Source organism: Terriglobales bacterium (assembly GCA_035487355.1).
In the GTDB taxonomy this organism is placed as follows: Bacteria; Acidobacteriota; Terriglobia; order Terriglobales; family Acidobacteriaceae; genus QIAW01.
Genome location: DATHMF010000099.1, coordinates 1 through 57671 on the forward strand (window position 1 = coordinate 1; position 57671 = coordinate 57671).

Below are 57671 nucleotides of genomic sequence, written 5' to 3' on the forward strand. Positions count from 1 at the left end.
GCGGGCAAGACCAGCACCATCCGCATGATGATCGGCATCACCCTGCCGGATTCGGGCGAGGTGCGGTTGTTCGGCGAATTGTTTTGCCGCAAGCACCTGCAGCGCGTGGGCTATTTGCCGGAAGAGCGTGGCTTATATAAGAAGATGAAGGTGCTCGAGCATCTTGTCCTGCTGGGAAGGTTGCATGGGCTCAGTGCTGCTGAGTCTTCCCGGCGTGCGCATCACTGGTGTGAGCGTCTGGAGATCGCGGAAAAATTACAGAAGAAAGTGGAAGAGCTTTCCAAGGGCATGCAGCAGAAGATCCAGTTTATTGCCGCGCTGCTGCACGATCCTGATTTCATCATCATGGATGAGCCCTTCGGCGGCCTCGATCCCGTGAACACGGTGTTGTTGAAAGACGTCTTGCTGGAGATGAAGCACGCCGGCAAAACCATTTTGTTTTCCACGCACCAGATGGAACAAGTGGAGCGATTGTGCGATGCCATCACCCTGATTAATGGCGGCAAGGCCGTGCTGCAAGGCGATCTCAAGAAGATCAAATCAAGCTACGGCCGCAACAACGTGCAGATTCAGTATGAAGGCAATGGCGACTTCCTGCAGCACTCTGCGCTGGTAGAGGCCTATAACAATTTCGGGAATTATGTGGAGGTCCGCCTCGCGCCCGGCGCCGATGCCCAGGAGTTGCTGCGCTCTGTGGCGGCGCATTCCCGGGTGAGCCGATTTGAATTAGTCGAGCCTTCGCTGGAAGAGATCTTTATTGACGTGGTGGGAAAGAGCAATGCCTGAAACCCTGCGCAATATCGCACTCATTGTTCGCCGTGAGTACCTGCAACGTCTCCGCACCAAGGCCTTCTGGGTCATGACGTTTCTCATTCCTGCGATGATGGCCGGGTTCACGCTGCTGCCCACCAAGTTGATGACCATGAAGGTCGGCGGCATGAAGCGGATCACGGTTGTCTCCGACGATCCACAGTTGGTCGAGGGATTCAAGGAGCAGTTCACGCGGAAGGGTAGCGGTAACAGCGAGCAATATTTAATAGAGACCGATTCCAGTGCGACCGATGCCGAACAGCAGTGGTTAAAAAAAGAAGTTGAAAGCAAGAAACTTGACGGCTTCCTATGGCTTACAAAAGATGCGGTGGCTGGCGCCAAAGTTAATTTCTACACTCAATCGGTGGCTGATTTTGAAGTCCAGGAGCGCCTGAGTCGGGCGCTGTTCCGCACCGTCGTACGCCAGCGCATTCTCGACAGCGGCGTAAGCCACGTTGACCTGGATAGCGTGCTGAAGCAGGTGCAAGTGGATGCAGTTCCGGTCGAGGCGGGCAAATCCACGGGCATCGTGCTGTTTTTAACCACCCTGCTGCTGGTTATGGTCCTTTATATGACGGTCATCGTGCACGGGGTTGCGGTGATGCGCTCGGTGCTGGAAGAAAAAACCTCGCGTGTGATGGAAGTGATGCTGGCCACGGTCACACCCAAAGAGCTGATGGCCGGCAAGATGATCGGCGTGGGGGCGGTGGGGTTGACCCAAATCGCAGTCTGGGCGATTGCCGCCGCTGTCTTCGGCGGTATCGGCATGGTTGCATTCAATCTTGCGGAGGGAAGTGTACATCTTTCACCGGTCAAGGGCATTTACTTCACTATTTTCTACGTGCTCGGGTTCATGCTATACAGCTCAATCTCGGCCGCCGTCGGGGCCATGGTGAACTCTGAAGAAGAGGCGCAGCAGCTCAGCTTTGTGGTGGTGATGCCCATCGTCATGGCTGTCATGTTCATGATGTTCATCTTTCGGGCGCCCAGCGCGCCGCTTTCGGTGGTTCTTTCGCTGGTGCCATTTTTTGCTCCCATCCTCATGTTTCTGCGGATCATGGTCGAGCAGCCGCCTTTCTGGCAGATTGCGCTTTGCCTTGCCTTGATGATCGCCACAATCTACGTGACCCTGAGCATATGCGCGCGCATTTATCGGGTCGGTATTCTCATGTACGGCAAGCGGCCGACGCTGTCCGAGATCATAAAATGGGTGAAATACGCTTGAAGATGGCGGCGTGTGTGTGATGACCAAAAACTGTCAGCGCGCAGCCACGCCTGATAATCTTGGTTGAGAACATCTAACGTGGCCACCCAATCCACAGCCGTTGCCGGCGAGAGCAGCGACCGAAAATTCACACTACGCCAGCGCTTCTTGCTCTGGCTGATCAGTTGGTGCGGATATCTGGCAATCCGTCTGATCTGTCCCACGCTGCGCTACCACGTTTCTTTTGAGGAAGGCGCAATTTCACAGGAAGGCGTTTTCCCCGGGATTTATGTCTTCTGGCACCGCTGCGTTTTTCCCGCCGGCTACCGTTATCGCAATCGAGATATTACTGTTATGACCAGCCGCAGCTTCGATGGCGAATATATTGCGCGCATCATTGAGAAGCTGGGCTTTCGCGCGGTGCGCGGCTCCAGCACTCGCGGAGGCGCAGCCGGTCTGCTGGCCATGCACTCGGAACTCCGGGCAGGGCGCGGCGTGGCCTTTACGATTGATGGCCCGCGCGGCCCGCGCTATGTAGCCAAACCCGGTCCGGTACTTCTGGCGCGTAACACCCAACTGCCCCTGACTGCTTTTTATCTGGCAGTGGAACGTGCATGGGTGCTGAAGACATGGGATGCATTCGTGCTTCCCAAACCTTTTTCCCGGGTAGAAGTGCGAATAAGCAAGATCATCCAGGTGCCGCCTGATGCTTCTCTCGATGAATATCAGGCCGTAATGCAATCCACACTGGAACGCATCACGGAGTACGCGGAAAATCAGGTCGCCGGCGGAAAGAAATGATACCCGCCATCGAATTGGCGCTCTTCAATCAAGTCATTCTGAGAACTAAGAACTAGCAAAATGCTTGTCTCTGACTTCAACTATCATTTGCCGGAAGAGCTCATCGCGCAGCAGCCCCTGGCTGACCGGGCGGCCTCGCGCATGTTACATCTGCAGCGCACGTCCGGTGAGTGGCACGACCGCAGCTTTCGTAAACTCCCCGACTTGCTACGTCCCACGGATTTGCTGGTCTTCAACAACACCAGGGTTTTCCCCGCGCGGCTCTACGGACATCGCGCCGGAGTGCACGCGCAACCGGTAAGCCCGCGCAATCCGGCGTCGAAAGAATTTCTGCAAGGAAAAGTCGAAGTACTGCTCACCCGGCAGATTTCGCCGGATTCGCTCTGGGAGTGGCAGGCGCTGGTCAGGCCAGGAAGAAAAATTGGCGTAGGCGAGAAGATCAGCTTCGGCGAATCGCTTGAAGCCGAAGTAATTGCCCGTGGCGAGTTCGGCGAAAGGACTCTGCGGTTTGCAGCAGTGCCGAATTTTTTTGAGTTGCTGGAAAAAATCGGCCACATACCGCTACCGCCTTACATCTCCCGCACCGATGATGCGGCAGACCGCGAGCGCTACCAGACGGTCTATGCCCGCGAGCGGGGCTCGGTCGCCGCTCCGACCGCTGGATTGCACTTCACACCTGAGATAGTTGCGCACCTGCACGCCCGTGGCATTGAAACCGCCGAGATCACATTGCATGTAGGCTTGGGAACATTTCAGCCTATCCATGCTGAGCGTGTAGAAGACCATACGATGCACCGCGAAAGATTTGTCATCTCGTCCGACGCTTCACAAAAAATTAATGCCGCGCTTGCCGCCGGAAGACGCATTGTGGCCGTAGGCACCACAACCGTACGGACATTGGAATATTGCGCCTCTCAAGTTTCATCGGATCAGCCACTGCGCATTGAACATCGTTCTGGAGAAGCGGAATTGTTCATCTATCCCGGATTCCAGTTTCGCGTGGTAGGAGCGTTGTTGACTAACTTCCATCTGCCGCAATCCACGCTGCTCATGCTGGTGAGCGCATTCGCAACCCGTGAGCTTACGCTGGCAGCCTATGAGCATGCTGTGAAGCAACATTACCGCTTCTTTTCTTATGGTGACTGCATGCTGATTGAATAAATTGAGTCATTGAGTCATCAGGTGATTGTGTCATTGTCTCTCACGACGCGCCCAGCCTAGTTGCCCTAATGTTTCGAGGGTTAAACAATGACCCAATGGTTCGATGGCCCAATCACCCAATCCCCTCGCTCCTGTTAGACTTTTATCTTGCCTGTGACTCCCTCAGCCCCATCGATCGCAACTAAGCCCAAGCCCCGCGTCTTTCTGATTGACGCCATGTCGTTCATCTTCCGCGCCTATCATGCCATGTCGCGGCAGCGGCCCATGTCCACCAAGACCGGCGTTCCCACGGCGGCGGTCTATGTCTTCGTTAATATGCTGCGTAAATTACGCGCTGATTTTACGCCGGAGTATCTTGCCGCTGTCTTCGATGTAGCCGCCCCGACGTTTCGCGATGAAAAGGGGGATGCGGTGGCCTCCATCAGCAAATTCGACATCAAAACCCAGACCTTTAAAGAAGAAGCCTATGGAGGTTACAAGGCCAACCGTGCCGCGATGCCACCTGACTTGGCGCAGCAGGTGCCGTATATTCGCCGTGCACTCGAAGCCTATCGTATTCCCATTCTGGAGCAGTCGGGTTTCGAGGCGGATGATGTCATCGGAACCTTGGCGCGAAAGGCCGCTGCGGAGAGCCATCCGGTTTTTGTCGTTTCCAGTGACAAAGACATGTTGCAGCTCGTCAATGAAAAGGTCAGCGTACTCAATCCGCCCAAAGACAATCTGATCTGCGATGCGGCCAAGGTGGAGGAAATTCTAGGTGTGCGTCCTGACCAGGTAGTTGATGTTATGGCCCTGCGCGGCGACGCGATTGATAACATCCCGGGAGCGCCCGGAATCGGCGACAAAGGTTCGGTAGATATTATCCGCCGCTTTGGAACCCTGGAAAACGCTCTCGACCACGCTGCCGAAGTTGAGAAAAAGACTTATCGTGAGTCGCTGCTGAATCATCGCGAACAGATTCTCTATAGCAAAGATCAGGTGACCATTGACGGCAACGTGCCCATCGAGCTGAATCTTGAAGCCATGGCCGCGCGCGAGCCCGATGCCGAAGCCTGCCGCAAACTGTTTACCGAATTAGAATTTACAACCTTGCTGGCAGAAGTGGCAGCGCCCACGGCAGATTGGGGCGTTACACATTACGAGAAAACCGATTCTGCCGATCAAGTGGAAAAACTCCTGAAGAAATCGAAAAAAGGGACTCTGCTCGGGGTTGCACTGCAAGAACCCGAAGCGGAAGATACCGAAGAAGAAAAAGAAGACGAGCCGAGTGAGCCGGAAGAAAACGGACAACTTTTATTTGGTCCTCCGTCAACGGCCTCAGATGCGATTACGCCTCCCTCGATGATTGCGATCTCCGTGCAACCCGGCGAGGCGCTGGCCATCAAGCTCGACTCTAATCCAGCAATGAAGGTGCTTTCTGCTGTACTGAAAGATTCCGCTATTCCCAAGGCGATCCATGATTCCAAGGCTGCCATGCGCTTGCTGATGTCTTCGGGAAGCGAGTTGGCGGGTGTGAGTGATGATCCCCAGCTTTACTCTTATCTGCTGAATCCTACGTCTTCTTCTCACGGCCTGGCTGAGATAAGTCTGCGTCGATTCAGCCACAAACTCTCAGCAGACATTGCTGAAGCCGCCGATGTGACCGCGCGCCTGGCCTCTGATCTGCGCCGTGAGGTTGAACACGCTGGGTTGATGAAGGTTTACCAGGAGATGGACCTGCCGCTTGTGCCGGTGCTGGCGCGCATGGAAGAAGCTGGCGTCAAGATTGATAGTGGTGTGCTGGGGCAAATGTCATCGCGTCTGGAGCGGGAGTGCGATGCCAAGGCAAAACAAATCCATGAGTTGGCGGGCGTCGAGTTCAACATCAATTCGCCGAAGAAACTCGCAGACATTTTATTCAACAGACTCAACTTGCCCAAACCGGTCAAGTACGGCAAAGGGAAAACCGTCTCCACGGCGGTAGACGTGCTGGAAGAACTCGCTCTCACACATGAGATGCCGAAGTTGGTGCTGGAATATCGGCAGCTCTCAAAGCTGAAGTCCACGTACGTGGATGCGCTTCCGGTGCTGCTGCATCCCGCCACGGGCCGTTTACACACAACTTTCAATCAAACCGGCACAGCAACCGGCAGACTTTCTTCCACCAATCCGAACCTACAGAATATTCCCATTCGCACCGAGTTGGGGCGCGAGATCCGCGCCGCGTTTATCGCTGAAGAAGGCAACCTGCTTTTAGCGGCGGATTACTCGCAGATCGAATTGCGCCTGCTGGCGCATTTTTCTGAAGACGATTTGCTGGTTGAGGCATTTCGCCGGGGCGATGACATCCACGCGCTTACAGCGTCACAAGTGTTCGGCGTGCCTCCTATGCTGATTGATGCCGAGCACCGGCGCCGCGCCAAGGCAGTGAACTTCGGCATTGTCTACGGACTTTCGCCCTTCGGCCTGGCGCAGCAGCTTGGCATTGAGCAGCGCGACGCAAAAAGATTTATTGATGCTTATTTTGAAAAATATAAAGGCGTGCGTAAGTTCATTGATGCCACGTTAGAGCAGGCCCGCCGCGACCAGTCTGTAAAAACGCTGTTTGGCCGGGTGCGGCCTATTCCCGATATCCTCAGCAAGAATCCCAATATGCGCGGCTTCGCCGAGCGCACCGCTGTGAATACGCCCTTGCAGGGGACCGCCGCTGACCTGATCAAGATTGCCATGATCCGCATTGACGGCGAGCTCTGGAAGCGCAAATTGAAATCTAGAATGACATTGCAGGTCCATGACGAGCTTGTCTTCGAAGTTCCTGAAACGGAAGTGGAAATTATGCGGAGCATGGTGAAAGAGCTGATGGAAGGCGTCCATCATTTGCACGTGCCACTGCTGGTCGAAGTGGGCGTAGGCAGGAATTGGCGGGACATGAAATAAAGTATCAGGTAAAAAAACATTTGTCCCGTTCCCAATGTGGACTATCTCGGCGGATCTGAAGAACGCTCTTCCATAACCTCCCGCAGAAGCCGATCATGACGGATTCGTTCGATTCGTCTTGCGCGCAGAGGCCCTTTGAGGAAAGCCCGATAAAAAACCCAGAGAGGCCAGGCAAAACTCAACGCGAGCAGCGCCAGCAGCACCAATTGCAGAAGCATCATGGTGTCAAAGATTGTGGCCTTCATGATGAATTCCGGCGCTATCAGCAGGCAGATGGCCATGAAGATAAAAAATATTTCTCGCAACTTCGGCTTTGGCCATTTGAAATGAGCGGGCATCACACCCCCAGGGTGGTCTGCAGCGCGGTTGCAATTGCTTCGGTCCACTCTTTCGTCTTCTCTTCCGATTCGGCTTCCACCATCACACGCGCCAGGGACTCGGTGCCGGAGTAGCGCACCACCACGCGGCCGTTGCCTTTCAGATCGCTTTCCGCCCGTGCGATGGTTTGGGCAACGTTCGGAATTTCGGAAAAAGGCTTTTTCTCGCGCACACGTACGTTCTTGATGATCTGGGGAAAAACTTTGAGGTCGGCGACCAATTCAGCCAGCGATTTGCCGCTCTCGCTGATGATCTCAAGCACGCGCAAGGCGGTCAACAATCCATCGCCGGTGGTGGCGTCACCATCGCGGAAGATGATATGGCCTGATTGTTCTCCGCCGAGCGTAGCGCCGCTCTTGAGCATCTCTTCCAGTACATATTTGTCGCCCACCGGTGCGCGCAACATCTGGATACCTGAGCGTTGCAGAGCGATCTCCAGTCCCATATTCGACATGGTAGTAGCGACAACCACATTGCCAACGAGCTTGCCTTGGGATTGCATATGACGCGCTACCAGCAGAAGCACGGCATCGCCGTTGACTACGTTGCCATGATCATCGGCAAACAGGGCGCGGTCGGCGTCACCATCAAAGGTAACTCCCAGCTCAGCGCGTTGCAGGGCGACCTCGCGCGCCACCAGTTCAGGATGCAAAGCGCCACAGTTTTCGTTGATGTTGCGGCCATCGGGCGAGTGATGAATGAATATTGCATCGCACCCGACCGCCTGAAAAACCTCGGCCGCAATTTCGCTGGCAGCGCCGTTGGCACAGTCGAAGACCACCTTCATGCGCTTCATCTTCTCATGCATTTTCTGGTTCATTCGGCGAAGGTTGACTTGTTGCTTCAACCAATCCACGTAGGACTTATGCAATGCTGCAACGCTTTCCAGGTGAGGGGTAGCCTGTGTAGCGGAACTTGGTTTTTCAACCAGCGCAAAGATTTCGCGCTCGATCTCAAGCTCGGCGTTATCTGTAAGTTTGTAGCCATCGTGTCCGAAGATTTTGATGCCGTTATCGGTCCAGGGATTATGCGAAGCTGAAATCACAATACCCGCGTCGAAATCCTGCGTGCGGGCCAAAAAAGCCACTCCCGGAGTCGTAATCACGCCGGCATTTTTCACAACGACTCCAAGGTGGCCAAGTCCTGCGGCAACGCATTCGGCGATCCAATAGCTCGATTCGCGCGTGTCTTCGCCGATAACCACCTGCGCCTGTTTATTCTTTTGCAGAAGAAAATGGCCCAGGGCCTCGCCGATAATGGTCGTGGTTTCACGATCGAGAGGGAAGTGCTCCGCAACTCCGCGGATGCCGTCAGTGCCAAAAAGTTTTCGCTTATCAGTGCTCATGTTCAAGAGGAATGAAGAAACTCATTGTAATAGATAGAGGCATCTGGGCTGTGACGTGATTCGAGTGTGTCCAAACTGTATCGGTTTAATGCGAGCAAACACGCTTCTGCGACTGTCGGCGTCATCATTTCTTCACCACCGCCCCAAAGGTTCCTTTGGCAACGCGCGCCGTGATTTCGTCCCCTGATTTTACTTGCGCCGGGTCTTTGACCAGTTTGCCCGAAACATCAAACACCAATGCATAGCCACGTTCAAGAATTTTCACGGGGGAGAGAGACTCCAGATGGGCCGACGCTTCCCCCAGCCGTGCAGCGCGGCGCAAAAGCAGGTTTTGCATGGCGGCGCGCAGCGTTCCGCCACGCGCATCAATTTCACGGCGCATGCCGCTGAGCACGCGGCGCAAATCAAAGTGCCGTAGGCGTGTAGCTGCAACTTCCAGGCGGCGGCGTTTCCGCAACGAATTGGATTCATACGCCCGGCCCAGGCGGTAGATAAGATCATCGAGCCGCTGCTGCCGTCGAGTGATGGCGTCCCGGATGGTTGCCATCGCCCCGTGCTGCGCCAAATCATTCAGAGCCTGTCGAGCCAGCATGAACTGATAGCGTACTGCCCGGCTTAGCCTCTGCCGCAGGCTGGCGATAGAGTCTTCCAGTTCGTTGCGCGATTGGATAACCAGTTCGGCCGCGGCCGACGGAGTAGGCGCGCGCAGATCGGCAACAAAGTCGGCAATCGTGAAATCGGTTTCATGGCCGATGGCGGAGATGACCGGCAACCGCGAATCGGCAATCGCGCGCGCCAGGGCTTCGTCGTTAAATGCAGCCAGGTCTTCCATCGAGCCGCCGCCGCGCGCGAGGATGATTACATCTATATCTTTGGCGCGGTTGAAATATTTGATTCCAGCACCGACTTCTACTGCTGCGGCCTCCCCTTGCACCTGTGCGGGATAGATGATCACGTTCACGCCCGCATGACGCCGTCGCAGAATATTCAGGATGTCCTGGATCGCCGCTCCGCGCGGCGAGGTCACAATGCCGATCCGCTTGGGCAACGCAGGGATTTGCTTTTTGCGTTCTTGATCGAACAGACCCTCAGCCTGCAGCTTGGCTTTGAGTTGTTCAAAGGCGACTTGCAGCGCTCCGGCACCTTTGGGTTCCAGATATTCAGCAGAGAGTTGCAGCTCGCCGCGGGCTTCGTAGATGGTGACACGTCCGCGGGCGAGGACCTGCAGGCCGTTTTCCGGACGAAAGCGCAGCAACCTCGCCTGCGTTCGGAACATGACCACGCGCAACTGGGCGTCATCATCTTTTAATGTGAAATAAAGATGGCCCGACTCCGCCGGACGGAAGTTAGAAATCTCGCCTTCTACCCAGATGTCTCCGTACTCGCGCTCCACCTGAGTGCGCACGCTCGACATTATCGTGCGTGGAGTCCAGACGCGCCTTGTCGCCGCCGGCGACTGGAAGGTGAAACCAAGCTGTCCTGCCTCTGCCATTGGAACTAAGTTTATATGTTTTGCGAGGCGATGACGTAAAGACGATGTGCGCTGATCATTTTTTCCAGCGGCCAATGATCAACAGCAGCAACGAAAGCAGGATGCTGAGCAAGATCGAGGTCCCCAGAGGAAAATAGACGACTACATTTTTCCCGTGGTAGGTGATGTCACCGGGCAGCCGGCCCAGGGGGAGATGGAAACGTCCGGCCAGGATCAAGATCAGGCCGATGATTGCGAGAAAGGCCCCCGCGAGCAACAGCAGTTTTCCCAGCTCCGACACAATATCTATATTTTATAGTCTTAACCCTCGGCTGTGCTTATAGGTCGCCAGGCTTCTATTTTGCAATTACTTAGATAAGAAAACTCTTTTACGTTAAAGAGCCGGTGCCCCTGCGCATTTTTTTTCTGATCCGTGAAACATTTTCCAGTTTCCTCTCATTAGAGTGTGAGACGAAAAAAAGCAAATTTACGGAAACAAAAATCTTTCATTTGTCTTTGAGTATTGGGCACGTCTCTGCTTTCCCGGGCTTATTCGGCCGGGTGGATGGCGTTGAATTTTGTTCCATTGGCTAAGGAGATGATATGAAAAAGGCTGGCATATCGGTTGGAACGATCATAGGCGCATTCTTATTGGCTTTGGTTGTACTTCCCTTGGGTTGGGGACAGTTTCCGGATATCCCCGATAAAGGCTTTCGGCCGTTTGGCTCCTACCAACTATCCGACATTGACTCGGTGAACCTGGCCACCGGCAACCTGGTGTTGCATATTCCTATTGTCTCGTATCCGCAGCGGGGAAATGTGCCTTCGTTGTCGTTATCTGTGCGTTACAACAATCCGCGCTGGGCGGTAAGGTTCCAGTACGGCGGCGTGCAGCAATATACCGGAGCGGATATTTGGTGGGCCAGGTGGGGCGATGACGGCGCGGGGACTGAGATCGTGCGCGACAATGCTTATTCCATGGCGGACTATCAATACAACATATACGTTATCGATCCTTTTGTTGGAGCGGCTGTGCTCCACGCCGTGGATAGCATGGGCGCTCACCATGTGCTGGAGAACACCGCCGGCGACCCCAACGTGGGCTTCGGCAGCGCCATGGAATCCATCGACGGCACCGGCCTCAGGGCGGAAGGTACTAACTCTCTCAGCCCGACCATCATCGACGGAAACGGCGTCCGGCATATGATTCCCAGCATCCACTATGTGGATCATCCTTTTCCTCCCGACAACGCGGGCAATGAAGATCAATGGGCCTACCAGATTGCGACCGATAACAGTTTCGGGGAGAGCACGGAGGATGCGAACGGAAACAAAATCACAGCCCTTCCGGGGCAGGGGTGGACGGATACGATGGGCCGGTTTATTCCTGCGCCCAACCAATCGAGAACAGGCTGCGAGACTTTAAATTTTCCTGGACCCAATGGCGGGGCGTCCCCAATTACATTTTGCTACGGCGGAGTCACCGTTCGATCCAGTTTTGGGTTAACCAATGTAGCTGACGACAATTTCCATAACTTTGGCTATGCGCTCTTGCAACTCATCTCAAGCATAACGCTTGCCAACGGCACAAGCTGGCAATTTCACTACAACAATTTTGGCTTTCTCACCTCCATCACCCTGCCCAGCGGCGGCACCATTTCATATACCTGGAACGTTTCTTCGCAGTGTGCCGCGTGGCTTCAGATGATGCGAAATCGTGGGGGCGGCAATGAGTGGTCAGGCGATTCGGAGGTTTGCGATTTTACAATCACCAACCGCACCTTTGATGCCCACGACGGCAGCGCGCCCCAAACCTGGACGTATTCTCCCGGACCGAACAACATCGGTTTCCAAACGGTAACAGTTACTGATCCCAAAGGCGACGACAGCGTTCATACCTTCGCCTGGGCATTTGACAATGCACCTTATGAGATCAAGACGCAGTACTACAACGGCCCGCAGAGCAACAACCAACTGGTAAAGACCATAGACACAGAGTATCCGGCCGGCTATCTCCCCCAACCCAACCAACCCTATCAACCGCCGGGGTGCGGCTCATACGATGGGATGGCCGATAACCTTGGGCGTGGGCCGGTGATCAACCCCATTTCAAAGACGACAACCTGGGCAGCCAACAATCAGGTGAGCAAGACTACCTTCACTTATGATTCGGGCGCTACAGTACTGGTGACAACGAATGGTTATAACCAGACTAATACCTGCCCCCTGACCTATGGCAAGGTAATCCAGGAGTCGGAATACGACTACGGCTCAGGCGCACCCGGCCCACTGCTGCGCACCACCAACACGCAATACCAGGCCTTCCATGACAGCAACTACCTGGCGAAGAACCTGCTCAATCTGCCGTATTCGGTGCAGATAACCGATGGCAGTGGCAACCAGGTGGCCTACAGCTATAACGAATATGACCAGACCGGCCTGCAACCATCAGGGGTTAGCACGCAATTTGACACGAATCCGCCGGGCGCGCCCTATCGTGGCAACCTGACCACGGCGCATCGCTGGCTGAACACCACAGGCACATATCTCAATACAACCAGTTCTTATTACGACACCGGCATGCCCTACCAGGCAACCGACGCCAAAAACAATACCACCACGCTTTCCTATGACCTGGCCTTTGCCGGGGCCTACGTCACGAAGATGCAGATGCCCACCACCGCCAGCAACGGGGTTCAGCACATCATTCAGGCGTCCTATGACTTCAACACTGGCCTGAAGACGAGTTCCACCGACCAAAACCAACAGACTACCAACTACACTTACGACACGATGGGGCGTGTGAAGAGTGTCACTGGGCCGCCAGATCCGAATAACGGCGGGCAGAGCAGTCAGACGATCTACAACTATTACGACCTTCCTGCTGTCTCTTTGCCGGAAGTTGAAGTGCAGCAGAACATTGATGGGCGCCAAACTGATTCCTTGACTTTGTTCGACGGAGCGGGCCGAGCCACTCGCACGGCGACGAAGAACGATGAAGACCCTAACAATCCTTATGAGCAGGTAGATACCTGCTTTGACGGAATGGGACAGAAGTACTTCACAAGCTATCCCTACCGCTCCACAGGATTTAATGCGACCAAGGCTTGCAGCAATTCGCAGCGACCAGGCGATACATTTACCTTGGATGCCGTTGGCCGTGTGACCCAGATCACCAATGCCGATGGCAGCGTGATGAGCACCGACTATTCGCAGTTCCCAACAGTAACCGTCGCCGATCAGGCCGGAAACCAGCAACGTAACCGGACAAACGCGTTAGGCCACCTTCTCGAGGTGGATGAGCCGGGAGGCTCACCTGCTTCTGCAGCCAGTGGTTCGTTGACCATCAACGGAACGCTCCAGAGCTTTGCCGCGGGCCCGCAGCAGGCGACCAGTGGCCACGTAGAGCTGACTTTTAGTGGCCAGCTACAGTCAAAGTCAAGTTGTTCACCCTCTGGACAGCCTTGTAGCGACAGCGGTTCCATCAGCATTACCGTGGCCGGGGTCACCAAGAGCGTTAACTACCCCTATCCTGGTTATACGGGGACTGATTCGGGTGGAAGCATCCAGGCACTGGCGAACGCATTTCATACTGATACGACATCACCAGTAGACGCGATTTACTATGGCGCCGACGAGTCTGGCAATATCGTCATGGATTTGATTGCCAGGGCAAAGGGCGCGGCAACGAATTACCCACTCTCCACCTCCGTCGCCTCCAATGATTCGAGGGATTTCCCCTCGCCTTCATTTCAGGTGAGCGTAGGTTCGCACTTGATCGGCGGTCAGGATGCTACTGGTCCCGCCACCAGCGGGCACGCAAGTTTGAGTTTTAGTGGCGCCCTGCTCTCCAAGGCAAGCTGTTCCTCTTCTGGTGGACAACCTTGTGCCGACAGCGGTTCGATCGGCACGACTGTGACGACATCGGCCGGCCGTTTCAGCAAGAGCGTGCCCTACAGCTCCTCAACCGGCAACAATTCCAGCCAGGCGGTACAGGCATTGGCGAATGCATTTCATCTGGATGCCAATTCTCCGGTAGATGCGTTCTTCACCAGCGATGAATCAGGCAACTACATCATGAACCTTACCGCCCGGGCAACAGGCGCGGCCACGAACTACCAGCTCTCCACTTCCATTGTGTCCAATGATCCAACGGACTTTCTTTCGCCTTCATTCCAGGTCAGTGCCCCTTCGTTATTGGCTGGCGGTAAGGATGCTACCAACAGTGGCACGGTTTTTGATTCTGGAGTGGTTTATGCGACCGTCCGCGGCGGCTTTACCGTGAGCGCTCCTTTCGGGCAAGGCAGCAACAGCACGGCGGCAATGGTAGCAACGGCGCTGGCGAACGGCTTGAATGCCACCGATTCGCCGGTTACCGCTACAGCTTCGGGCTCCACCATTGCGCTGAACTATAAGACCCCTGGGGCAGCCGGCAACACTTTCGTGGGTGTTATGTCCAGCTCCTATGATCCGAGCAATCCGTCTTTCACAAGCCTCGGCGTAATACTGAGCGGCGGGGTAGATCTGCAACTGCCCTCGCTCTCCACCCCGGCGGTTACCCTGTACTCCTATGACACACTGGATAACCTTGTCGGCGTGCAACAGCAAGGCAACAGCCCTGATTCCTCGCAGTGGCGCCAGCGCAGCTACCTGTACGATTCGCTCAGCCGGCTGCGGACAGCTATAAGTCCGGAATCGGGAACCATCAATTATGGGTACGACGCCAACGGGAACGTAATTTCAAAAGTCTCATCTGCACCCAACCAGACCAGTGCGGGCAGCATTACGTACAGCTACGCGTACGACGAGCTAAACCGGCTGCTCGCACGCTCTTCTACTGGCCAGCCGGCTGAGACCTATACGTATGACGTAAGTACGGTAATGGCCACGAGTGTACACAACCCCATCGGGCGGCCGGTAATGGCCACTTCGAGCACATCGGCCGGCACTGTGACCACGATTTACAGCTACGATGTGATGGGACGCACAGAGTTCGAGACCGAGTATCCCAATCGCAGCAACGGCTCGCTATTCAGGAGGTTCAGCTATGCCTACAACCTGGATGGCTCGCTGAAGTCCATTACCTACCCCAGTGGGCGGGTAATCAGCTATGCCTACAACATTACGCGGCGGCCCTTCTCTGTGGTGGATAACAATGGCACCAGCTTTGCCGCCAACGCACACTACACTCCTTGGGGTGCGCTAAGCAGTGTAGTAAACGGCAGCATGACCACTACCAACAGCTACAACCTGCGCATGCAGCCGGTATTTCTCTCCGCCTCCTCCCCCAGCCAGACGATATTGAACCTGGGCTATGACTTTAATTCGTGCAATGGCAACGGCGGCAACAATGGTAATGTGTGCCAGTCGAATAACAACAAAATTGGCCAAAGCGCCCGCTCGCAGAGCTTCCAGTATGACGCCCTGAACCGGCTGCTCGCAGCGATTTCGACCAATTGGAGCCAGAACTACGCCTATGACAACTGGGCGAACCTGCTGCAGAAGAACGTTGCCGGTGGGGATACGCCTCTGAATGTAAAAGTGAACAGCAAAAACCAGGTGACCAACTGGTGCTATGACGCGGCGGGAAACGTGGTGGGCCCCAATCCCTGTTCATCCTATGCCAATGGTGTTTTCGCCGCCATTTACGATGGCGAGAACCGCATGACGCAGGCTACGGTGGGTAACGTCACAACTTCTTATGACTACGACGCCGACGGACGGCGGGTAAAGAAATCTGGCGGTGTAAATACACTCTACTGGTACGGGTCAGACGGGAAGGTGCTGGAAGAGACCGACCTCAGCGGCACTCTGCAGAATGAGTACATTTTCTTCGGTGGCAAACGCGTTGCCCGCTACAGCGTGGCAAACGGGTATTCATACTTCTTCTCCGACCATCTGGGCTCAGCGAGTGTAGTGACAGATGCCTTGGGGAATACGAAAGAAGAATCGGACTATTATCCCTATGGAGGCGAACGCGTCGTCACTGATTTGGGCATCGGCAATAACTACAAGTTCACCGGCAAGGAACGGGATCCGGAAACTGGACTTGATTACTTTGGAGCGCGCTACTATGGATCGGCGATTGGCAGGTTCACAACCACCGACCCCATGGCGGCAAGTGCTGGTATACAGAATCCACAAACCTTAAATCGCTACACCTATGCATTGAACAATCCCGTGCGGATGATAGATCCAACCGGCAAGTATTCCGTGGACGTGCACCTGTATTTGACCGACGTTCTTGCTCAAGCCGCCGGTTATAGCCGCCGTCAAGCACACCAGATCGCGGAAGCCGACGAAAATATCGACGTCAATCCAAAAACAAATCCCCTCAATCCTTTTAATTTTGGGGCGCGCCGGGACTGGCACTTCACCAGCCAGGCGAGACGGGATGAGCTATGGGGGAAATTTGAGGAGTCGAGAAATTTGACCGATTTGGGAAGCTTCTTCCACCCCGAGCAAGATTCCTATTCCCACAAAGGCTTTGGCTGGTTCTTTGGGCACCTCTTCGCCGGACATGAGCCAGACATCACAAAAAATGATCCCGAAAAAGCGGATAACATGGCAAAGGATACCCTTGACAAACTACATTCCGCCCAGTGTCAGTGCAGCAGCGAGGACAATGGTCTGTGGAACGCCATTGCCGCTGATGTTGATAAATTCAATAAGGACCAATGGGACGACAAAGATACCAAGAAACAAGAACAGAAGCTTAAGGACCTTCAGAACATCCAGGCCGACACATGGTTTTACCGAAATCGGGACAATCTGCACGACGGCCTGCCCGAAGACAAACCACCACAAAACTAGAGGATAAGAACAACCTCGAGAACGCAGAACACCGACGCCAACGTGGAAAGATGTGCTCCGGATGGAAAGGAGGGCTGGTAACTATTAGCCCTCCCCCACTCCAAAACTCGTCAAAGCCGATTAACAACGATAAGTTGCCCGGTACAGGTTTGCATCCTGATTTCGGCAGCCGATCAACGCAGATTTTCGGATGATTGTGGGGGAACCTACTCCACTTGCTAGCAAGTGTTTGGAGTGTCCCAAATCGCGTCTAACCCGCGTCATTACTGGCGAAAAGCGGACTGCAGTGGGGGACTTGCTGCTAGTAGCTGCCTAGTCTGCCGGATGAGATGAGAGCACATAATAAGAAATCCGAGCACTGCTCTTAATCCCTTGTTCCGCGTAGGTACTAACCCCCCATTACTTAGAGTAGTGGACGCCGCTCTAAATTCTTAGCAATCAATTTCTTACGACTAAGAACGGAGTAATAGACCCGGCAGTCTAAGAAACAGCTGAGGTCCCAAGGACGCCGAAAGCTCACGCTTCGATCTGCCGACAACGAATTCTCAAAGAGCTTTCTTTCTAAGGGCTCCGCGGTAAGACCGCTACGCCCTCGCCAACTGCTCGCGCTCATCCGGCGCTCGCATTTGGCTCACCCGGGCTACAAAAAAGCCCCGCATTCTTGAATGCGTAACGTAGACACACGTCTGGCACAATGATGGCCCGCAGTTTCCAGGAAATCAAGGTTTTGATACCAGGATGGTACCACTTTCAGTGAAAATCATGAGAATTCCTGATTGCACAGAAACGGCATAGCTTGACGAAGGGTCTGGTTTCGTGGGATATATTGAAAGTCAATTCGGCCGATGTAGTGACCGACGCCCGGGGGAACATCAAAGAAGAATCGGATTACTATCCCTTCGGCGGCGAGCGCGTCATCACCGACCTCGGCATTGGCAACAACTACAAGTTCACCGGCAAAGAACGCGACGCAGAAACCCAGCTCGATTACTTCGGGGCGCGGTACTACGGAAATGCGATTGGGCGCTTTATAACGCCCGATCCACTCGGTGGGCATTACGAAGACCCGCAGACTCTCAACAAGTACGCTTACGTTAGAAACAATCCAACGACTCTGACCGATCCAACGGGGCTGGACATCTGGCTCCAAGGCTGCGGCAAAGACAGCAGTACCTGCCAGAAGAATTACGTCGGCACCACTGACGACAAGGGGAACTTTACTCGCACGCACCTAACCGGCGACCAGACGGGCGACGCGACGCTAGGGACGCACGGTATCACCGTCACGCAAAACGGCAAAAAATACGAGGGGGTTTGGGATACGAACAAGGGTGAGAACGGAACAGTAACCGTTGCGGGTGAAGGCGCTCTCAAAGGGTACAACGCTGACGTGAATGGCAACTGCGGCGGAACCTGTGTAGCGAGCGGAGCAATCAAGAGCACCGATCCCAACGCCGGGAATATTACCAAGGCTCTCTTCGGCGTCTTGGACGCTAAAGGAAGCGGCTACGTGAAGAATGCGGGCACTGATGGAATGAACTTCTTCCATCCTGGCGCTACGAACTTCCGTGGACATTCCAATGGTGACTAGAAAGGGATTCCCTCGACTCATATCCCAATCGACCCGAAGAAATCGCTCCCCAATAACGAGTGGCACATTGATCGAACGTTCCCATACGACGGCGTTGGGGATTGGTTCGAACATGCGGGCTGCGCCACACATACAATTTGCAACCCGCAAAAGTAACCGGGTGAGGTGTTCGCATGAACCAAGCTATCTTCGTGCTCTTTGTAATCGGCATCTATATCGCCCTGCCTGCGGTAATGATCTGGGGATGGGTGCGATGGACGAAGCGTAGAGAACCGCGAACTGCGTTCTCGACTCTGTCCCTAATCGGGTTCACACTCGGCACGGTATCTGGGCTGCTTGCGATCTCGGCAATGCTGTATGCCCGTGCCGTTGGTGGGTTTCCGTTTTACGACGCTTCACTGATGAGAATCTATCGCTGGGGAGCACTGCTTTCCCTTGCGGCGATGGTGTTCGCAATCATCGGCCTGTGGCGACCGAGTCCACTGCGCTGGCATGCCCCTGTTTGTGCTGTGGGAACTCTTGTGTTCTGGCTTGCGGCAGCAGCGGGTGAATAGAAACATCTTTCCGGGCCGAAAAGGAAAATCATGAGCAACAAAATACTGATCGGGACGCTGGCGCTAGTGTTGGGCTTTTTAACCGCGTATGCACAGAATGAGAAACAACCGTTTTCCAAACTTCCGCGAGAGGAACAGCAATCGTTAACACATCGGCTGAGCGAATACGTAAAAGCGTATCGCATCCGGAACTGGAAGGCGCTATACGACTTGGTTTCGGACACCGGCAAGAGCGGAGTGAACCGGCAAACGTTCATTGCCGCAATGAAGGCGAAGCATGGTGGAACAGAATATGCCGATATGCCCGACCTGCTGGGGTTCACTCCCGACCGATCAGAAGAGGACGAAGATGGGATTGATATCTACGGATGTGGCAAAGCAAAGCGCGAAGGTGAAATCTATACGGGCATTGCTGTGATCCACGGAGTACATGAACACGACACTTGGTCTTTTACTGGTTGGAGTTTTACGGAGCTTCCCAACGAGCCCTGCAAGCGCCTCTCCGATCCTGCCTGGAAGCCTGAGGGACGCATGGAATGGAAGAAACCCATGGACGAAATCAGGAACATCACTGCTTCAAAACCCTAGCTCCGCTCCGCGCTCTTCCAGACGGAGAATCAGACCGCTTGGGAGGCTAGGAGGCTGGCGGGTGGCCCTCGATAAGAGGAAAGGCTGTGTCAAGCAAAAACTCTCCCACTCGATGCCGGGGCATCGTGATGGTGGTCAAGTTGCGACGACGAAGACCCACGAAGAAGTAACTCGTTTCTAAAATCATGTTGCAGTGGAACTCACGTTTCACCAACCATCGATTCGGTCCCACAACAACGGGACCATGATTCTTCTATACGAACACCCAACCCTAGTTGGGTGGGAGAGCGCCCAATCAGGGCTAAACAGTTGATCTTATTATTAATCTCGAGGGTGCCCTAGCTTGCTAGGGCGGGGGTTTTCTGCAGTCGCTAAAAATTTCGCTGAGGCACACGCCATCCCAGCGTTTCGTCGAGGAGCATTTCCTGCCACCGAGGACCATGGTCCCGCTGTGGTGTTCTTGGGCACGACAGGTAACAACTACTAACTACAAGTTAATCTTCCTATCCAAAGTACAGTGTCCTAGTTCCCACTTGTCCGGACTCCTGGGTAATACTAAGATTTTCTCATCCCGTAGTACTCCCCAAAAATTTAAAGGTTCCACAAGAAAGGAACTATGCTGTCCTGCGCGAAAAGCGTCTGCTCAAGTTTTGTCATTAGTTTTTTTCTGATCTGCTCGGCTTATGGCGGCTCGCTTCCGGGTGCGCCCAACTGTCCGATGTTTCCGGCCAACAACGTCTGGAACGTGGATATCTCGAATACCGTTACTTATCCTGTCGATCCCAACTCGGGCAATTACCTCGCAAACATGGCGACCGGTACAGGTTTGCATCCTGATTTCGGCAGCTTTGCTGGTTACGGCATTCCTTACAACGTGGTCAGCAGCGCACAGGCCAAAGTACTTGTAAATTTCAGCGCAGGTGCACCGACGGAGTCTGACAACGGCCCTTATCCCATACCGTCCAATCCCAACATTGAGAGTAACGACCTGGCAGCGTGCAGTAGTCCAGCCGGCAATGGTGACTGCCACATTCTTATTGTGGATAAAGACGCCTGCATTTTGTACGAGCTCGATGCCGCGGCTACTCAAGGTCCGGGTAGCTGGACAGCTTTTTCCGGCGCGATCTGGAGCCTGAAATCGAATGCCCTGCGCACCGATACCTGGACCAGCGGCGATGCCGCCGGTCTCCCCATTCTGCCCGGATTGGTTCGCTACGATGAGGTTCAAGCCGGCCTTATCAATCATGCGTTGCGTTTCACCATGGTGAACACACAGAAAGCTCATATCTATCCTGCGCGCCATGACGCCAGCTCCAAACTGAATACCAATCTCCCGCCAATGGGGCTGCGATTGCGATTGAAGGCTTCCACCGACATCTCGCACTTTACTCCCCAGGCAAAAGTGATTGCTCAGGCTATGAAGACATACGGCATCATCCTGGCGGATAACGGCTCTAACTGGTATATCAGCGGAGCCTCAGATCCGAACTTTGATGACAATGATCTTGGAGCTTTGAAGACACAGCTCCACGGCTCTGATTTCGAAGTTGTTAATACCAGCGGTTTGCGGAATGGAAGTGACAGCTCCACTGCCACCGTGAACATAGCGCCGGGTGGCGCGCTCAAGTATGTGGATGTTACCAGCAATACCAGCACGACCACTATTCCCGTCAACACCACCGTGCAATGGAATTGGGTGGATGCCAGTCACAGCCATTCCACCACTTCCGGCAATTGCTGTACGCCCGACGGCAAATGGGATTCGCAAGTGAACGGTAACGGCAATGTTTTTATCAACACCTTCAACCAGGTCGGCACCTATCCTTATTTCTGCACGATTCATAACGCATTGATGAAGGGTACGGTGATTGTGACTCCGCCCAGCGACTACAGCCTTACGATCTCCAACTCAGGGATTCTTATTTTTCCCGGGCAGACGGCTCCATTCAGCGGCAAGCTCACGACTAGCAATGGCTACAACAACACGGTCAATCTGAGCTGTGGCACAGGACACCCGGCCACCTGCACGCCTGCACCCCCAAGCCTGACCCCAACGCCGGGCGGGGCAGGTTTCCTGGTGAACGCCAGCGATGTCACGCCCAACGATTACACGTTTAATGTTCAAGGGATTGGAACAGACACTCTACAGACTTCGCACGCGGCGTCGGTGACCCTGCACGTGGTGGATTTCAACCTTACGGCCCCCTCCCCCTCTACTCTTACCACCGCGGTCAGCACAAATCCCACAACCACGCCGACCGCCAGCTTCCAGGTGAGCATCAGCGGCAGTGCTTTTTCGGGAATTGTGAATCTTTCCTGCGGTGGGCTGCCGGGAGGAGCAACCTGCAACTTCTTGCCTTCGGCGTCGCCGTTTTTTTCTGGGCCGGGTTCGCAAGCAGCTACAGTGAGCATCACCGTGGCCGGCAATACTGCGGCAGGCGTCTATCCGCTCACAGTTTCAGCGAATACCGCGGGCGCGCCAGCGGCCAAGACTCAGCCGCTCACCCTGCAGGTCGTGGATTTCACGCAGGGAACTCCCTCTCCTAGCCCAGTTGCGATGACGCAGAATGCGGTCTCGCAGCCGGTTACCTTTCAGCTCACGCCTGTTGCGGGTTTCAGTGCGCCGGTTGCGCTCTCGTGCGCTGCGCTGGCCAACGTGAGCTGCTCGTTTTCACCTAATCCAGCTCCAGTCTCAGGAAGTCCGGTTACGGTTACGCTAACGGTGACGACGAATGGCGCCGCGGTGAGCAGTCCCACTTTAACCATACAGTCTGCGGCGACGGTCAACGGTGTGGCGTTGAGCCATTCACAATCGCTGACACTCAACATCTCTGCCGGCGGAACGACCACCGATCTTTCTATATCCAGCCTGATCTCGCAGCCCGATCCGGTGGAAGCCAAGGGACCGATCGCCATTAACGCGACGGCACACAATACCGGCATCAACGCCGGCAGCGTAAATGTAAGCATTTATTTCTCGCAGCCTGTAAAAGTAATTAATGCAACGCTGCCCGGGGGATGCACGGTGAATACCGGGATTGTTACTTGTGCGGTTGGCAATTTGAACGCGGGGAATGACGCGCCCTACACCATCCAGATAGTTCCTGGTCCCGGACGCAATCTGATTATTACTGCGACGGTGAACTCGACTTCCGTCAATGATTCCAATCCGACGAATAATGTGGCGACGGTGACGGCGCACATTCGTCCTAAGCCGCTGGCCCGCCGAGGATTGGTTCCGCGAGTCCCGTAACTTCTTTATTTCCTCGAAAAATGCCATTGCACCAAATTTAGGTAATTGACCTGAGCCCCGCAGGCGAGTAGAGTCTTTCCACTTGGCCGGTTTGGAGTGTTGGCATTGTGCCCTCACCAGCCGGAATGGGCGCGGCGGTAAGAGCCCTCAATTTTCCAGCCCAATCTTGAACCCTCAACCTAATGCAGGAGTTGTACATGCCAATCCAAGAGACCCGATCTATTTCCAAAGCTGAGTGCGCTACGTGTCCAGACTGCGAAAAAATTCTGGTGCTGGGCGCGCTGTCAGCGGAGAGCAAACGGCCATTCGTGCTGGGCCGCACGCGCGGATGGGTCGTCGTTTGCCGGTGCGGCAAGGAATTTCCGGTACGCTCTGCGCAAGTTTTCCAGAATGCTGTGGGCGTTACACCCGTACGAAAGCTAGGGGTCGCGTAATTTCAGGGAAACTTGAAAAACTGAATTTCAATCAAAGTTTTCAAGTTGAACAAGTAATTTGTTTTCAGTCACTTAGGCAATTTCTCGACTAAGGGTTGGCTTTCCCTTGTTCCGGCGGAGAGGATGTTCTACCGGCTAGGGGAACCTAAATTATTAGTACAATATATTGGGATAGGGTCTTGACAGCCACTACATACGGGCGTACATTCGCATTCCACAGGTAAGTTACTTCGGGGTTTTGGATCGGAGCCAAACCGGAGAACTCAGCCGAAAAGTGAACCCCGGTGCTGGCCAGAGGTGACCAGAGCTGGTGGGAAAAGTAAGTGGTCCCGTAAATCCGGGACGTAAGAGCGTATGGCAAGCGGAGCGCAGGAGAAAGCGCCATCCCCGGCGCAAGCCAGACGCGAGGGCGAGCAGCAAAGCTGCCCACCCGTTCGAGAGAACGACCGCGGTGGCCGTCTTCATTCGTTGAGGGTTTAGCCTCAATCGTTATTGAAGATTTGACCAAATGACAAATTGCCCGTCCGGGCCGGAAGCTGACCCGCCGGATAGCAAGAGGCGCCTCATGAGCCGGAATCATCTAATGGACATGGGGTCAGGACCTCTTTTCGCCGGAAGGAAGGTTTATGGAACAGTTGTCGGTTGATATCGCAGCCCAGATCCAGTGGTCGAACTGGTCGCATTGCGAATCCAGCTTCAACCTGGTGCTGGTGCCGCACCATCCCGGTGTGTACGCACTGGCGGAGGAGGTGGCAGCAGAAGCGGAAGGCAGCGGCAAGCGCAAGCTGGCCATCTTTGCCATCCAAGAGACGGGTAATCTGGCCTATGCCACCAGCAGCCTGTTTGCCCTGGGGAATCCCGTGGGCGAGCACATGGTGCACTCGCGCTGTTACGTGCGCTACGCGGTGATCCAGGATGCCGAGCAGCGCCATGCGGTACACGCAGCGTTGCAGACGTGGCTGGAGCACAAGGCGGAGAACACCAAAAGCAGTACTCAGTCCCCGGTACTCAGTACTCAGTTAAAGCCGGATGTTCGCCCTCGCTCAGACGACAAGAGTAGAGGCGGTTACCAGAACAAAAGCGCACCGCGGATTTGAAGACAAAAGTTTTTAGAGGAAGAATTTTTAGACAAGAGCGATCATGAGCCGACCGTTCCGGCGACAGAGCTCCGGTACCCCCGAACCGGAGAAAAAAATTGAGCGGACCAAAATGGAGCTATCAAGATATGACCCCGTTTGCCAATGAAGCTACGAAGAAGGCTGTGACCAGTGCCACTCCCGACGCCGGCCGCCAATCCGAAACCCGTCCATCGGAAAACCAGGCAGAACCTCGTTCTGAAACCCAGGTTCCCAGAGGTATAGGAGTAATAGACAAGAAGAAATTTCCAGGCCTCGCGTTCCGCCGGTTTTTTACGCGGGCGGGGGTCTCGCCCTATGACGAGGTCGAGTGGGAGCTGCGCACAGCGGCCATCACTGACGCGCAGGGCGGAGTGATTTTCGAGCAGAAGAATGTTGAGGTCCCGAAAGACTGGTCCATGACCGCGACCAACATCGTGGCCAGCAAGTACCTCCACGGACAGATCGGTACGCCCGAGCGCGAGAGCGGCGTACGCGCGCTGGTGAGCCGGGTGGCGGAGACCATCCGCGACTGGGGCATGGCCGGCGGATACTTCCGCACCGCCGAAGACGCGGCGATTTTTCACGATGAGCTGGTGCACATCCTGATTCAGCAGAAGGCGGCCTTCAATTCGCCGGTGTGGTTCAACGTGGGCTGCGACCGGCTTGAGCCCAACTCCGACGCCACCAACTGGCACTGGAACCCGCAGCTCGGACGCGTCGAGTTCGGGCGCACGGGCTACAGCTATCCGCAATGCTCGGCCTGCTTCATCAATGCGGTGCAGGATACGCTCGATTCCATCCTGACCCTGGCCAAGACCGAGGGCATGCTCTTCAAGTGGGGATCAGGCACCGGCACCAACCTCTCGCCCTTGCGCTCGTCGAACGAAAAACTGAGCGGCGGCGGGGAAGCTTCCGGGCCGCTGAGCTTCATGAAAGGCTTTGACGCCTTTGCCGGCGTGATCAAATCGGGCGGCAAGACGCGGCGCGCCGCCAAGATGGTGATCCTGAACATTGACCACCCTGATATCGTTGAGTTCATCGAGTGCAAGGCGAAAGAAGAGGCCAAAGCGCACACCTTAGTCGCTGCCGGTTATGACGGCAGCTCGCCCGACGCCGAGGCCTACAGCTCCATCTTTTTCCAGAACGCCAACAACTCAGTGCGCGTGAACGATGACTTCATGCATGCCGTCGAGCGCGATGGCGAATTTTCAACCAAGGCGATCAAAGACGGCCACGTGGTCAAGACCTTCAAGGCGCGCGAGATGCTGCGCAAGATCGCCGAAGCCACCTGGCAGTGCGGCGATCCAGGGATGCAGTACGACACCACGGTCAACCGCTGGCACACCTCAAAGAACACGGCGCGGATCAATGCTTCGAATCCTTGCTCGGAGTACATGTTCCTCGATGATTCCGCCTGCAACCTGGCCAGCCTGAACCTGATGAAGTTTGCGCCTAACGGAACCTTCGATGTTGAGGCCTACCGCTACGCGGTGGATGTGCTGATCACGGCGCAGGAAATTCTGGTAGACAACGCCGGCTACCCGACTGAGATGATCATGCGCAACTCGCATGATTACCGTCCGCTGGGCCTGGGCTACGCCAACCTGGGTGCGCTGCTGATGGCCACGGGGCTGCCGTATGACTCCGACGCCGGCCGCGACTACGCCGGATGCGTCACCGCCATCATGTGCGGCCAGGCTTACCTGCAATCTTCGCGCATTGCCGAGCTCTGCCCCGCGCTCGCCCCGGCGACCAAGCTGGTGCAGGAGCGGCTGGGGGTCTACACTCCGGTGAGCTTCGAAGAGACGCTGCGCTACGTGAACGAGAAGGGCACCGAGCAATCCAAGAGCGACTACGTCCGCAGCCAGATGCCGGGCGGCGCCTGCCCGGGCTGGTATATCAACCGCGAGCCCTTCCTCGATGTCATCCGCATGCACCGGGCGAGCGTGAACAACATCAACCGCGCCAACGTTCCGGCCGCGTTGTATGAAGCCAGCAAGCAGTGCTGGGATGACGCCCTGGCCTCAGGCGAGCGCTTCGGCTACCGCAACTCGCAGGTAACCGTGCTCGCGCCCACCGGGACCATCGGCTTCATGATGGATTGCGACACCACCGGCGTCGAGCCCGACCTGGCCCTGGTGAAATATAAAAAACTCGTCGGCGGCGGCATGATCAAGATCGTGAACAACACTGTGCCCGCGGCGCTGTTCAAGCTGGAATACACCGAAGACCAGGCCAACGCCATCGTCAGCTACATTGACGCCACCGGCACCATCGAAGGCGCGCCCCATATTAAAGACGAGCACCTGGCGGTGTTCGATTGCAGCTTCAAGCCGGCCAAGGGCACGAGGAGCATCCATTACATGGGCCACCTGCGCATGATGGCGGCCACCCAGCCCTTCATCTCCGGCGCAATTTCCAAGACCGCCAACCTGCCCGAGAACGCCACGGTCGAAGACATCATGGAAGCTTACATCCAGTCGTGGCGCCTGGGGATCAAGGCCGTGGCCATCTACCGCGATGGCTGCAAGAAGTCGCAGCCCCTCTCGGCGGCCGGAACGGCAACGGCGAAATCAACCAATCTGGCACAGACCTCCTCGACTGTGGGCCTGGCAGGTGTGGCACAGCCGTCCTCGGCTATGGAAGCACTGGAGCAAAATTTGGACGCTCCGCCGCGCGCCGTGCGCCACCGCCTGCCGGAAGAGCGGCTGAGCATCACGCATAAATTCGAAGTCGGTGGCCACGAGGGCTACCTTACGGTAGGGATGTATAAGAACGGCGAGCCGGGCGAGATCTTTATCCGCATGGCCAAGGAAGGCTCAACCGTTTCGGGCCTGATGGATTCGTTCGCCACCGCCGCCTCGCTCGCGCTCCAACATGGCGTTCCGCTCAAGATGCTGTGCGAAAAGTTCGCGCACACGCGCTTTGAGCCCAGCGGCTGGTCCAAGAACCCCGACATCGGCTTTGCCAAATCCATCATGGATTACATCTTCCGCTGGCTGCATATGCGCTTCCTCACCGGCCAGCAGCAGTCCCTGTTCGATGGCCTGAGGCCGGCGGTCGGTCCCATGCTGCCCGATAAAAATGAAGCTTCGGCAGCAGGCGCTTCGCCAACAGCCGGGGATTACCTGCCGCCGAGCGTTTCGGGCGCTTCCTATCATGCTTCTGACATGCTGAAGGGCATCGTGGATATGGGCGACGCGCCTTCATGCCACACTTGCGGGGCGATTATGACCCGGAATGGAAGTTGCTATAGGTGCATGAGCTGCGGCTCGACTTCGGGATGCTCGTAGGTTACAACGCTTCATCGTAGAGACGTAGCTTGCTACGTCTCGGGAAGTTCGAAAATGCTTTGGGGGCGGCGAAAGCTGCCCCTTTAGCTTTTAGTAACCTTCGGCTCCCGGATTCCCGCCAGCGCCCCCACCCACTTGCTCGCAAGTGTTTTGAGTCTCTGAAGCAACGTGATCACCGCGTATTTACTGAGGAAAGTCGCTTTCGCGGCGGGCACTTGCTGGTAGTCGGCGGTATTTCCTGGATAGATAACATCCGCGAGACGTTTCTGAGGGCGAAGGACTGAGTACCGAGCACTGCTTTTTGAATTTTCAAAGACCGTAAAAGGCCTATGCCCGCATTCTTGAATGCTAGACACACTTCCAAATCAATGATGACCTAAAATTTCTGAGAAATGAAGGTTTTGATATCACGGTGATACCACGAGAGGCGGCTTTGCCTTGCTGGTTATTTGAACAATCGGTCAATTAAGATGTGTGATGACCGAGCCGATTGTTGCCCCAAGAATGAGAAAGATAATATTTCGTATGTACTCTCGCTTTGCCTGCAAAACCGATTTCGATACTTCGCGTGAACGCGAAAACACAACCCGGTTTGGTCGAGAGAGGGTGAAGAAAATAGCGACAGAAGAGCAATAAACCCTATCAGACCAAGGGATACGAACAAGGGAGAGTTGAAGCCCCGCCTGTTCTGGCGTGCGCTGGTATCATACGGCTCGAAATCCTAACTTCTGTGATGTACTTCTTCTAGCTACAGAATCTATGTTGTTACATGTGCAAAACGCCTCAGTTGTCGATCTGTTGCCCACTCTAGTTCCGTTTTACTTTTGGGAATACAATGGCGCAATGGAAATCGTTAACTTTCCCGACCATCAATTTAACCAAATTGGCGCAAGCGGGATTTGCCCACACTGTGAAACGAAATCGTATTTCCAGCCAGTAGCCACGTACCGGGAGCAAGCCCATCCCAGGAGGATGGTCAGTGCTGCACAATGCCAGAGCTGCAAAGAGTATGTCCTAGTCATCGGTAGTCAACAGCCGGGAGGGACGCAGTCCCCCTTTAACTTAAGTAGCGTTTTTCCAATCGGTAAGCCGAACGATCGGGTGGATGAAAGTGTACCAGCCATGGTCAAGGAGGATTTTGCTGAGGCACTTCGCTGCCAATGGATCAGAGCGTACAAAGCTTGTGTTGTAATGTGCGGCCGCGCAATTCAGACGAGCGCGTTAGCTTTGGGAGCAAAGGGGAGCAGGTTGGTCGACCAGATAGACGATCTCCATAAGAGCGGGAAAATAACAGAATCGCTGAGAGATTTTGCGCATGAAGTCCGGCTCGTGAGAAATGATGGTGCGCACCCAGATAAAGATGGTTTGGCTGATGTAACACCCGAAGACGCGATGGACGTGATTGAATTTACCCGCCAGTATCTAGAGCATGTTTATATAATGCCTGCCAAACTAAAAGCTCGTAAGGGAACTTCATCGGTGCCCATCGTAGCCGTCAAACCCTAGTCTTCCTAGTCCTTACCACACTTGGATCGTCTCCAAAAATTTCCGTTGACATTTCCAGGTGAATAATTGGAGAATTAGTTCAGTTTTTACGCCAGCCATTATACTCCCTATTGGGGTTTTGGATTTCGACCACAATATATAGGTGGGTAGTTGCAAATTAAGCATAACTTGGCTATAACAAGGAGCATCCAATGGCTGGAATGGCCGTACAACAACCACATCCTGAATCTTCCATTCGCGACGAAGTAATAGAAGTTCTTCGGGGACATGAGATGACTCCTTCAGAACTCATTGCGAACCTGGCCAAAGAAAAGTCATTATCTGATGTCGCTATTCGAGTGGCTATTTGGTATCTAATCTCACAAAATGCCGTCGAGTTTTCTGCAGACCAAAAGCTACGGCTAGTCCCGACTATCTAACTAGGTTGTGTCTTCAACCTTGGCAACGTCTTCTTCCAAACCGGCAGATAGGTATGATCGTTTTTCGCCAACTGATCGTCCTGCGGACAACAGGTCCCCGGCGCAAAGAGATCGCGACCGTATTCTATTTACCAGTGCGTTTAGAAGGCTTGCTGGCGTAACCCAAGTCTTTGCTGCCGATGAAGGGCACGTATTTCACAACAGGCTCACCCATTCATTAGAAGTTGCCCAAGTCGGGCGGAGGCTTGCAGAGAAACTTTATAAAGAACAGCAGGATTTCTGCAATAAATCGGGAGGCGTTGATCCTGATGTTGTCGAAGCAGCATGCATGGCGCATGATCTCGGACACCCTCCTTTTGGTCACATCGCTGAAATGACCCTGGATGAACTAGCAAGGCACGGTTCTGATCACGCCGCAGGTACTGATCCAGTCGGTGATCTAGCAGATGGGTTTGAGGGAAACCCCCAGTCGTTTCGAATTGTGACAAAGTTAGCATTTCGTTCAGATCAAACCCACGGGTTGAACCTTACCAGGGCTACCTTAAACGCGGTACTGAAGTATCCGTGGATGAGGGGAACGGTAGGGAAAAAATATAGAAAATGGGGTGCTTACCAGAGCGAGGAAGATGAATTCAAATTTGCACGCGCACTTAATTCCACTGGAGACGAACGGCAAAGCCTAGAAGCCTCCATTATGGACTGGGCTGATGATATTACCTATTCTGTTCATGATCTCGAAGATTTTTATAGAGCACGTCTTATCCCAATTCATATCCTCGTCTCAGATAAAAATGAGCGCCAACGTTTTTATATTGCCGCGGCGAAACGGCTTCAAGCACAAGAGGGGATGACCTCCGCAGATTTTGAGCAACATGAGAAGACTTTTGATCCGTTTTTGGATTCAGTGCCCCTGTCTGAGTCTTACAAAGGAACTCAGGACCAGCGCTCCGCGCTTCGGACGTTTACGGCGGGGCTGATAGCGCGGTATGTCAAAAGCACCAAACTTGTTAATGAATCTGATGACATAAGGTTAGAAATCTCTCCGGGATTCAAGCGCGAAGTTAAGATGCTGAAAAATCTGACTTGGCACTATGTTATCGACAATCCATCGCTTGCGACTCAGCAATATGGTCAGCGCCGCGTAATTAAGGACCTGTTCAAAATCTACCGTGAAGTTGCTGCTGATGAAAAGCATTGGCATGTTTTACCCGCAAATTCACGTGAACAGGTTGAAACCATTTTCAATTTGCCCGATCATGACCGAGCCTTGACTAGAATTGTTGTCGATTTGATTGCCAGCATGACTGAGCGGCATGCGATAGACATGCATCATCGTCTTACCGGAGTTTCTTTGGGTTCAGCACTTGATCTCATAGGGCGCTATTAGTCGGTAGAATGATTTCCTTCCGAATTGTTCTAGAAGTGACGGCCGTTTCGTCTATATTTGCAGGATATTCTCGCGTTTTCTATTCCGTGCTCTTAGGGTCCACCACCAAAGCAAATTATTTACGACCATCGTCGGGCGTCTGATAGTGGGGCATGATAATTTAATTCCCCTTCCCATCATTGCGTACTGCGCCTCAGTTTCGTCACGTGGGATAAAGATCAATGCAAAGGTGGTTGTCTCATTAGCGCATACCGCGCGGAGAGCGATGCCGAGTCCACGCTCAACGCCCGAACGGTACAGCAGCTCTGCTTGTCTTAGACGCGATTCTGAGCGATCCCTAAGCCAAAACTTGCCCTGCGGATCAACCGCAACATCGTCGGCTGTGATCCAGCATACCTCGCCGGGATACCCGTTGTTTCGCAGGAACTCGCTAAACTGCGTTGCGGCGCCATCCAGCGAGTCTGGAAGGTTTTGCTGAGTATCGTTCATCACATTTTATTTTACTTGGCCGGGTGCCCCGGCCCCGCTTCACGGCCAAGCGTGGTTATGATTTGCCGGCTTACTTATTCTCGAGCAGGCCTTTCACTACCTTTTGTATTGAATCCAGGTCAATTTGTTTTTCCAAGACTTCTTCGCGCGACCATTTCAGATCACCCGACCAGAACAAAGACTTATTCTGCAGGCGTACCGCGATATCGCCGCTTGCGTATCTTGACTTCATTGCGGCGTCAGCCCAGAGCTCCGCGAGCCGATACTCGACCTTGCGCGAAGAGCGTTTTCCGCCCGCGCTCTTTTCGATATATTGTTTCGTTTCCAAGAGTGCTTTATTAATCGCGGTCAACGCCTGATCTTTTCTCTCATCCTTATAATGGCGTTCCGCCTGGAATGTGCCAAGCAGATTTTGCAGAGGGACAAGCAGTCCTGTGAGACTCATGAGGTAACCCTATCTCAATAGAGTTCAAAGATGATCGCCCAACTCTAGCACAGAGAGGAACAGTCAGCCAACAGTTAGCCGGGTGCCCCATGCCACGCAACGCGCGGCGTGGGCCTAAAAAGATTTCATCCCTATTGTTTTTCGCTCTTTGTTAGCGCTACGTGCGGCCTTCGGCGGAGCGGTTGATTTCGGAGAAAAACAAAGCACGCTGCTCGGGTCCGGAGAACGCCCGGCTGGGTACGAAGAATGCGTTCCCCAGGGCATTGGCGATGAGAATGAATTGGCCCGTGTCGCTTACTATCCTTACTTTGCGCCAGGGCACCTTTCCCTTGAGTGATCCAATTTCGGTAGAAATGCCCTCGGGCGAAACCGTGAGCGTTCGTTTGGCTGTCTTGCCGCTGATGAACATCCACAGGGGCAGAAAGAACAACGCACCCAAAGCGAAGGCGAGGGCAATGAGAACATCCTGAAATGTGACTGACCGCATGATGGCAGCCCGCAGCAGGAAGACAAACACGCCTAACACGGCTGCATTGCGCAGGATCACGATCCTGAACCTCCCCGAACTGCCCAAGCTATGGAAGAATCCACGGACAATCTCTCCCCTCGTCAATGCATATTCAATGGTCAGATTTTCCATGAGGTGACTATAACGAAGTGGAGAAACAATAAGGATAAAATCTTTTTATGCCCACGCTTCGCTTTCGGGAAACCATGGGGCACCCGGCTGTAAGTTAAAATGACTCCATCATGAGCGCCATAACCCAGCATTCCTGGAAGCAAAAGCCAGTCAAACTTCTTTTCGTGGTTATGACACTGCTTTTGTCCGGCGGATGTCAGTCGTCCTTTTACTACAAGTGTCATGATGGCGGGGAGATTGACTCGAAGAAGAAGTCAGATGTCGCTGCGGTCAGCCTACAGTTCGTGCAAGCGGCCCTCGCAGGAGACGTGGACGCCGCTTACAGCCAGTTCACAGAGGCAGCGAAGGCAAACACTCCCCGGGATCAATTCGCTGGTGCTTTGCAGGTCTTCAAGTCAGCAGGTCCATTTGACGGTCTTCAGATCGAGCGGATCATGACGCTGACGGGATGGGGGGACACATCCAAGAGCAACGGGGTTGCCATCTGCTCGAAAGATGCTGCCCATCCTGAAGCTGGCGTGACCGTGGCAATACAAAAAATTCCGGAGCAGGCGTACGCACTTGTGTCAGCCAAAGGTAAAGGCAGTCAAGAGACCTGGATTGTTTCTGTATGGCTGATTCCCAGCGCTGAGAAATGGCAGGTGTACTCCTTCTATGCGACGATAGGAACTGCGTTGGGCAAGTCAGCCGACGAATATATGGCAATGGCCCGAACGGAAAAAAGTCGCGGACATGCTCTCAATGCCGGCCTTCTGTACTCCGACGCCGCCAGTATTTCTGCACGAGGTCCCTTCTATCACACGGGCAGGGAGGATCTGATTCAGCGGGAAGCGCAACAGGTCACGCCGCCTCAGGAGTTTCGTGGCCGCGCTCCTTTCTCACTCACGGGACCCTCAGGAGCTTTCTCCATCCTCCATGTGAACACCATCCCGCTCAACGGAAAACTATACCTGGTAATTGCTCATGAGGTTGACCCATGGAAGGACTCCCGGGAGATCGAACAGAAGAACCAGGCTCTCATCAGCACGTTCGCAAAACAGTTTCCCGAGTATTCGGATGTCTTTGGAGGACTCGTTGCCGAGGCGACGGTACGCGGTGGAAACAACGGTTGGCGCACAGTCAAGGAGAACGCAGCAATCCAGGCCAGCCACAAATGACTAGACAGAAATTTTAACTCAAGGTTACGGCTGGCCGGGTGCCCACGCCGGGTGCCCCATGCCCCGCAAAGCGGGGCGTGGGCCTAAAAAGATTTTATCCTTATTATTTTTTCTGCTGCACTCCGACTAATTTCAGTCAGTCACTAGTGCGACCTTATAATTAAGCAGACATGTAGCAGCATGGAATTGACTTACAAATTCGGTGTGACTCCCGACGACGGACGAAGCTACGAATATCCCAATGTCTTTGCCGTTGAGAAGACGGCAGGACCGGAGCGCCTGGTGATTGCGCCTGCCGGACAGCACGTCTCTCTCATGCTTGCTCTCATGCGCATGATGTTCGAACCGTTTGGCATCCTATATGTCTTGACAGTCCCGCGAGGCGGCGGGGAAGCAGGACGATATCAGGTTGCCAACCCGGTCGCGCGCGAGGAAGCTGAAGGATTCCTGGGCCGGTTCAAAGAATTTTTCGAAAACGACGGACGGCACCACATCTGGATAGCCTCAGTCGGCACCTCTGACTCGCTGGTGTACGACAATCATAACGTTATCTATGCCTATGGCGAATTGCGAGAGTTTGAGCGCGTCCTGGTGAAACGCGGATTAACGAAAGTGGATTGCGTGGAATTCCCTTCACCCCACACCCACAAATACAACAGGGCTTTCGATCGCTCCCAGCAAGAGGTGCTTGGCTACTGGGAGTGGAAGCAGTTTCCCTTGCAAGAGGACGACGATCCCTGAAGAATATGAGCTGATCATAGGCTGATACGGCACGTTTAGATTTGAGAGCGCCATTCACGAAGTGGAAAAACAATAAGGACAAATCTCTTCAGGCCCACGCCCCGCTTTGCGCGGGCATGGGGCTCCCGGCCTCCAAAGCTCAAATCAGACCGGGAACCTTTTCTCATCCGCCGGAGTCTATTCCACCAGAACACCATGATCACGACACGTCAACTTATCGCCGGATTTCTGCTTTTGCCGTTGCTTTTCGCCATTCCAACCATCGCCCACGGTCAAAAAAGCAGGAGTGCTTCCCGAACTGCGGCCGTCGAGAGTCAACCGCAAGCTGCCGCTGGATTTGATGAGCAGGCAGCGGGCTTCGAGAATCCCGCGATCGCCTTCACCCCGGCGGATGAGACCACAGACCTTCTCGGATTCGGCATGGTTGGTTTCATCTTCGGCGCGGCCATCGTTGTGCTGCGAACGTTGCGCCGATGGATATTCCCCGCATCCGTGCGGACCATCGTCTTGGAGCTATAGTTGTCACCAAGCACTCAGCAGCAGGATTCAGTCAAAATCCGCGCAATCCGTGAAATCCGCGGTGAGCCTTTGCTTTATCCCAAAATGGTACCATTCTGATATCAAACTGTTGATTCCTTAAGGATTGTGGGCCATCATTGCGAGGGCATTCAAGAATGCAGGGCTAAGGGTGAGCGCGAAGCGAGCGCCGGATCGCGCGAGCGGAGCGCGAGGGCGCAGCGGTTTACCGCGGAGCCCTTAGAACAAGGGTAGGAAGCCCATGAGTTCTTTGAAAATCTAATGGCCGGACGCAGGTGGCTCTTGTGCGTGCGTTTATAGATCTGTTAACACACTGATACTACTCAACCACTCACCAACCCAGTCCATATGTCATTGAATTGTAATGGCTTACCAATACAGAGACTACTTAAAGTAATGGGTGGGGGCGGGGTATTACTTCACGGGGAAATCCGGAGCCTGAAGATTACTAGAAGCTAAACAGGTGGCCTACCTACTTGTTCTTGGTTGGCGCTCCTGGTTTGGGGTTACAATTCCGGGTTATGAAGACATTTTGGAAAGCCCAACTCCTCGTGCTCGTCTGTCTGGCATCGGCCGTACTTTGGTCGCAGGCCGGGTCCAAATCGAATTCGGAAAGTGGCAGCGCGAACTCGAGCGTCTCGCTCAACCGGGTCCGGGTCTCCGGGAATGTTGAAGAAGGAATGCTCACGCACAAAGTGGTGCTGCCCTATCCCGAGTATGCGAAGGCGAACCGCATCCAGGGCCAAGTCGTGCTGCATGTAGTCATTGATAAAAAGGGCAAGGTCATCGAGGTCAAGCCGATCTCCGGACACCCGAAGCTGATTCCAACAGCGGTCGACGCGGTGCAGCAATGGCGCTACCGCCCGTATTTCCTGAATGGGGAAGCCGTCGAGGTGGAGACAACGGTTACCGTGAACTTTAACCTGGCGAACGTGTAGCGGTCTTAACCATCCCTTTGGTTAGTCACACCTGGCCTAGTCCCCGTTGAAGGTCCACTCCACGCCAGCGAGGCGTTCGTGATCAAACCAGAACGATGCGCTGGCCGTTTGTTCCAAATTGGAATAGCGCTTGGCGGGGATGCCGCCTGGGCCCTTGCTCTCCTCGGCACCGGCGCCGAAGGCGGCGTATATGTCGTCGAGGGAGCTGTGGCCGATCTGCAACTTGGCGGGCAGCTTGCGATCAGCCGTGGTGACGGTGATGTGCTGAATCAGCAGCGCGCCGGTGGCGGGCACGTAGGCCTCAACTACCACGCCCTTGCCGTCGTCGAGAACGACGATGCGGTCGGTTTGTCCGGGGACGTTTGGGTTCTGGACCTGGCGAGTGCTCTTTGTTGTTGCGTGGAGCCGGAGCCGCAACTGCGCGAGGGTGAATGGCTGCGAGGTGAGTCCGATATTCTGATCGATGAAGTTACCGATAGCCTCTTCCGGCGAACCTGTGGCGCCGGCCACGAGCCGCGGCGCCCATGCTGAACTTATCAGTACCATCAGCACGGCCAGAACGAATACCTTTTTCATGGAGACGTCTCCTCCATATATAGGTGAAGGTGCTCCCGAATTATAACTGGCCGGACAGCTCGCGCTTCAGCAAAGCGTGGGTAGAAAATTGGAGCCCGGGCCGTCACCGGAAACCGAGCTCCAACCATTGGCGTTCACCTCATTAGTTGGGGTTCACGTCAGCATAGGTCAAGCCGATTTTGGCGCCGCTCAGGAACGCCGAGGCGGGACCTTTCCCGTTCACGCTGCCGGAGCGATAAACGCCCCACTTGAACATGACGAACGAACCCGTTTTGGCATCCCAGGTAGGACAGTTGAAGCGCGTCTTACCGTTGATGAACATTTGGGGGATGCCGTTGTACCACAGCTCCACCCAGCCCGTGTTGTCGGTCGCCAGGTGGACGTGGACCACAAACGTGTTCCATGAATTCAAAGGAAACTTGGTTTTCCAGAAGTTGACGTTCGTCCCATTCACGTTGTTCTGCATGTAAAGATTGCCGTCTCCGTTCAAGGCTCGCAGGACCAGCGGCGCACCCTGGCCGGCGGGGCCGTAACCATGCATCTGCCACATGGCGACCCAGGCGCCGTTTGTGGGCATCGGGTTCCACAGCGCGCGCCAGCCTACGAAGTAGGTACCGCCCTTGGCCACCCGGAAGTTACCGCCGGGCGTTCTCGTGCCCTTGGACTCGCAGCGCTCCTTGCCGAAGCTGGGATCGTCCCAGGTGTCGTATCGAAACACCAAGCCGTGTTGGCCCTTCGGGTCGCTGACGACGCTGATGCGTCCGGGAGCTTCCTCCAATCCTTCAAAAACGCCCGTGCCGCGGGCGGCGTTGCCATCCCACAGCAACTGGGCGTGGGCGCCAGGCAGCCAGAGACAGAGCCCGACAAGCAGACAGAGCATGCGGAATACTACGGTCCTGGGTTCAAGTACTTTATACAGATACTTTGAATTCATTATGGTTTCCTCCGTGAGCATACTTGGTTGTGCGCAACTCAAGAGCGCGGTTGACGGTAAACCTGGTCATCCCAGGTTGACCTGTGCGGAGGCCATTATCATTTTGTGATGTGATGCGTCAGCACATTGACTGTGCACAAACCGGAAGGGCCAGCAAGAGCAGGGCTATCAAGGCACTCAATCTGTGACAGGAGCGCACAACGCAGGCGGGGAGGCCCGCATTCGTTAGGTCAATCTGTTCACAGTGGTTTGTCGGAGTTGTGTGGCAACGCTTTCCAAGCGCAGGAGTGCGGCAAGCGCCTATCAAAAAGTCATCTTTCCAAAGTTCACTTGAAATGCATTCCAGCTTCTGAAGTTTTCAGCAGATGTTGCTGCTCAATACAAACCTCAGCCGCTTTCAGTTGCCGCCAGACGGTACGTAGGTGTTTACATGACCGGGATGGCCTCCGTCAAGACAAAATCGCTAAATAGTGTTTTTGGGAAAACTCAAAATAATATTTCGATTTCGTTACAATCAAGGCGGGTTCAATCCCGAGGGGAAAAAAGCATGGATATATTGCGCAAGCTGTTAGGTCCAAGTAAAGAAGAGATCTGGCGGCAACTCTGCGGCAAGATCGACGGGCGTTACATCGAAGGAGGCTTTTGGAAAGGGGACAAGGTCGAAGCTACGCACGGTGAATGGACCATTACCCTGGACACCTATACGGTTTCGAACGGAAAATCGTCAGTAACCTACACCCGGATGCGGGCGCCCTATGTGAATCCGGATGGCTTTCACTTCACCATTTACCGGAAAGGTATCTTCAGCGACATCGCCAAATGGTTCGGAATGCAGGATGTTGCGGTAGGCTACGAACCCTTTGACCAGGACTTCATCATTAAGGGCAATTCTGAAATGAAGTTGCGGCAACTGTTTGCCGATGCCAGAATCCGGGAGCTGATCGCCGCGCAGCCGGCCATTCGCTTCACCGTCAAAGACGACGAAGGCTGGTTCGGGGCCGCGCTCCCCGAGGGCGTGGACGAGCTCTATTTCGAGGTGGTTGGGGTCATCAAAGATGTCGAACGGCTGAAGATGCTCTATGAATTGTTCGCGGAAACTTTGGACCAGCTCTGCCACATCGGGTCAGCCTACGAAAATAAACCGAACGTCACAGCGTGACAATTCAGCCTTCCAAAATCAGTCCCATAACGAGATTGAGCCAATATGGGATAAATAACCAAAAGTATTCTCCTGCATTTTTTGGTAACAAATTTCTCAGTATTTTCATTATAGAAGGGCGGCTGCTCTGGTAGGCTGTCCTCATTTTCCACGACTAGAAGGCAGTTGGTGACCAGCCCAGGAGGTTGAGTATGCCTCCTTGCCCGCAAAAATAAAGTTCCTATGTTTTGCAGGTTCGAGCCACTACATGTGTGGTGCTGTTCGCGGTCCAAATTTCAAGGAGAAGGTCCATTTTTGTGAAAAATATGAAAACCAAACTCTGTAGTTTATTTGCATGTTTTATGCTGCTCTCGCCGGCGCTTGTGCTGGCGCAAGGGCCAGGAAATAATATCCAAACCGTGGTTCCTGATGGGAGAGAAGAGTCAGACTCGATCCCGGTGGGCACGGCCACCACTTACCTGTTTTCGGCGCAGGCCGGCCACTCGTATTCGGTGGAGCAAAGCCGGGGAATGAGCAGGCCCATCATCCCCATGATGGTGTTTGGCGGCTGCCCGGGCAGCTCTGCGAATGACACGTCCACGATGGCCCCGGAGGTGACGCTCAATATTGGCTTTCCACAGCAGCGGCAAAGGATAGCATTTACCTGTCCGGGACCGGTATTTCCCCCGCCATCGCCAAATTATGCCCAGGCCATGATTCCAAACTTTAACGGTGGCGCGGCTTATAACTTCAGCATCAGTGTGACGGATACGACCCTGTTCAGCGAGAAATGGAAAGCCACCAGCAACGCCGACACTTTTTGGACCTTCACCAACTCCAGCTCGGCCCCAGTCCATGTTGGCCTGATTCTGCTGGATGCATTCGGGAACCAACTTGGGCAAAATCCCCCGATCACCATTAACCCCGGCGCAACGTTTTCCATTGATACCACGCAGATGCCGCAACTGCCGCGCAACCCTCCGGGCGGAGGTCCCTTTAGCCTCACCGGCTCGGCCCTGGCAAGTGAAGATGGGCCCCCGGGAGCCATCCGGGCTACGGAGGTCATCGTGACCACAGCAGGTGGGCCATGTCCTAGTCCGACCTGTGTTACCACGAGCGAGACGGTGAAGTTCGCGACCAAGATCCAGTCCCGCTAGAAATACATAGCTGAAAACATGGGCGGCCTCAGCGCCGCCCATGACCCTCCCACGGATTTTTGAAAAGCAACCCGTGAAATCTGTGGTAAGTTTTTGTTTTAATTCAAGGTGCTTCGATTACATCGTACTTCAGGCCGTGCTCGTTCACGCTATAGCGAATAGCGATTCTTCCACAGAACTTCTTTGCGACTCCGCGCAACCTATAAGGCTGAAACTTCCACTGCTTGACGGAATCAATGGCCGACTGGATGATGAGCGGATGTCCTGAGACCATTTGTATGCAGGTTACGCTGCCCACGGTGTCAACCTCGATTGCCAATACGACGGTCCCCTCCAGGCGTACCATGTCTCCGCGCGGGGCTTCCATGGGTTCCGTCTTGCGTAGCAGGGCCTTTACCTGGCGTGGCGACAGCCGTTCGACGCCGGATTCGCAACATCCGGGCGCCGGCTTCTGCGCTTTGGCCGCGAGTAACGTGGAAGCAAGAACCAGCACCAGGCCGCAGCGAAATAACATGTTTATCCCATTCAAATTGACCACCACCGGAGCAGCCAATGTTCCCAGTTGCCAGGTTTTCAGCTCGCTGCGCTCGCGGGTTGACGCATTGGTTGATCGGATCATGGAATATTTGAAGAGCTAGTGGAGATAAATGGGTGCAGTCCTCGTAACCGGTTGTTCCAAATAGTCAGTGTCATAGATGGTCGCGTTGCGGAAGCTGGGGTCTGTTGCTGCATGGAGAGCGTCATCGGTCAGCCACACGGGCTCATGAGTTCGCACCTGATGAAAGCGCACGATGGGATTGTCATACTGCGTGTAGTAAACACGAAAGCGGCGCTCCGGATAGTCAAGCTTGAGTTTGATGGCCCACATCTTGGCCATCGTTGACCCAATCTCGCAGGCAGCGACGAAGTCAGGGTGGGTGTGATCGTAGCTCTCCTCCACCGCGTCAAGAGATTCGGAGACAGATTCGCGATTCTCGGAGGTTGCGCCGTTTTGGAATTCATCAAGCACGTGGGTATGGTTGATAAAAGACTCGGTTTCGGTTTTGCCGCCAGGAAGCTCTTCCACATCGCCGTAACACTGGAAGGCAGCAAAGATGCATCCGTTAACTTCGATAAAGTCAGGCCAGAAGAGCTGCAGGAGCTGCTTTGCCGTCTGAACCGAAACCTGCTTCTGTAGGCGTGGCCCTGGTATTTGGGACAAGGTCTCCTCCGTGCATGACGAATGTGGGTACAAATCAGCATACTGCGATCACGCTGGATTTGCACCAGAGCCGTGCATCGACACTCAGATGCTTTGCTCAAACAAAACTGAAACTTCAGGTTTGTCGGGGCAGTAGTGGACGACAATTTTGCGTCCTTTCGGAAAGGGCGCCAGGAAGTCGTAGGCTTCGTCTTCAGAGAAGAACAGATGTTGGAAGTAGCCGGAATAGTACTCGCCCCGGGCAGAGTAGAAATAACTGATTTCGGCCATATATACATCCCGGGTACGAACGTGGACTTCCGCGCTGTGGACCTCGCCCGTCGCTGAGGGCCAGTCGGCGCTCGCATCATTTTCTTCTTCGGATTGGAAAAGCCAGTCAGAGAGTCCCATGACCGTACCTTTTTTACAGGCTAGTGTAGTCCATTGTCGTCAGAACAAAAACTTACAGGGGATTCACAGATGCTGCTAGATTGAAACCATGCACCCGACACGGCTTCAGCAAAATGTCGCCCGCTACGCCGATGACATTGAGGCTGAGATGCGGCGAATCGGCTTCTGGCAGAGCGAACCTCTGCGGCCCGAGCAACTGGAATTTACCCAGGCCTTTGCCATGGACACTATGACCTACGCGCAGTGGCTGCAGTTCATCTTTCTGCCGCGCGTGCGGGAGGCGGTCGCGTCTAATCAGTTCCCCTCGAGCAGCAGCGTCGGTACGCAGGCTGTCCGCGAGTTCGACGGCGCTCCTGATGCAGACCGTTTGATTACGCTGCTCTCGGAATTCGATGGGCTGTTTGAGTAAGAGCAATCAGCATTCAGCGGTCGGCACTCAGCCAAAACGAAACGCAAAAGCATACCGCGGATTTCACGGATTGCGCGGATTTGAAAGGCTGGTCTCAACTACTGCTCTTTTTCCAAGGCGGCTTTGAGTTGTACTTCGGAGCCGGCAAGGACGGAGAGCTCTCTGCTCCAGGCTTTGTAGCCAGTTTGAGAGACCTTTACCGTGTGCTTTCCGCTCGACATCCGCAAAGTAGCGGGAGCGTTACCGACGAAGGCGTCATCCACGTAGACCTCAGCGCCCTCTGGAGTCGAGTTCACCATCACGCTGCCCTTGTCATCATTGACAGGCGGCGCGGCCGGAGCTGCGGGCTTGGTCAGTGTAGGCTCGGGCGGAACGGCCTTGGGTTCGGGAGTGGAGATTGCGCCCACAGGCGAGCGGACATCCGACTTCTGCTTCACTTCGCCGGCAAGCTCTTCAGTTACCTGGTCATAAAACTTGTCGGCCATGCGGTCGCCAGCGCCCCAGGAAAAGCCGCCACTATCCTTATTTTGGACGTTGATAATGAGCGTGGCTTTGTTTTCACCTTCGGGTTCGACAGAAGCATTGGCCACGAAGCCCTTCGATGTGAATGACCGTCCGGTCTCGAAGGTGAACATCAGCATCTTCTCATTGACGTAGGTCACCACGTGGCGCTCGCGCGCGGTGCGCAAAGCAGCGGTAAAAAGCTCATCGGTAGAGTTATTGAAGGTCTTTTTCTTGGGCTTGGCAAAAGCGGAAAGAGGAAGCAACAATGCCACGAGCACTGCTAAAGCGAATGCCTTTTTCATAGGATTCGTTTCCTTATTTTAGGATGATGCTTGTCATGAATGTGATGAGGATGGTTCTAAAAAAGTTGCCCACGATTAAAATTGAATGGACTTGGTGATTGGAGGCAGAGATGGCAGTAACCACCATTGACATCGTTTCCTCTGCTGATTATCGTATCGTTACTTCTCGAAATTCAAAGAAAGGCCATCATGCACCGCCAGGTTTGCCTGAGACCTTTTGCGAGAAACCAAAGATTCCTATCACGAGGAGAAACCTTACATGCGAAGAGTAACTGGATTGGGCGGGGTCTTTTTCAAGGCGAACGATCCCAACAAACTATATGAGTGGTATGAAAAGCATCTCGGGCTCAAACGGGAACAGGGCAGCGTTAACTTCAAGTGGCGCGGCGCCGAAGATGCGAAGGAAGAGGGGATGACGGTTTGGGCGCTGTTTCCCAAAGACACCAAATACTTCGATCCCAGCCGCGCCAGCCTCATGATCAACTACCGGGTGGATGACCTCGACGCGTTGCTTGAGGCCCTGCGCAAAGAGGGCGTCACAATTGACGAGAAGCGCGAAGACTACGACTACGGCCGCTTTGCCTGGATCATGGATCCGGAGGGCAATCGCATTGAGCTGTGGGAGCCGCCGAAGAAGAAAGCTCCAAGCTCCAAGTCGAAAGCTACGAAGAGCCGGCGGACAAAAAAATCTCGTAAAACCTCTTGAACTCGTTTTCTCTCACAGAATCGATGAGTCTGCAAAAACCCAGGCTCCTCGACTACGCTGCACTTCGCTCGGGATGACAAGGCGGGCATTTGAGTGAAATTCAATATCACGCCGACAGCGATGAAGTGCAGAAGGCGCACTTGCGGGCCTGGATGGGGATTTCACTCAGGCATTCGGGGCATTTCTTGGTCGTGGGATCGGGTGGAATCTCGCCGCGCTTGAGCCGCGCCAGAAAAGTGTTCATGGGAACCACTATAAAGAAGTACACCGCGATGGCGACCAGCACAAAGGAGATCAAAGCATTGAGAAATGTGCCATAGAGAATTTTGCTGCCGTTGATGGTAAATGAGAAGGCAGAAAAATCAGGCTTGCCGGCAATGGCGGCGATCATCGGCGTAAGAATATTACCCACAAACGAGGTCACTACAGCCCCAAAAGCCGCGCCTATGACCACGGCAACGGCCAAATCCACGACGTTGCCGCGAACGAGAAACTTCTTGAATCCTGCGAGCATGGTTCATCCTCCCTGGGTTGAACATTGTATTTCGGAATGAGGACGTGCGAAGGAAAATTGAGTCATCCACGGCAAGCCGGGACAGGTTGGGTCATTGGGTCATCGGGTGAGTGAAGACAACAGAGAAAATTGGGCTTGTCGCGTTTCTCTAAAGGCTATACCTAATGACCATAAAAAATTGGGCCTGTCGTTTAACAGGCCCAAGAGGAGATGAGTAGTAGGGGAAAAGAGGAGATGAGTGGGGGAGAAACTTGCTAGGCTGCGCTTGCAGCCGAAGCTGGTTTGAGCGCCGGTTCCTGGTCGGCGGCCACGATCTCAAAGACACGCTCCAGCCTGGTGAGCCGCAATAGTTCACGCACATACTTGCTGGGGTTCAGCAAGCGCACACACACTCCGGCGCGGCGCGCCCACCTTACCAATCCTACGAGCGCACCCAGCCCGCTGGCATCAATCGAGTCAACGCCTGTGAGATCCACGATCAAGCGTTGCGCGCCATGCTTTTCTCCCGCGTGCAACAGCATCGTGCTGGGCTCACCGTGAACCAAAGCACCTTTACAGCGAAGAATAATTGCGCCGGTAGTACGTTCGGATTCGATACGGAATAACATAAGTGCCTCTCTCAATATGATTGCTACTAAATACTAAGACGTATTTGGCGGCAAAAAGTTCCCAAGTAATATCATTTTTTTGTAAATTTTTGTGAAAAGGGAAGAATTCACGATTTTCGATTTACGAATTACGATTTATGAAAGTCGAGACTAGTTTCACAATTGACATGAGTAAAGGGCTTGGGAAATCAGAAATCGTAAATCAGAAATCGAAAATCAAGCTCCTATTGAATGTTTTTCATATCCAGCATGGTGCCGTAGTCCTGGCCGTTGGGAGCAACGGCGCGCGCGACGATTCCGGCGAAGGTCTCACGGTATTCGGGATACTTAGCGGCGATGGTCTTAATGACGTTGGTATTTTCCTGGAAGGTTTGCGCTGTGTTGGAAACATCGGGCAGGGAATACTTTACGACCAGGTCCATGCCATTGTCTGCCGCGACAGAGAAAATATCGGTGACCTTGTAAGTTTTGCCGTTAGCGGCAATGAGGTTTACGGGGCCATTCAACGGCAGATCCGATGGGAGGGATTGCTGCGCCTCTTTATCAAGCTTGATGAGAGGGGTGAAGATGATGAAGCTGACCGGCATCACCAGCTCGCGCGCTTCCTGATAATAGAACCATGCGTTGTGGATCTCGCCTTTGGCTTTAAATTCACGCGCCTTGGTGAGGTACCAGGAGGCATCATGACCCTGAAGCTGGCTGGGTTTGGGAGGAGGGAATCCGGCGAGCTTCCAGGCAGCGCCTTCCTGCTGCAATATAAAGGAGAGCAGGTATGGTCCCTTGGGGGTCTTTACATCTTCAATGACAAGTCCATATTTACCCGCGGGAAGACTATCCAGCGTGAAGCTGACGAACTGCGGAGTACCCCAGATGCCACAAAGAAATTGGGCGTGATCGAGCACGGGCGTGCTGCCGGTGGCATCGAGCAGATAGGTCGCACGCACACTGGCTTGCCCACCGACGAAAGCCGTCTTGCTGTCATTCACCAAAGCCTCAGCCCCGGAAAAATTCGAAGCCACAGAAGCAATGGCATTCTGCCGCAAAGCAGCAGCATCGCCGCGGATAACTGCGTCGCCAAATTGGAGCGCGGTGTGCTCGAGGGCGGAGCGAGTGGAGGCGTCCATGTCGGTGACCGTAGAGCAAACCTCGGCGGAGGCGAGAGAGGCGAATAGCACGAGCGAGGCAAAGGTCAAGCCGGCAAGAGAAAAAACACGGAGGAGCCGGGAAACGGCAGATTTACTGATCATGAACTTCATAGGATGCATCTTATAACTCAAATGCCTGCGATAAAAGCTGCTTTTGCATAGATGCTTTTTAATAACGGGCAGATGTCAAGGATAAACTCTCTGCGAATGTGCAATTTTCGTACAATGTCCGGTCGCGGGGGTGCAGCGGCAATATTTAAGGAAAAACCGCTCTTGGGTAGTGCTACAATTTCAGCTTGCCGGCGGAGGACCGCGGCGTTTCTCATGTCTTATTCGCCCAGCAAGTTACGAGTGTATTTAACCTTACTAGCGCTGGCTGCAACGGCAACGTTGCCCGCCTACGCACGGCGAAACCGGTTCAATACCACCAACCCCAATCCGGAAAACCAGACGCAAATCAGCAGCCAACCGGTTCCTTCAAGCGGAGCAGTGCAATATCAAGGAGGATATGTTCCCTCCAGCGCTCCTCCGGACGCCAGAATCCAGATTCAGCCGCCTCCAAGAGCGCAACAATATGCTCTCCCGAGTGGGCCTGGGGCGTACATAGCGCCTGCTCCTGGTGCTGCCGGAAATCCGAACCCGTACCGGGTCAGCGCGATCACACCTCCGCCAAGCACCACTACTCCGGCAGCGCAGACTACGCAGTCGTATGTGGCCGCAGACTATCCGCCAAAGCCGCCGCGGGTGAGTTTTCGCAATGGGCAATTAAGTATCAGTGCAGAGAATTCCACACTGCCCGATATCCTTTCGGCGATCCATCAGAGAACGGGCGCAGCCATGGAGTTGCCCAGTACGATCAGCAACGAGCGTGTGGCCGTGAAACTCGGGCCCGCCACTACGGGCGAGGTCATGGCGGCATTGCTGAACGGCTCGCACTTCGATTACATCGTCTTGAACCGCCCGGAAGATCCGAGTTCGCCAGAGCGCATCATCCTGCGGGAGAAAATTGCGGCCGATCCCAACGCTCCCAATAATAACAATGGCTACAATAATGGTTATGTAGCCAGCGCGCAGCCACCTTCGTACCAGCCTCCTGAAGTTCAAGAGGTGCCAGAGACCGTGCCGGATGAAGAAGTCCCGGAGGCGCAGCCGCAGCCAAGGATCCCTACCTCACCAGGTGGGGATGAAGGCAATCCCAAGACGCCGGAACAGTTGCTGGAAGAGCTAAGACAGATGCAGCAGCAACGAGGACAGCCTCCGCAACAAATGCAACCACAGCAGCCGCCTTTGGGAGATAACGGGGAACCGCAGTAAAGCAGTACTCAGTAATCGGTACTCAGTACTCAGAAGCGAACCAGAGAAACAGTCGTCAGTCCTCAGGTTGAGCCACTATCATCGGAGATTGGTGGCGGGAGGCGACATGTCAGGTACCTGCACGGAGACGGGCACGTTCCACTCGAATGAAACGTTCAAAGTATGATTGGCGTTTTCGATCGTGCGCGGGAGATGATCGAGCTCGCCGATGCAGGTGCTGTAGCTGCCCATCCGGCCTTTTTCACTTAGTGCAGTGACCTTCCACATGCGGCAGGTGACGCCGTTTATCTTTTGTTCATCGCCTTCCACAATGTTGCCGTGGTCAATATCGTTCTGGATGGAAAGGCGCATCTCCTCGGCACCGGCGTTCGGAGCTGACTTGGGCTGCGTAGGATCGCTTAAACAGGGCTGCGGGGTGGGGAGAGCAACGAACAGGTCGGGGCCGGGCATGCCTTTCACCCAGGGAAGGTTGTTCTGACGATAGTACACATCGTCTCCGATGCGGGTGAATTCAGCGGTGCCGTCTGGCGAGTACTCCGCGATATGCTGCCGGTCTGGGCACACGGCTTCTTCGTTCCGGCTCATGATAAAGCGGCCGTTGACGCCGATCTGCATGCTCATCTTCCAACTGTTCACGGTCTGCAACGCGTACAGTTCCTTTTTCAATTCGCTTTGGCCTGCACTTGGGCGCAAAAATAAAAAGAGCATGAGCAACAGCAACACGCCGATGAGCGTGAGATAAATACCTCTTTGGGAAATGCGCGGCCTCCAGAGGGAGCAGTATATAGGATTTAAATTCGGAACAAATAACCCATTCTTAGAGTCCCAGGGTGACATAGTGGGCGGAAGACCTGACCACCTTGCCACCGGCCCCGAACTCGAAATACTCCGATGCATTACTGCCATCGTGACGGCGATAGTGAATGATGAGGGAGTCTACACCGGAGAGAACTGCCAGCAACTCGAAATGAAGGTCTGGGCGAAGCGCCAAGCCCTTGGACCAATACGCTTCAATGGATGCCTTGCCCTTCAACCTGCCTGACGACTCGCCCATGAGCTTGATGATGAAGGGCGAGGAAAACTCGAATTCTTCAGAGTAATGAGAAAGGATCCGGTTCAGATCGTGGCTGTTCCAAGCATCGATCCATTCAGCCGCAAAGGCCTGGGCAAGTGCGTGTTCGATCATGGGCTCTAACTCCATATTTAGTTTAGAGATAAAGCGGTGCAGGAACAAGACGAGGTGGATTGTCCTCCAAGTGTTCTCGCTCGCAAACAAAGGAGATGGCTTCGAGTCCCTGGCTTCTCGTTCTGGCGCTTCTGGTCCTAGTCTTAGAATCTGTTGGGTGGCGCCAAGGGAGGTGTTTCGATCAGGATGGGCTTGTTCCAATCCGAATAGGTAATCACCAGCGAGCGGTCTGGTGCAGCCACTTCCAAGGGCAGGTCCTGTTCATCTATGCAGACCACGAACGAATCACGCCAACCGGTCGACGCCGGGACGCTGGCCGTCCAATCGCGGCAGAGATCGCCATTCACGCGGCGAGTGTCACCGCGATGGATGCGCCCTGATTGCAAGACTACATCCATAGTGCCCAGGAAATCATCCATGCCGCGAGGACCCCAGGTGCAAGGAGAAGAAATCATGCGTTCGGAAACACCGGCGAGCATCCAATCGGAACCCTTACGCATATAGCTGCCGTTGATTGTGTCAATGGTTTCGCTTTCCTGCGGTGGCTGGCCGTAACTTGTACTGGTTTGCCAGGTGTGCACACTCGAAGGACAGTACACCTCCATGTGCGCATCGTTGGAGCGATCAGGCTCGTTCATTACACGATGCGAGCGCCAACTTTGGGCGAGGCGCAAGGCATGATCCATCTTGCGGAACTCATCAGGTCCCTGGCTGGAATGAAGGTAGATAGCCACGGAGATTAGCAGCAGAAGAAGCATCGCCGCACCAGCTCCGAGTCTGCGTTTTAGCTCCCACTGCATCATGACTCAATAATAAGAGCGCAGCGGAGGAGGTTCCGGCGGAGGAGGCATCTCAGGCTCCAAGACTGTAATAGGCTGGTTCCATTTGGAGTAGTGCGTTACAGAATCAGGAGCTCCCGCAATGCGGATTTCACGGGGAAGATCATCATCCCCGTTGATGCACAAGGTCATTACCTGAGGCGGCCCGAAGCGAGCTGGAATCTCCCACCTCCAGTCGCGGCAGCTCTCACCCGCTACCATGCGTTTATCACCTTTTTCCGACTTACCTATCATGAGAATGTCATGTACGGAGTCGAGCAGAGGCGGGTGAACCAGGCAGTTATTGCCGCCGCGACGTCCATGCTCGCTGCGTTTCCAGTCCTTGCCCGTGGTCCGTTCGTAGTAGGCCGTGGGCAGCTCTACGGTTTCCCAATCTGTGCTGGGCGCGCCGTTGTGCATATCTACATGTATTACCTGGCGAAAGGTGTTGGGACAAACAACCTCCTGGAGGGTGCTTTCGTCGTGATCAGGGCTGGGTGACTGGCTCTCCATGCGCCAGCTTGTCGCTTTCTGCAGGGCCACTTGCGTACGCTTGAGTTGTCGCTCGGCAGCGCTGGGCAACAAATAAAGATAAAGCAATAGCCCAATGACAGGAAGGTATCCAAAACGAACAAGTATGTATTTCAGCACTTGTTTGCCACGCTCCAAATAGGGAATGCCCACAAGCATAGCAAAGCGGCTGGGAGAAAGAAATTACGATTTTTCCTGGAATGTTACTTTAGTTTAGAAGCCATTTTGGACTTGGCGGTCTCGGCAGCTCTGAAAATGTGCTTTAGTCGCCGCTGGAAGTGGCGTGAACCTGTGCGCGAACGGGCTCCGGATCGGAAGCAGGACGGCGGTCCATAAGCTTTAAAAGAGCGCAGATGGCCAAATAGCCGGAGAGAATTCCAAAGAAAAAGGCGGAGGCCACGGTGAGAATAAGGGCCGTGAATGTCATGAACGTAAGCAATATGTCCTCAAGCTAAGATGTTGACGATGAAGCTGCTGTTGTGGCTCAATCCTGTATGCTTCCAGCAGTACACACAATATGCTTTTTACCTTAAAACTCCACTGCCTTGAGTGCATGTCCTAAGGTAATGGAAGCAAAGCCGACCTTTACTCTACCGCGCATTGACGGGTTTCAGTGTTAACAAATAAGATACTGCTGTACCCTCGCATTCTTAACCCGGCGGGGGTGTCTGAGGGGGGTACCCCGCTCCGTCAGAAGAAAAAGACCCGTTGTAGGATGGCCATCAATAAGATCACGGTCCGTGGAGCCCGGCAGCATAACCTGAAGAACGTCCACGTGGAAATTCCGCGGAACAGCCTGACGGTGATCACGGGATTGAGCGGTTCAGGCAAGTCGTCCCTGGCGTTTGACACGATCTACGCCGAAGGACAGCGCCGCTACGTTGAGACGCTCTCTGCCTACGCCCGCCAGTTTCTCGACCAGATGGAGCGGCCGGACGTGGACTCGATTGACGGACTCTCGCCTGCCATTTCCATCGAACAAAAGACCACATCGCGCAGTCCGCGCTCGACGGTTGGGACCATCACCGAAATCTACGATTACCTGCGCGTGCTGTATTCCAGCATCGGCGTACCGCACTGCCCGCAGTGTGGGCGCGCCATCAGCCGGCAGTCCGCTGAGCAGATTGTGCAGCGCGTGATGGCGCTGAAACCGGAAGAGCGGGTGATGATCCTGGCGCCGATTGTGCGCGGACGTAAAGGTGAGTTCAAGAAGGAGATGGAAAAGCTGGCGCAGCACGGCTTCACCCGCGCCCGGATTGATGGCGAACTGCTCAACCTGGAAGACGAGATCGCACTCGACAAACGCAAGAACCACACCATTGAAGTGGTGATAGACCGGCTATTGGTCAAAACGGGAATCGAAAAGCGGCTGGAGAATTCTGTGACCCTGGCGATGAAGCTGACCGGGGGACTGGTGCAGGTCTCGGTGGTGGGCGGGGAAGAGCAGCTTTATTCGGCGAAGCTGGCATGTCCGACGTGCGGCATCAACGTACCACAACTGGAGCCGCGCTCGTTTTCCTTCAACAGCGTGTACGGAGCTTGTCCGGAGTGCAACGGACTGGGCAGCAAATATGATTTCGATCCGGCAAAGGTGATTACCGATTGGTCGAAGCCGCTGTTTGACGGCGGACTGGGGCCGGGATCAGGCTCGGCAACACTGCAAAACATGCTGCAAATTCTGGCTGTGGCCCATGGTTTTGATCTGGCAACTCCGTTTGAGAAGCTGCCGGTAAAGACGCAGAGTCTTATCCTCTATGGGGAATCGCAGAATGGCACCGGTACCACGGGTAAGAAGAAGAAGACGGGGTTCCGGGGGGTACTCGGATTCCTGAAGCAGAACCTGGAAGAGGCCACATCAGATAGCTATCGCGAGTGGCTGCTGAATTATATGTCGGCCACAAAATGCCAGGTTTGCAAAGGAAGACGCCTGAGGCCGGAGAGCCTGGCCGTGAAAGTCAATAAGATGTCCATCGCGGATTTTGTCGCACTCTCGGTTACGCGCGCCGTTGAAGCAATCTCGGCCTTGAAATTAAACGAGCGCGAAAAGGCCATCGCGGGGAGGGTGGTGCGCGAGGTCCAGGAGCGGCTGGAGTTTTTGCACGCTGTGGGGCTGGGGTATATCTCGCTCGAGCGTTCGGCGGCGACGCTTTCCGGAGGCGAAGGGCAGCGCATACGGCTGGCAACCCAGATCGGTTCACGATTGCGCGGCGTGCTCTACGTTCTGGATGAGCCTTCCATCGGCCTGCATTCACGGGATAATGACCGCCTGCTGCGCTCGCTGGAAGCGTTGCGTGATCTGGGGAACACGGTGCTGGTGGTCGAGCACGATGAAGAGACCATCCGGCGGGCCGATTACGTGATTGACCTTGGTCCGGGGGCGGGACGGCATGGCGGCGAGCTGGTCGCTGCCGGCAAACCCGCAGAGATCGCCCGCGTGCCCGGGTCGCTGACCGGTCAGTATATTGCCGGCAAGGTGAAGATTGCATCGCGTCCTGCGCGCCGGCAGCCGAACGGGAAGGCCATCACCGTCGTAGGCGCACACGAGAACAACTTGCGCAACCTGGATGTGGCTTTTCCCCTGGGGGTGATGACGGTGGTGACAGGGGTTTCCGGTTCGGGCAAATCAACCTTGGTCAACGACATTCTGTATCGCGCCCTGGCGCGGCAGCTCTACCGTTCGCGCGAAGAGCCCGGCGAGCACAAGGCAATTTCTGGGGCGGAAAACATAGATAAGGTCATCCAGATTGACCAATCGCCGATTGGGCGCACGCCACGCTCGAATCCGGCAACCTATACCGGGGTATTTACGCAGATCCGCGAGCTCTACGCCATGCTGCCGGAGTCACGCGAACGGGGATACAAGGCCGGACGCTTCTCGTTCAACGTCAGCGGAGGACGCTGCGAGGCCTGCCAGGGCGAAGGGCAGCGGCGCATTGAGATGAATTTTCTGCCTGACGTGTACGTGGTTTGCGAAGTCTGCGGAGGAAAGCGCTACAACCACGAAACGCTGCAGGTGCGTTTCAAGGGATGCTCGATTGCCGATCTGCTGGAGACACCGGTTTCAGACGCGATTCCCATTCTGGAAAACGTGCCGCAAGTGCACCAGAGATTGCAGACGCTGGAAGACGTGGGGCTGGGGTATATCCAATTAGGACAATCGGCGACGACGCTTTCGGGCGGCGAGGCGCAGCGCATCAAACTGGCGCGGGAGTTGAGCAAGCGGCAAACTGGAAAAACCCTGTACCTGCTGGATGAGCCCACGACCGGGCTGCACTTCGATGATGTGCGCAAGCTGCTGGATGTGCTGCACCGTCTTACCGATCTGGGCAACACCATCATTATTATTGAGCATAATATGGATGTGATCCGCAGCGCGGACTGGATCATTGATCTTGGCCCCGAGGGCGGCGAGCAAGGCGGGCATCTGGTAGCACAGGGAACACCCGAGCAGGTGGCGCGCGTCAAGAAGAGTTATACGGGACAGGCACTGGCCGGGAAGTCAGAAGTCGGAAGTAAGAAGTAAAAAGATTGGGTTATCCACGGCAGGCCGGGACAGTTTGGGTCATTGAGTCATCGGGTCATTGGGTAACTGTAAAATCGGGTTTGGAACCACTCAATAGCGCCGCTCAATAGAATTTAAGCAAAAGATCTCTGAATTATGTCTACGCCGCTCAATCCGTTGCCGCCAGAGCAACTGGAGCTTCCGCAGGAACTTGCGCCCCAGCAGACTATGGGTACTCCAGGAACTGGTCTTCAACCTGATCTTCAATCGGGTCTTCCCTCTGGAGTTGGTTCTGGGGGTTTTTTCGGGGCGGCTGCTCGAGCGAGGAGAGAAGACCCTGCATGGACAATTTGGGACGTGCTGCTGCTGGTAGTCATTTTCGTTGTGATGACGTTTATCGCGATACCTATAACCGAAGTAGTGGTGGGAGCATCGCATCTTTTTGGGTACAGCCTGAATCAGATCCTCCATAACAGGAAAGAGCTGGACAGATTTTGGAGCGACCTGCGTATCATTTTGCCGGTGCAGTTGTTGATTTATGCTTTCCTGCTGTTTGTGATGGTCAGGCTGGTTCGCGCCCGTGCCCGGGTCGAGCAAGGGTTTTTTGTCAACCTGCGCTGGCGGTGGCCGCGCGACATCTGGCCCGGTTTCTTGTTGGGGGGAACAATTCTGGCGATTGCGGTGCAATGGATCTCAGCCCGGCTCCCTGTTCCTCCGTCGCTGCCGATTGACCAGTATTTTCAAACGCCAACCTACGCCTACCTGATGGCCGGCTTCGGCATCCTGGTAGCTCCCTTCATCGAAGAGCTGTTCTTCCGGGGGTTCCTGTATCCCGCTTTGGCGCGCCCCTTGGGGGTGGCGGCCGCGGTTATTTTGACCTCCGTGCCTTTTACGCTGATGCATGGCTTGCAACTCAGCTTTGCCTGGGCTCCGATGCTGATGTTGCTGATAGTTGGAGTTGCGCTTGGCCTCGTGCGCGCCCGCACCAAGTCGCTCGCGCCCAGCGTGCTGGTTCACATAGGCTATAACACCACCATATTTGCAATGATTTTCATCGACACAGGCGGGTTCAAGCATTTGGAGAAGATGTGAGAGAGGCTGTTGGCAGTTGCCGGCAGCCAGTTTTCACGATTAAATTGCGGAGGGCGCAGAGCGGCTCTGAAGCCTGAAATCAAGCTGAGCTGCCACTTCTGGCTGTGGCTGAGCTTGGTACCCGATATGGCTTCTCGAACCCAAGTGTGCAAGTAAGTAGCCAGAATGCTATAGAATCTGAGGGGATGTCCTGTTATCTTTTTATCTTTAACAGTTTATGAATGACGCACGCGAATCTTTGCTGCACGCGCTCGCCGAAAAATCGTTCCAGTTGGGGGAATTCAAGCTCTCAGGCGGGGGCACCAGCGACTACTACATTGACTGCCGCACCACTACGCTGGATGCTGAAGGGGCGCGTCTGGCTGCGAAGGTCTTTTATGACGAGATGCACGAGAGCGGCCTGAAACCGGAAGCGGTGGGCGGAATGACGATAGGCGCAGACCCAATTGTCACCGGTATTGCCATTTTAAGCGCGCAGAGAATCCAGGGGCGCACGACCGACAGCAGCCTGGATAAGGCGGGACGAAGACTCATTCACGGCTTTATCGTGCGCAAAGCAGAAAAAGAGCACGGCACAGGGCAACGGATTGAAGGCTTCCGCAGAAAAGGAGCCAGGGTCTTTATCGTGGATGACGTGTGCACCAGCGGCAGATCCATCATACAAGCCATCGAGGCGGCCCGGGAGTTCGGCTTCGACGTCGTCGGCGCAATGTGCCTGGTGGAGCGGGAAGAGGCCAACGGACGCGGCGCCGTGGAAAGAGCCGCCGATCCGGCGCCCTTCGTAACCATTTTTACAGCCAATGACGTGCGCGAAAAACACCTGCATATCCGGCAGCAGGAAGAAGACCCACTTTTAGGGTTGGGAGAAGTTTGCGAGCTATGCGGCCGTCCCGCGGTCACCGTTCTGCCGAACCGGCGTTGCGCTGCGCACGAGAAATAATTGGTTCATTGAATCATTGAGTCATTTCCCAACAATCGTGGCAAATCAAAACATGAGTATCCCTAGCTTTTCTCTTATTGGCCGATAGTGGGTCAGTTTCCGGGTAGTCCGTGATCCGGGCACAATCCCGAAAAGCCCCGCTAGACTAGTCGGCTGCGAAGCAGGTCACTTCTACGTGTACACGACTACTACGGCCAAATGGTTTCTCGGATCGACGACCGCCCCACCTTTTATGCAAGCGCGTTTTTCAGGTCCAATCCTCAGCGGTGCCGCGCGGGACTGCTCGCGACAGCTAGCGACAGTCCTGGCGAGCGCTAGCCATCTCTTGGAGCTCGTTGGCGGCCGTTCTGTGAGCCGGGTAATCGATTCTCTGTCCAGCCACCAGAAAGGAGCTATCTTCCTGGCAGTCGGTGACCAGCGCGGTACAAGCACAATAACGCTTGACACTATCTGTCTGAGATATATCATGAAGATATATGAAACGCTCGGTCGCCCACTCACTCCTTGGCATCCTTTCCCTCCGAGCCATGTCCGGTTACGACATCCGAAAGTTCGTCAAAGAAAATATTGGTTATTTCTGGAAAGAAAGCTATGGGCAGATCTACCCCATGCTCAAGCGCATGGCTGCAGAGGACCTGGTGGATGTGCGCGTCGAACGCAAGAGTGGCAAGCCCGATCGCCAGGTCTACTCACTCACTCGGACCGGGCACTCGGAGCTTGAGAGGTGGCTCGGCCGGCCCCCGGTACCACCGTCCCCCCGGAACGAGCTTCTTCTCAAGCTCTTCTTTGGCCGCCTGGCCAAATCACAGGACATGGTCCGCCATGTCAAGGAATTTCGCCGCCACCACGAAGGGCTGTTGCAACAATATTCCCGTGTCGAGAAATGGCTGAATCGTGAGCATGCAAACCATCCTGGCCTGCCTTATTGGCTCATGACGCTGGACTACGGCAAGCGATATTCGCGCATGGCGCTCGCTTGGAGCGAAACAACATTGCCCGCCCTCGAGCGTGCCGACAAAAGGCGGGAAGGACCCACACCGAAACAAGAAGGAGGTAAGAGGCCATGAATACCTGGTTTCCGTATGTCCGCATTTTGCACATCGCCTGCGGCATGATTGCTCTCTTCGTAGCGCCAGTAGCAATGTTGACGCTCAAGGGAGGTCTGGTGCATCGCCGTTGGGGAAAGATTTACTTCTGGACGATGGCTGTCGTTGCCACGACCGCAATGATCATGGCCGTCTACCGGCCCATCGTCTTTCTGGCACTGCTCGCCATCTTCAGCTTCTATTTCGCCTTTCGCGGTTACCGAAGCATTCTGCGAAAACGCCAGAGTGCTGAGGTTATGGATTGGATCGGCGCGCTGCTCACCTTGGCGGGGAGTCTCAGCCTAGTCGCACTGGCGATTCATCCTCTTAGGGGTCAATTCCTGCCTGCTCCAGCGGTTTCATTCGCGTTCGGCCTAATCGGTGTCTTGATCTCAGGAAGCGACATATGGCGATTCCTCCGGCCACCGGCCGACCGAAATGCGTGGTGGTACAGCCACATGGGTGGGATGCTCGGATCCTACATCGCTACGGTGTCCGCATTTTCTGCCGTGAATTTTCACTTTCTGCCGGTCGTCATTCGCTGGCTGTGGCCTTCGGCAATCGGCATTCCAGGAATTTTTCTTTGGATTGGATATTACCGCAAGAAATTCACTCGCAGCCCAAGCAAGGTTGCTGCGAAAGAGCTCTAGAAAAATGTTGGCGGTCCAAATTACAGCTTATTCATCGCGGTTGGCTGACAAGGAAGAAATTATGCAGAACTCGAACACAGATGGCGAACATGTATGGAATGGCGGACAGATTGTCGCGTGGGTGCTGCTGCTCTTTTTCTTGATCTTTCTGTGTTTGCTGCCCTTCCTCATCGGAGGTGTAGGCGTATGGTCGGCAATTCGGAAACGGACGCGCTCCTATTAGCGAAAGCCCGTCATGATCCCGTAAATGTTCTAAAATCAAAGATTCATGATAAAGACCTTGGAATGGACAGAGGCGGGCGTACGTTTTATTGATCAGACCAAGCTGCCCACGGAAGAAGTCTACGTCACCTGCAGCGACTACGAACAGGTAGCCGACGCGATCCGCACCATGATCGTGCGTGGCGCGCCGGCCATCGGAGTGGCCGCGGCGATGGGGGTCGCACTGGGAGTGCAGAACAGCTCTGCCCGCGACCATGCCGGTCTGCGCCAGGAGCTGGACGAAATCAGCAAAGTCATAGCGGCCACGCGGCCGACAGCGGTCAACTTGTTTTGGGCCATCGAACGCATGCAGCGCAAGTTTGATGCTTTGCAGAGCCTCAGCATTCCAGAGATCAAGCAGGCGCTGGTCGAAGAAGCGCAACGCATGTATGTAGAAGATATTGCCGCCAATCAGGCCATGGGCCAGCATGGCGCGACCCTGATGCCGGCCAGCGGAGGCGTATTGACCCACTGCAATGCCGGTGCTCTGGCGACCTGCGGTTATGGCACGGCGCTAGGGGTGATCCGCGCGGCGGTGGAGGCGGGGAAGAAGATTCACGTCTTTGCCGATGAGACCCGGCCATTCCTGCAAGGCTCGCGTTTGACTGCATGGGAGCTGAATAAAGACGGCATTCCGACGACGGTCATCTCCGACAACATGGCGGGCGCGATGATGCGGCAGGGCAGGATCGGTGCTGTCGTAGTCGGGGCCGACCGCA

General features: G+C 54.7%; 52 protein-coding genes (1 of these 52 running past the window's edge). 32 read left to right on the forward strand and 20 right to left on the reverse strand.

Translation table 11 applies throughout. The annotated features are described in order from the left end of the window. The 5 genes from VK738_17815 to polA all read left to right on the forward strand — a co-directional run. A partial coding sequence (locus VK738_17815) for a DUF4162 domain-containing protein (protein ID HTD24520.1) occupies window positions 1-786 on the forward strand: 786 nt, incomplete at its 5' end. Then, a complete protein-coding gene (locus VK738_17820; GenBank protein ID HTD24521.1) occupies window positions 779-2035 on the forward strand; it encodes an ABC transporter permease in 1257 nt (418 codons plus the stop codon). The genes VK738_17815 and VK738_17820, both read left to right, overlap by 8 nt. Before the next feature lie 78 nt (window positions 2036-2113). Continuing rightward, window positions 2114-2815: a lysophospholipid acyltransferase family protein gene (locus VK738_17825; protein HTD24522.1), complete on the forward strand. Its 702-nt coding sequence runs from the start codon at window positions 2114-2116 to the stop codon at window positions 2813-2815. Window positions 2816-2875: 60 nt separating this feature from the next. Then, window positions 2876-3976 (forward strand): tRNA preQ1(34) S-adenosylmethionine ribosyltransferase-isomerase QueA, encoded by a 1101-nt coding sequence (queA, locus tag VK738_17830; GenBank protein ID HTD24523.1) that lies wholly within the window; start codon window positions 2876-2878, stop codon window positions 3974-3976. A gap of 153 nt (window positions 3977-4129) precedes the next feature. Next, on the forward strand, window positions 4130-6892 hold the full coding sequence (polA, locus tag VK738_17835; protein HTD24524.1) for a DNA polymerase I: 2763 nt from the start codon (window positions 4130-4132) through the stop codon (window positions 6890-6892). A gap of 41 nt (window positions 6893-6933) precedes the next feature. Here the strand turns inward: polA and VK738_17840 are convergent, their stop codons facing one another. The 4 genes from VK738_17840 to VK738_17855 all read right to left on the reverse strand — a co-directional run bounded on the left by VK738_17840 (window position 6934) and on the right by VK738_17855 (window position 10387). Continuing rightward, the gene (locus VK738_17840) at window positions 6934-7173 is read right to left on the reverse strand and encodes a hypothetical protein (protein ID HTD24525.1); all 240 of its coding nucleotides are present in this window, start codon (window positions 7171-7173) and stop codon (window positions 6934-6936) included. A gap of 56 nt (window positions 7174-7229) precedes the next feature. After that, the gene (glmM, locus tag VK738_17845; GenBank protein ID HTD24526.1) at window positions 7230-8615 is read right to left on the reverse strand and encodes a phosphoglucosamine mutase; all 1386 of its coding nucleotides are present in this window, start codon (window positions 8613-8615) and stop codon (window positions 7230-7232) included. Window positions 8616-8739: 124 nt separating this feature from the next. Next, a complete protein-coding gene (gene xseA, locus VK738_17850) occupies window positions 8740-10107 on the reverse strand; it encodes an exodeoxyribonuclease VII large subunit (protein HTD24527.1) in 1368 nt (455 codons plus the stop codon). Between the two features lie 55 nt (window positions 10108-10162). Beyond that, window positions 10163-10387: a DUF2905 domain-containing protein gene (locus VK738_17855; protein ID HTD24528.1), complete on the reverse strand. Its 225-nt coding sequence runs from the start codon at window positions 10385-10387 to the stop codon at window positions 10163-10165. 302 nt (window positions 10388-10689) lie between these two features. Here VK738_17855 and VK738_17860 point away from each other — a divergent pair, with 302 nt between their 5' ends. The 11 genes from VK738_17860 (at window position 10690) to dgt (ending at window position 31042) form a co-directional block, all read left to right on the forward strand. Then, window positions 10690-16899 (forward strand): RHS repeat-associated core domain-containing protein, encoded by a 6210-nt coding sequence (locus VK738_17860; GenBank protein HTD24529.1) that lies wholly within the window; start codon window positions 10690-10692, stop codon window positions 16897-16899. A gap of 796 nt (window positions 16900-17695) precedes the next feature. Beyond that, window positions 17696-18490: an RHS repeat-associated core domain-containing protein gene (locus tag VK738_17865; protein HTD24530.1), complete on the forward strand. Its 795-nt coding sequence runs from the start codon at window positions 17696-17698 to the stop codon at window positions 18488-18490. A gap of 173 nt (window positions 18491-18663) precedes the next feature. Then, window positions 18664-19044 carry a hypothetical protein gene (locus tag VK738_17870; GenBank protein HTD24531.1) on the forward strand — a complete coding sequence of 127 codons (381 nt, stop codon included), beginning with the start codon at window positions 18664-18666 and terminating at the stop codon, window positions 19042-19044. A gap of 30 nt (window positions 19045-19074) precedes the next feature. Further along, entirely contained in the window at window positions 19075-19632 is a 558-nt protein-coding gene (locus tag VK738_17875) for a hypothetical protein (GenBank protein HTD24532.1), read from the forward strand. Between the two features lie 616 nt (window positions 19633-20248). Next, a complete protein-coding gene (locus VK738_17880) occupies window positions 20249-22885 on the forward strand; it encodes a plastocyanin/azurin family copper-binding protein (GenBank protein HTD24533.1) in 2637 nt (878 codons plus the stop codon). Between the two features lie 197 nt (window positions 22886-23082). Next, complete coding sequence (locus tag VK738_17885; GenBank protein ID HTD24534.1) at window positions 23083-23319, forward strand: hypothetical protein; 237 nt, start codon at window positions 23083-23085, stop codon at window positions 23317-23319. 626 nt (window positions 23320-23945) lie between these two features. Then, the gene (locus VK738_17890) at window positions 23946-24416 is read left to right on the forward strand and encodes a hypothetical protein (GenBank protein HTD24535.1); all 471 of its coding nucleotides are present in this window, start codon (window positions 23946-23948) and stop codon (window positions 24414-24416) included. Window positions 24417-24544: 128 nt separating this feature from the next. After that, entirely contained in the window at window positions 24545-27730 is a 3186-nt protein-coding gene (locus VK738_17895; protein HTD24536.1) for a vitamin B12-dependent ribonucleotide reductase, read from the forward strand. Between the two features lie 843 nt (window positions 27731-28573). Continuing rightward, on the forward strand, window positions 28574-29236 hold the full coding sequence (locus VK738_17900; protein HTD24537.1) for a DUF4145 domain-containing protein: 663 nt from the start codon (window positions 28574-28576) through the stop codon (window positions 29234-29236). Between the two features lie 191 nt (window positions 29237-29427). After that, window positions 29428-29655: a hypothetical protein gene (locus VK738_17905; GenBank protein HTD24538.1), complete on the forward strand. Its 228-nt coding sequence runs from the start codon at window positions 29428-29430 to the stop codon at window positions 29653-29655. 19 nt (window positions 29656-29674) lie between these two features. Beyond that, window positions 29675-31042 (forward strand): dNTP triphosphohydrolase, encoded by a 1368-nt coding sequence (dgt, locus tag VK738_17910; GenBank protein ID HTD24539.1) that lies wholly within the window; start codon window positions 29675-29677, stop codon window positions 31040-31042. Window positions 31043-31601: 559 nt separating this feature from the next. On the opposite strand, the gene VK738_17915 is transcribed toward dgt, so the two are convergent. Then, window positions 31602-31976 carry a hypothetical protein gene (locus VK738_17915; GenBank protein HTD24540.1) on the reverse strand — a complete coding sequence of 125 codons (375 nt, stop codon included), beginning with the start codon at window positions 31974-31976 and terminating at the stop codon, window positions 31602-31604. Between the two features lie 157 nt (window positions 31977-32133). After that, entirely contained in the window at window positions 32134-32523 is a 390-nt protein-coding gene (locus VK738_17920) for a YcxB family protein (protein HTD24541.1), read from the reverse strand. A gap of 203 nt (window positions 32524-32726) precedes the next feature. On the opposite strand from VK738_17920, the gene VK738_17925 reads away from it, so the two are divergent. From VK738_17925 to VK738_17940, 4 genes are all read left to right on the forward strand, one after another. Further along, window positions 32727-33773, forward strand: coding sequence for a hypothetical protein (locus VK738_17925; protein HTD24542.1), 1047 nt, complete (start codon window positions 32727-32729; stop codon window positions 33771-33773). Window positions 33774-33953: 180 nt separating this feature from the next. After that, entirely contained in the window at window positions 33954-34514 is a 561-nt protein-coding gene (locus VK738_17930) for a hypothetical protein (protein ID HTD24543.1), read from the forward strand. 195 nt (window positions 34515-34709) lie between these two features. Further along, window positions 34710-35033 carry a hypothetical protein gene (locus VK738_17935; GenBank protein ID HTD24544.1) on the forward strand — a complete coding sequence of 108 codons (324 nt, stop codon included), beginning with the start codon at window positions 34710-34712 and terminating at the stop codon, window positions 35031-35033. Window positions 35034-35572: 539 nt separating this feature from the next. Next, window positions 35573-35989: an energy transducer TonB gene (locus VK738_17940; protein HTD24545.1), complete on the forward strand. Its 417-nt coding sequence runs from the start codon at window positions 35573-35575 to the stop codon at window positions 35987-35989. Between the two features lie 36 nt (window positions 35990-36025). Here the strand turns inward: VK738_17940 and VK738_17945 are convergent, their stop codons facing one another. Beyond that, the gene (locus tag VK738_17945) at window positions 36026-36565 is read right to left on the reverse strand and encodes a hypothetical protein (protein HTD24546.1); all 540 of its coding nucleotides are present in this window, start codon (window positions 36563-36565) and stop codon (window positions 36026-36028) included. Between the two features lie 142 nt (window positions 36566-36707). After that, window positions 36708-37499, reverse strand: a complete 792-nt coding sequence (locus VK738_17950; GenBank protein ID HTD24547.1) for a heparin lyase I family protein — start codon at window positions 37497-37499, stop codon at window positions 36708-36710. Window positions 37500-38046: 547 nt separating this feature from the next. Here VK738_17950 and VK738_17955 point away from each other — a divergent pair. Both VK738_17955 and VK738_17960 read left to right on the forward strand, forming a co-directional pair. After that, a complete protein-coding gene (locus VK738_17955; protein HTD24548.1) occupies window positions 38047-38658 on the forward strand; it encodes a hypothetical protein in 612 nt (203 codons plus the stop codon). A gap of 305 nt (window positions 38659-38963) precedes the next feature. After that, window positions 38964-39794, forward strand: a complete 831-nt coding sequence (locus tag VK738_17960) for a hypothetical protein (GenBank protein ID HTD24549.1) — start codon at window positions 38964-38966, stop codon at window positions 39792-39794. Window positions 39795-39897: 103 nt separating this feature from the next. Here the strand turns inward: VK738_17960 and VK738_17965 are convergent, their stop codons facing one another. From VK738_17965 to VK738_17975, 3 genes are all read right to left on the reverse strand, one after another. Further along, complete coding sequence (locus tag VK738_17965) at window positions 39898-40413, reverse strand: energy transducer TonB (protein HTD24550.1); 516 nt, start codon at window positions 40411-40413, stop codon at window positions 39898-39900. 15 nt (window positions 40414-40428) lie between these two features. Further along, window positions 40429-40995, reverse strand: a complete 567-nt coding sequence (locus tag VK738_17970) for a hypothetical protein (GenBank protein ID HTD24551.1) — start codon at window positions 40993-40995, stop codon at window positions 40429-40431. A gap of 84 nt (window positions 40996-41079) precedes the next feature. Beyond that, complete coding sequence (locus tag VK738_17975) at window positions 41080-41385, reverse strand: DUF3592 domain-containing protein (GenBank protein ID HTD24552.1); 306 nt, start codon at window positions 41383-41385, stop codon at window positions 41080-41082. A gap of 88 nt (window positions 41386-41473) precedes the next feature. On the opposite strand from VK738_17975, the gene VK738_17980 reads away from it, so the two are divergent. Next, window positions 41474-41794, forward strand: a complete 321-nt coding sequence (locus tag VK738_17980) for a YqcC family protein (GenBank protein ID HTD24553.1) — start codon at window positions 41474-41476, stop codon at window positions 41792-41794. A gap of 98 nt (window positions 41795-41892) precedes the next feature. Here VK738_17980 and VK738_17985 read toward each other — a convergent pair whose 3' ends face one another. Continuing rightward, window positions 41893-42600, reverse strand: a complete 708-nt coding sequence (locus tag VK738_17985; protein HTD24554.1) for a PEGA domain-containing protein — start codon at window positions 42598-42600, stop codon at window positions 41893-41895. A 259-nt stretch (window positions 42601-42859) separates the two neighbouring features. Between VK738_17985 and VK738_17990 the strand changes: the two genes are divergently transcribed. After that, window positions 42860-43306: a VOC family protein gene (locus VK738_17990; protein HTD24555.1), complete on the forward strand. Its 447-nt coding sequence runs from the start codon at window positions 42860-42862 to the stop codon at window positions 43304-43306. Between the two features lie 106 nt (window positions 43307-43412). Here VK738_17990 and mscL read toward each other — a convergent pair whose 3' ends face one another. The 3 genes from mscL to VK738_18005 form a co-directional block, all read right to left on the reverse strand. Continuing rightward, a complete protein-coding gene (mscL, locus tag VK738_17995; GenBank protein HTD24556.1) occupies window positions 43413-43820 on the reverse strand; it encodes a large conductance mechanosensitive channel protein MscL in 408 nt (135 codons plus the stop codon). A gap of 254 nt (window positions 43821-44074) precedes the next feature. Continuing rightward, the gene (locus VK738_18000) at window positions 44075-44428 is read right to left on the reverse strand and encodes an STAS domain-containing protein (protein HTD24557.1); all 354 of its coding nucleotides are present in this window, start codon (window positions 44426-44428) and stop codon (window positions 44075-44077) included. Between the two features lie 224 nt (window positions 44429-44652). Beyond that, window positions 44653-45684, reverse strand: a complete 1032-nt coding sequence (locus VK738_18005; GenBank protein HTD24558.1) for a hypothetical protein — start codon at window positions 45682-45684, stop codon at window positions 44653-44655. Between the two features lie 240 nt (window positions 45685-45924). On the opposite strand from VK738_18005, the gene VK738_18010 reads away from it, so the two are divergent. After that, a complete protein-coding gene (locus tag VK738_18010; GenBank protein HTD24559.1) occupies window positions 45925-46887 on the forward strand; it encodes a hypothetical protein in 963 nt (320 codons plus the stop codon). 78 nt (window positions 46888-46965) lie between these two features. Here the strand turns inward: VK738_18010 and VK738_18015 are convergent, their stop codons facing one another. The 5 genes from VK738_18015 to VK738_18035 all read right to left on the reverse strand — a co-directional run bounded on the left by VK738_18015 (window position 46966) and on the right by VK738_18035 (window position 49849). Then, window positions 46966-47553 carry a hypothetical protein gene (locus VK738_18015; protein ID HTD24560.1) on the reverse strand — a complete coding sequence of 196 codons (588 nt, stop codon included), beginning with the start codon at window positions 47551-47553 and terminating at the stop codon, window positions 46966-46968. A gap of 151 nt (window positions 47554-47704) precedes the next feature. Next, window positions 47705-48073, reverse strand: a complete 369-nt coding sequence (locus VK738_18020; protein ID HTD24561.1) for a nuclear transport factor 2 family protein — start codon at window positions 48071-48073, stop codon at window positions 47705-47707. Window positions 48074-48216: 143 nt separating this feature from the next. Beyond that, entirely contained in the window at window positions 48217-48831 is a 615-nt protein-coding gene (locus VK738_18025) for a hypothetical protein (protein ID HTD24562.1), read from the reverse strand. 48 nt (window positions 48832-48879) lie between these two features. Continuing rightward, the gene (locus VK738_18030) at window positions 48880-49581 is read right to left on the reverse strand and encodes a hypothetical protein (protein ID HTD24563.1); all 702 of its coding nucleotides are present in this window, start codon (window positions 49579-49581) and stop codon (window positions 48880-48882) included. 103 nt (window positions 49582-49684) lie between these two features. Continuing rightward, window positions 49685-49849, reverse strand: a complete 165-nt coding sequence (locus VK738_18035) for a hypothetical protein (GenBank protein HTD24564.1) — start codon at window positions 49847-49849, stop codon at window positions 49685-49687. Between the two features lie 288 nt (window positions 49850-50137). Here VK738_18035 and uvrA point away from each other — a divergent pair, with 288 nt between their 5' ends. The 7 genes from uvrA to mtnA all read left to right on the forward strand — a co-directional run. Further along, window positions 50138-52945 (forward strand): excinuclease ABC subunit UvrA, encoded by a 2808-nt coding sequence (gene uvrA, locus VK738_18040; GenBank protein ID HTD24565.1) that lies wholly within the window; start codon window positions 50138-50140, stop codon window positions 52943-52945. Between the two features lie 135 nt (window positions 52946-53080). Continuing rightward, window positions 53081-54016, forward strand: coding sequence for a type II CAAX endopeptidase family protein (locus VK738_18045; protein HTD24566.1), 936 nt, complete (start codon window positions 53081-53083; stop codon window positions 54014-54016). A 217-nt stretch (window positions 54017-54233) separates the two neighbouring features. Beyond that, a complete protein-coding gene (gene pyrE / locus VK738_18050; protein ID HTD24567.1) occupies window positions 54234-54956 on the forward strand; it encodes an orotate phosphoribosyltransferase in 723 nt (240 codons plus the stop codon). A gap of 476 nt (window positions 54957-55432) precedes the next feature. Continuing rightward, window positions 55433-56023 carry a PadR family transcriptional regulator gene (locus tag VK738_18055; protein HTD24568.1) on the forward strand — a complete coding sequence of 197 codons (591 nt, stop codon included), beginning with the start codon at window positions 55433-55435 and terminating at the stop codon, window positions 56021-56023. Then, on the forward strand, window positions 56020-56691 hold the full coding sequence (locus VK738_18060; GenBank protein ID HTD24569.1) for a DUF2306 domain-containing protein: 672 nt from the start codon (window positions 56020-56022) through the stop codon (window positions 56689-56691). Before VK738_18055 ends, VK738_18060 begins: the two co-directional genes overlap by 4 nt. A gap of 61 nt (window positions 56692-56752) precedes the next feature. Further along, the gene (locus VK738_18065) at window positions 56753-56914 is read left to right on the forward strand and encodes a hypothetical protein (protein ID HTD24570.1); all 162 of its coding nucleotides are present in this window, start codon (window positions 56753-56755) and stop codon (window positions 56912-56914) included. 45 nt (window positions 56915-56959) lie between these two features. Continuing rightward, on the forward strand, window positions 56960-57671 hold part of the coding region annotated (gene mtnA, locus VK738_18070; protein ID HTD24571.1) for an S-methyl-5-thioribose-1-phosphate isomerase (this coding region is incomplete at its 3' end). Its footprint extends 88 nt past the window's final position; 712 of 800 annotated nt are visible.

Excerpts from the sequence above, each read along its gene's own strand:
- VK738_17895 (HTD24536.1), top strand. The coding sequence starts at position 24,545 with ATGACCCCGTTTGCCAATGAAGCTACGAAGAAGGCTGTGACCAGTGCC.
- VK738_17885 (HTD24534.1), top strand. The coding sequence starts at position 23,083 with ATGCCAATCCAAGAGACCCGATCTATTTCCAAAGCTGAGTGCGCTACG.
- VK738_17915 (HTD24540.1), bottom strand. The coding sequence starts at position 31,976 with ATGAGTCTCACAGGACTGCTTGTCCCTCTGCAAAATCTGCTTGGCACA.
- VK738_17875 (HTD24532.1), top strand. The coding sequence starts at position 19,075 with ATGAGCAACAAAATACTGATCGGGACGCTGGCGCTAGTGTTGGGCTTT.
- VK738_17945 (HTD24546.1), bottom strand. The coding sequence starts at position 36,565 with ATGAAAAAGGTATTCGTTCTGGCCGTGCTGATGGTACTGATAAGTTCA.
- VK738_17890 (HTD24535.1), top strand. The coding sequence starts at position 23,946 with ATGGAACAGTTGTCGGTTGATATCGCAGCCCAGATCCAGTGGTCGAAC.
- VK738_17860 (HTD24529.1), top strand. The coding sequence starts at position 10,690 with ATGAAAAAGGCTGGCATATCGGTTGGAACGATCATAGGCGCATTCTTA.
- VK738_17965 (HTD24550.1), bottom strand. The coding sequence starts at position 40,413 with ATGATCCGATCAACCAATGCGTCAACCCGCGAGCGCAGCGAGCTGAAA.
- VK738_18060 (HTD24569.1), top strand. The coding sequence starts at position 56,020 with ATGAATACCTGGTTTCCGTATGTCCGCATTTTGCACATCGCCTGCGGC.
- VK738_17935 (HTD24544.1), top strand. The coding sequence starts at position 34,710 with ATGATCACGACACGTCAACTTATCGCCGGATTTCTGCTTTTGCCGTTG.
- VK738_17870 (HTD24531.1), top strand. The coding sequence starts at position 18,664 with ATGAACCAAGCTATCTTCGTGCTCTTTGTAATCGGCATCTATATCGCC.
- VK738_17905 (HTD24538.1), top strand. The coding sequence starts at position 29,428 with ATGGCTGGAATGGCCGTACAACAACCACATCCTGAATCTTCCATTCGC.
- VK738_17840 (HTD24525.1), bottom strand. The coding sequence starts at position 7,173 with ATGGCCATCTGCCTGCTGATAGCGCCGGAATTCATCATGAAGGCCACA.
- VK738_18055 (HTD24568.1), top strand. The coding sequence starts at position 55,433 with ATGAAACGCTCGGTCGCCCACTCACTCCTTGGCATCCTTTCCCTCCGA.
- VK738_17980 (HTD24553.1), top strand. The coding sequence starts at position 41,474 with ATGCACCCGACACGGCTTCAGCAAAATGTCGCCCGCTACGCCGATGAC.
- VK738_18020 (HTD24561.1), bottom strand. The coding sequence starts at position 48,073 with ATGATCGAACACGCACTTGCCCAGGCCTTTGCGGCTGAATGGATCGAT.
- VK738_17990 (HTD24555.1), top strand. The coding sequence starts at position 42,860 with ATGCGAAGAGTAACTGGATTGGGCGGGGTCTTTTTCAAGGCGAACGAT.
- VK738_17950 (HTD24547.1), bottom strand. The coding sequence starts at position 37,499 with ATGAATTCAAAGTATCTGTATAAAGTACTTGAACCCAGGACCGTAGTA.
- VK738_17985 (HTD24554.1), bottom strand. The coding sequence starts at position 42,600 with ATGAAAAAGGCATTCGCTTTAGCAGTGCTCGTGGCATTGTTGCTTCCT.
- glmM (HTD24526.1), bottom strand. The coding sequence starts at position 8,615 with ATGAGCACTGATAAGCGAAAACTTTTTGGCACTGACGGCATCCGCGGA.
- VK738_17880 (HTD24533.1), top strand. The coding sequence starts at position 20,249 with ATGCTGTCCTGCGCGAAAAGCGTCTGCTCAAGTTTTGTCATTAGTTTT.
- VK738_17975 (HTD24552.1), bottom strand. The coding sequence starts at position 41,385 with ATGGGACTCTCTGACTGGCTTTTCCAATCCGAAGAAGAAAATGATGCG.
- VK738_18025 (HTD24562.1), bottom strand. The coding sequence starts at position 48,831 with ATGCTTCTTCTGCTGCTAATCTCCGTGGCTATCTACCTTCATTCCAGC.
- VK738_17955 (HTD24548.1), top strand. The coding sequence starts at position 38,047 with ATGGATATATTGCGCAAGCTGTTAGGTCCAAGTAAAGAAGAGATCTGG.
- queA (HTD24523.1), top strand. The coding sequence starts at position 2,876 with ATGCTTGTCTCTGACTTCAACTATCATTTGCCGGAAGAGCTCATCGCG.
- VK738_17940 (HTD24545.1), top strand. The coding sequence starts at position 35,573 with ATGAAGACATTTTGGAAAGCCCAACTCCTCGTGCTCGTCTGTCTGGCA.
- VK738_18030 (HTD24563.1), bottom strand. The coding sequence starts at position 49,581 with ATGCTTGTGGGCATTCCCTATTTGGAGCGTGGCAAACAAGTGCTGAAA.
- xseA (HTD24527.1), bottom strand. The coding sequence starts at position 10,107 with ATGGCAGAGGCAGGACAGCTTGGTTTCACCTTCCAGTCGCCGGCGGCG.
- VK738_18005 (HTD24558.1), bottom strand. The coding sequence starts at position 45,684 with ATGAAGTTCATGATCAGTAAATCTGCCGTTTCCCGGCTCCTCCGTGTT.
- VK738_18065 (HTD24570.1), top strand. The coding sequence starts at position 56,753 with ATGCAGAACTCGAACACAGATGGCGAACATGTATGGAATGGCGGACAG.
- VK738_18000 (HTD24557.1), bottom strand. The coding sequence starts at position 44,428 with ATGTTATTCCGTATCGAATCCGAACGTACTACCGGCGCAATTATTCTT.
- mscL (HTD24556.1), bottom strand. The coding sequence starts at position 43,820 with ATGCTCGCAGGATTCAAGAAGTTTCTCGTTCGCGGCAACGTCGTGGAT.
- uvrA (HTD24565.1), top strand. The coding sequence starts at position 50,138 with ATGGCCATCAATAAGATCACGGTCCGTGGAGCCCGGCAGCATAACCTG.
- VK738_17960 (HTD24549.1), top strand. The coding sequence starts at position 38,964 with ATGAAAACCAAACTCTGTAGTTTATTTGCATGTTTTATGCTGCTCTCG.
- pyrE (HTD24567.1), top strand. The coding sequence starts at position 54,234 with ATGAATGACGCACGCGAATCTTTGCTGCACGCGCTCGCCGAAAAATCG.
- VK738_18045 (HTD24566.1), top strand. The coding sequence starts at position 53,081 with ATGTCTACGCCGCTCAATCCGTTGCCGCCAGAGCAACTGGAGCTTCCG.
- VK738_17925 (HTD24542.1), top strand. The coding sequence starts at position 32,727 with ATGAGCGCCATAACCCAGCATTCCTGGAAGCAAAAGCCAGTCAAACTT.
- VK738_17820 (HTD24521.1), top strand. The coding sequence starts at position 779 with ATGCCTGAAACCCTGCGCAATATCGCACTCATTGTTCGCCGTGAGTAC.
- VK738_18035 (HTD24564.1), bottom strand. The coding sequence starts at position 49,849 with ATGACATTCACGGCCCTTATTCTCACCGTGGCCTCCGCCTTTTTCTTT.
- VK738_17900 (HTD24537.1), top strand. The coding sequence starts at position 28,574 with ATGGAAATCGTTAACTTTCCCGACCATCAATTTAACCAAATTGGCGCA.
- VK738_17930 (HTD24543.1), top strand. The coding sequence starts at position 33,954 with ATGGAATTGACTTACAAATTCGGTGTGACTCCCGACGACGGACGAAGC.